This window comes from Bacteroides sp. OF03-11BH (genome assembly GCF_003604005.1).
In the GTDB taxonomy this organism is placed as follows: domain Bacteria; phylum Bacteroidota; class Bacteroidia; order Bacteroidales; family Bacteroidaceae; genus Bacteroides; species Bacteroides ovatus.
In genome coordinates this window covers 288,357-346,027 of record NZ_QTMW01000001.1, presented here as the reverse complement: position 1 = coordinate 346,027, position 57,671 = coordinate 288,357, and the positions used below count along the sequence as shown (strand labels likewise).

The following is a 57,671-nucleotide window of genomic DNA, read 5'->3' as shown; positions in this document are numbered from 1 at the left end:
AGTTATACGTATGTTAAAAAGTAAATATATTCTATTCGCTGTATTTCTGTTAGCGGCAGCTGGTGTATCGGCTCAGAAAGCAGAACGCGACTATATCCGTAAGGGAAACCGTCTGTTTAATGATAGCGTATTTGTTGATGCAGAGGTGAACTACCGGAAGGCCTTGGAAGCTAATCCCAAGTCTACGGTATCCATGTATAATCTGGGAAATACCCTTTCGCAACAGCAAAAGTTTCAGGATGCCATGGAACAATATGTATCGGCCAGCAAAATAGAAAAAGATAAAATGAAACTCGCCCATATTTATCACAATATGGGGGTAATTTTCCAGGCTGGTAAAGACTACGCCAAAGCTGTAGATGCATATAAAATGTCACTGCGTAATAATCCTACCGATCATGAAACCCGGTACAATTTGGCTCTTGCACAGAAAATGCTGAAAGACCAACAAAATCAGCAGAATCAAGATCAAAATCAGGACCAAAACAAAGATCAGCAAAAACAAGATCAGAAACAGGACCAGAATAAAGACAGACAGAAGGATCAGAAACAAGATGAAAAGAAAGATCAGCAGCAACCACCGAAATCTGAAAAGAAACAAGATAATCAGATGTCAAAGGAAAATGCTGAACAATTACTGAATTCTGTCATGCAGGACGAGAAAGATGTGCAGGATAAAGTGAAGAAGCAACAAAAAGTTATGCAAGGCGGTCGCTTGGAAAAAGATTGGTAATATAAAGTTGATGATATAAATTTCATAAGCAATGAAAAAACTGATTATTATATTGATGGCATTGATAGCATATAGCACTCATGTGTTTGCTGATAAGGTGTCTTTTACTGCTTCTGCTCCTGATGCAGTGGTAGTAGGCGAACAATTCAGGCTGTCGTATATTGTAACTACACAAAAAGTGAAAGATTTTCGGGCACCATCAATCAAAGGTTTTGATGTATTGATGGGTCCAAGCCGTTCACAACAAAGTAGTACTCAAATAGTGAATGGTAATGTTACATCTACTAGTAGTATTACATTTACATACATATTAATGGCTAATAATGCCGGAGAATACACAATACCCGGTGCCTCCATTGTTGCCGATGGTGACCAAATGGTGTCAAACTCAGTAAAGATTAAAGTATTGCCACAAGATCAAGGTGGCAATAGCGGACAAAATAATAGTAGTAGTGGTTCTATACATTCCTCATCTGGTACAAGTGTCTCTAATCAGGACCTTTTTATTATGGCAAGTGCCAGTAAAACAAATGTGTATGAACAGGAGGCTTTTGTCCTAACCTATAAAATATACACCAGAGAATCCAACTTACAACTTAATAATGCGAAATTGCCCGACTTTAAAGGTTTCCATTCTCAAGAAATAGAAATGACAACCAATGCAAGATGGACTCCGGAGCATTATCAGGGACGTAATTACTATACAACGGTTTATCGCCAGTTTGTTCTCTTCCCGCAACAATCAGGAAAGCTATATATTGATCCGGCACAGTTCCAGATGACTATCGGAAAACCTGTGCAATCAGATGATCCTTTTGATGCCTTCTTCAATGGAGGAAGTAATGTCATTGAAATTAAAAAAAATATTTCCACTCCTAAGATAGCAATAAATGTCAATCCGCTTCCTACGGGTAAACCTGCAGATTTTTCAGGTGGAGTGGGAGAGTTCAATATTTCTTCTTCTATCAACAGTAAGGAACTGAAAACCAATGATGCTATTACTATTAAACTGGTAATATCCGGTACAGGTAACCTGAAGTTGATTTCTAATCCGGAAATTAAATTCCCGGATGATTTTGAAGTATATGATCCCAAAGTAGACAATCAAGTCAGATTAACCCGGGAAGGACTCACAGGCAATAAAATTATTGAATATTTGGCAATTCCGAGACATGCCGGAACATATAAGATTCCGGGAGTATCTTTCAGCTATTTTGATATTCGCTCCAAATCTTATAAAACACTGAAAACAGAAGATTATGTAGTAAATGTTGAGAAAGGTGCAGGTAATGCGGATCAAGTAATTGCTAACTTCACGAATAAAGAGGACTTGAAAGTATTAGGTGAAGACATCCGTTATATCAAACAGAATGAAGTTACTCTCCAACCTAAAGGAAGTTTCTTCTATGGTTCAATGACATATTGGTTGTTCTATATCATTCCGGCCCTTGCCTTTATTATTTTCTTTATTATTTATCGTAAGCAAGCTGCTGAAAATGCAAATGTTGCTAAAATGCGTACGAAGAAAGCAAATAAAGTGGCAACGAAGCGTATGAAGCTTGCAGGAAAATTACTCTCCGAAAATAAAAAAGATGCTTTCTACGATGAGGTATTAAAGGCATTGTGGGGATATATAAGTGACAAACTGAATATTCCGGTATCTCGTTTATCTAAAGATAATATTGAAGAGAAACTAAGAAATCACGGAGTAAATGAGGAACTAATCAAAGAATTCCTGAATGCATTGAATGATTGTGAATTTGCCCGGTTTGCTCCAGGTGATGAGAATCAAGCTATGGATAAAGTTTATTCTTCTTCAATAGAAGTAATAAGCAAAATGGAGAATTCAATAAAACATTAACCCAGAAGAGATTATGTCATGAAAAAGATATTATTTTTTATATTATTATCAATGTCGCTTACTTGTTTCGGACAAGATTCGTTAAGCATTGATACTAGACAAACGAATGGAGTTGATTCTATCCACGCTTCGCATACCACATTTTCCAGTAATACACTGGAAGATGCAACAAAAGCTGAAGGAGATTCCGCATATATAAAAGAAGATTATGCAGCAGCTATTCAGATATATGAAGCATTACTGAAAAATGGAGAAGCTGCCGACGCCTATTACAATCTGGGAAATAGTTATTATAAAATAGGGGAGATAGCGAAAGCTGTTTTAAATTATGAGCGTGCTCTGCTATTACAACCAGGAAATGGTGACATCCGTGCTAATCTTGAAGTGGCACGTGCAAAAACAATAGACAAGGTTGAACCTGTTCCTGAAGTATTCTTTGTTTCATGGATCAAATCTCTGACAAATAGTATGAGTGTAGATGCATGGGCCACATGGGGTATTGTCTCCTTTATTCTATTGATTATCGCTTTCTATTTCTTTATATTCTCCAAACAGATTATGTTAAAGAAAATAGGATTCATATCAGGAATCATTTTGCTGATTGTCACTGTTTGCTCTAATCTTTTTGCTTCGCAACAAAAAGAGCATTTGGTTAATCGAAGTGAGGCGATAGTAATGAATCCGAGTGTAACAGTACGAAGTACTCCAAGCGAGAGTGGAACTAGCTTGTTTATTCTCCATGAAGGGAGAAAGGTAAGTGTCAAAGACAACTCTATGAAAGAATGGAAAGAAATTCGACTGGAAGATGGAAAAGTCGGGTGGGTACCTGCTTCTGCTATCGAGGTGATATAAAGGTCATTAATAGATTTTATATATTCAAGAAAAAAAGATAAGCAAATAATTTGTTTTATCTTTTTTTTTGCTTAAGTTTATAGCGTGATAAAAAAATCACATAGTATTAACCATTAAATTTATGAGACATGAGAACAATAACGTTTAATGAACTTCGTAAAATTAAAGATTCATTGCCTAGCGGTAGCATGCATAGAATAGCAGACGAACTTGGTTTGCACGTAGATACAGTGCGAAACTTCTTCGGAGGACACAATTTCAAGGAGGGAAAAAGCGTCGGAATACATCTCGAGCCCGGTCCAGATGGTGGGCTTGTAATGTTGGATGACACGACCGTTCTTGATCGGGCTTTAAAAATCCTAGATGAATTGAATATGAGTATGCAAAAAGAACAGGCTACCGAATCTGTGCAAGTTTAAAATATAACAAACTGAATCCCAATTGAATCAAACAATTGGGATTTCTTATTTGTTTTCACCTTATAAAATGTACATTTATGGAAGACAAATTAGTAACCCTGGCCATTCTGACATACACCAAAGCGCAGATCTTAAAGAATGTCTTGGAAAATGAAGGTATAGAAACCTACATTCATAACGTTAATCAAATACAACCGGTTGTTTCATCGGGAGTGCGTTTACGAATTAAAGAAAGCGATCTGCCACGTGCTTTGAAAATAACAGAAAGTTCTACATGGCTGTCTGAAAGTATAGTGGGAGAGAAGGAGCCCAAAGTAAAAGATAAATCAAATAAGATTTTAATTCCCGTCGACTTCTCTAATTATTCGATGAAAGCATGTGAATTTGCATTCAATCTGGCAAAAACAGAAAATGCAGAAGTCATCCTGTTGCATGTCTATTTCACGCCTATTTATGCATCGTCGTTGCCTTATGGGGATGTTTTCAATTACCAGATTGGAGATGAAGAATCTGTAAAAACGATTATCCAAAAAGTCCATTCTGATCTCAATGCTTTATCAGAGAAGATAAAAGAAAAAGTTGCATCAGGCGAATTTCCCAACGTTAAATATAGCTGCATCTTACGTGAAGGTATTCCAGAGGAGGAAATCTTAAGATATGCTAAAGAACAGCGTCCTATGGTTATCATTATGGGTACCCGAGGCAAAAATCAGAAAGACATTGATTTAATTGGCAGTGTAACCGCTGAAGTTATTGACAGAAGTCGCACGCCTGTATTGGCTATTCCGGAAAATACACCATTTAAACAGTTTAGTGAAGTAAAACGGATTGCCTTTATTACCAATTTTGATCAAAGAGATCTAATTGCTTTCGAGGCATTCTTTAATACTTGGAAATCATTCCATTTTTCTGTATCTTTGATACACCTTACAGATTCTAAAGATACCTGGAATGAAATAAAACTAGCAGGTATAAAAGAATATTTTCACAAGCAATATCCGGGGCTTGAAATTCATTATGACGTAGTGATGAATGATAATTTATTAAAAGGACTTGATCAGTATATCAAAGATAATCATATAGATATAATCACTTTGACTTCTTACAAAAGGAATATATTTGCTCGATTATTTAATCCAAGTATTGCCAGAAAAATGATTTTCCATTCAGATACACCATTGCTTGTTATTAACAGCTGATCAAATCAGGCAAAAAATGAGCATCCAAGATTAGGGAATAATTAATATTATGTTTAATAGAAAAAGGAGTAATATAATGACCTTACTCCTTTTTCTATTTTTATTTAAATGAAGAAATTTACCTGTTCCACTTAAGTCCATATCAAATATAAGATTTTTCAATTACTACTTTAAACTATTGAATAAAAAAAAGAAGACTACTATTTCTAATAGCCTTCTTATATTTTTTCAGAAAACGATCTTACTTCATCATCTTATCGATTTCTTCGAATTCAGGTCCCATATTCAAGTTATAGTAAACTCTGTAAAGACCTTGCAACCATAAATCTTGTTGATCGGGTTTTAAAGCTCTGGCTTTTTCATAGAATGGTTTAGCTTCTTCGTAGAATTTCTTAACCACAGCTTGTGCTTCAGCGTACTTAGGATCATTGATATCTGTTGTTGCTTTATCAGCATAATCCTGTGCTTTCATCAAATATACCAAACCTACATTAGAGTATGCTTCTGCATATTCCGGATCAGCAGCAATAGCTTTTTTGTAGTATTCGATTGCATTATCATATTCTTTCATATTATGATAAAGATATGCTTTTACATACAAATACAACTTGTTATTCGGATCATTAGCTAACATTCTATCAGCAAACTCCATAGCTTTAGAAGCTTGATTAGAGCTATTATAATAATCAACCAAATTAGCGAAGAAATAATCATTTCCAGGGAACTTAAGGATACCCTCTTCCAAAGACTTAATCCATGCAGCAGTATCACCTTTAGCTTTATAAGCATCAGCCATCAATTGCATTGCAAATTTACCTCCATCTTTATCGGATAAAGCCATAGGAGCATATTTAATGATCGCATCTTTATCACCTACTCTATCAGCAGCTAATGTTGCATAATAAGCAATTTGCGGAAGAAGAGTATCGTTTTTAGCCAATTCTTTATCAGCTAACATCGGATAAGAAGCTGACTCTACATAGGTTGCAAAGAACTTCAAAGCCTCTTTATTCTTGTCCAGGTTGAAATACTGAATACCACCATTAATCAAATTAGGACGTTCAGCCAACATACTGGAAGCATTAGCCTTCCGATATTTGTTTTTAACTTTTCCCTTTTCATTAGGTATTTCCGCTAATTCATCACACTTATTATAGTACTCATACATTTTCAGAATACTATTGTATACTTTCAATGTATCATACGGTTTCTTCAAAAAAGCATTTTTCATTTGCTCCTCGTTGATACGTCTCTGAATAAATCCAGCAACGTCCCATGTGTCAGCAAGATCCTTCGTTTCAGGATTCTTCATAGCCTCCTTAATAAGCTGTTCAGCCTGCTTAAAATTAGGTTTTACGTCATTAGCCATACTCTTTGCTTCTTTCACATTCTTCATCTGAGCGAATGAGAAGCTAACAGCCATCAATAAAACCATAGAAAATAATACTCTTTTCATGATTGTTGTTTGATTAATTATTAATATTATGTCTATTCCTCAATTTCGTTATTGCTTTCGTTTTCATTTACGTCCGCTGCATCATCAATATCAGGAACATCAGCATTCGGATCACTCACGATTGTACCCTCTGCCTCTCCTGCCGGAATTTCATCTTCAAGACTTTCTGTCATAACCTTACATACCGAACCAATCTGGTCGTTACGTTTTTCAAGATTTATCAGACGAACGCCTTGAGTAGCACGGCCCATTATACGAACATCCGCTACCTTCAAACGAATAGTGATACCAGACTTATTGATAATCATCAAGTCATTTTCATCGGTTACCGACTTGATTGTTACCAACTTACCTGTCTTTTCGGTAATATTCATGGTCTTCACACCCTTACCTCCACGGTTCGTTTTACGATAGTCTTCAATTTCAGAACGTTTACCATATCCTTGTTCGGAAACTACCATTACAGATTCTGTCTCCAAATCTTTGATACAAATCATTCCTACTACTTCATCCTGACCATCATTATCCAACGTAATACCACGTACACCTGTTGCTGTACGTCCCATTACACGAACTGCTGCCTCATGGAAACGAATTGCACGACCATTGCGGTTTGCAATGATGATTTCATTATTTCCATTCGTCATACGAACTTCAATTACGCTATCATCTTCGCGGATAGTTATAGCATTTACACCATTCTGACGAGGACGAGAATACTGTTCAAGCAATGTCTTCTTTATTACACCTTTCTTAGTACAGAATAATACATAGTGGCTATTGATAAACTCGGAATCCTCTAAACTCTTCACACGCAAGTATGCAGTTACATTATCATCCGAATCAATATTCAACAAGTTCTGAATAGCACGGCCCTTAGAATTCTTCGTTCCTTCAGGTATTTCATATACTTTCAGCCAATAACACTTACCCTTTTGTGTAAAGAACATCATGGTATTGTGCATGGTAGCAGGATAAATATGCTCTACAAAGTCTTCATCACGGGTTTCCGTACCTTTCGAACCTACTCCACCACGATTTTGTGCACGGAATTCGGTCAACGGTGTACGTTTAATATAACCCATATGAGAAATTGTAATAATCATCTGATCATCTGCATAGAAGTCTTCCGGATTAAATTCTTCTGAAGAATAAACAATTTCAGAGCGACGTACATCTCCATATTTCGCTTTGACTTCTAACAATTCCTCTTTCATTACCCGACGACATACTTCATCATCAGCCAGAATACTTTCCAAATAAGCTATCTGCTTCATTATTTCTTCGTATTCCGCATGAAGCTGATCCTGCATCAGACCGGTTAACTGACGCAAACGCATTTCTACAATTGCACGAGCCTGAATTTCTGTCAGGTTAAATCGCTCAATCAAGCCTGTTATTGCGTCATTCGGAGTTTTTGCAGCACGAATGATACGAATTACTTCATCAATATTATCTGAAGCAATAATCAAACCTTCAAGAATGTGCGCACGCTCTTTCGCCTTACGAAGATCGAACTGAGTACGACGAATAACAACTTCGTGTCTATGCTCAATGAAATATTTAATTAAATCTCTTAGATTCAACGTTTTTGGACGTCCATGAACCAAAGCCACATTGTTAACGCCAAAAGAGGTCTGCAAAGCTGTCATTTTATAGAGTTTATTCAACACTACACTTGCATTTGCATCACGTTTTATGTCAATAACAATACGCATACCATCACGGTCAGACTCATCGTTGGCATTTGAGATACCTTCTATCTTCTTATCATTTACAAGATCAGCAATATATTTAATCAGTTCGGCCTTATTTACATTATAAGGAATCTCTGTTATTACGATCTTGTCATGTGTTTGTCCGCTTTCAATTTCAGCTTTCGCACGCATAATTACACGTCCGCGACCTGTCAAATATGCTTCGCGTACACCACTCACACCATATATATATCCGCCAGTAGGGAAATCCGGTGCTTTAACAAATTCCATCAGTTCCTCTACCGTAATTTCCGGATTATCAATATATGCATCACATGCTTCAATCACTTCCGAAAGATTATGAGGAGGCATATTGGTAGCCATACCAACAGCAATACCGGATGCTCCGTTCACCAGAAGGTTCGGGATACGCGTCGGCATCACCTTAGGTTCCACCAGCGTATTATCAAAGTTAGGCTCAAAATCAACGGTTTCCTTATACAGGTCATCCATCATTGCTTCACCCAACTTATTGAGACGAGCTTCTGTATAACGCATAGCAGCAGGGCTATCACCATCCACAGAACCAAAGTTTCCCTGTCCATCTACCAAAGGATAACGCATTGCCCATTCCTGCGCCATACGTACCATTGCAAAATAAACAGAAGAATCCCCATGAGGATGATACTTACCAAGTACCTCACCCACGATTCTCGCTGACTTTTTATAAGGTTTGTCTGAAGTATTGCCTAATTCCATCATTCCGTATAAAATTCTACGGTGAACAGGCTTAAATCCATCTCTAACATCCGGAAGGGCACGCGAAACGATGACCGACATGGAGTAGTCAATGTACGATGACTTCATTTCCTCCTCGATGTTAATCTTTATAATTCTGTCTTGTTCAAGCATTTAAAATGATTATTAATTATACATTCTACGGTTTGTGAAAAACCACGCTAAAGTACTACTTTTCCCCGATATACGAAAGTTTTTAGAAAGAAAGTTTTATCATGACCGGGACGATAACCCGCCAAACTTTAAAATACGAAAATAAAAAGATAAAAACGATAAATATAATATGGAAAGATAAATAACATCGGTAAAAAAGAGCCTGTTATTTGTTATACCTTAATATATATAATACAAATACACTGTTTTTATGGCACGCCATTTGTAGATATAAGAAATAAAGCAAATATTGCAATACAAACTTGATTAAATGCGTATATTTGCCAGTGAATAACCCTTAGAAGAAAAGGAAAAAAGTATGAATAATCAATTCTCACAAAGAGTTTCCGACATTATCGTCTATAGTAAGGAAGAAGCGAATCGGTTGAGAAGTAGGTATATAGGTCCCGAACACCTGCTTCTGGGAATACTCCGTGACGGTGAAGGAAAAGCTATCGAGATATTGTCTAAACTCAACACCAATCTGGCTGCTATAAAGCAACAGATTGAAGCTCAGCTGAAGGCAGAAGCTGATGAAATGTTATTGCCTGATGCAGAGGTGCCGTTATCTAATGATGCGGCAAAGATATTAAAAATGTGTATTTTAGAAGCTCGTGGAATGAAAAGTAACATCGCTGATACAGAACATGTATTATTGGCTATTTTAAGAGAAAAAAACAATATGGCGGCTTCCGTACTTGAAGCAAACGATATAAACTACGTGAAAGTACTGGAGCAAGCTACATTGCAGCCGGATATCAATTCCGGCATGGGCTTTTCGGAAGACGATGAGGATGACGAAGAAATGTCTTCTCCTCGTTCCGGCAGAGGTGGCTCGGATGAACGCCAACAGGCACAAACCGCTTCCAAGAAGCCGTCTAATGATACGCCGGTACTTGACAATTTCGGTACTGACATGACAAAAGCGGCAGAAGAAGGACGGTTGGATCCTGTTGTGGGCAGAGAAAGAGAAATCGAACGTTTAGCGCAGATATTAAGTCGACGCAAAAAGAATAACCCAATTCTGATTGGTGAACCCGGTGTAGGAAAATCAGCGATTGTTGAAGGTCTTGCATTGAGAATCATTCAGAAAAAGGTTTCGCGTATCCTGTTTGATAAACGAGTCGTTGCTCTTGACATGACTGCTGTTGTGGCAGGAACAAAGTACCGTGGACAATTTGAAGAACGTATCCGTTCCATTCTCAATGAATTGCAGAAGAATCCGAATGTTATATTATTCATTGATGAAATTCACACGATTGTAGGCGCAGGCTCTGCAGCAGGCTCTATGGATGCCGCCAATATGCTAAAGCCAGCATTGGCAAGAGGAGAAATACAATGTATCGGTGCCACCACTCTTGATGAATATCGTAAGAATATTGAGAAAGATGGCGCATTGGAACGTCGTTTCCAAAAAGTAATCGTAGAACCGACTACTGCTGCCGAAACTCTGCAGATTTTGCGTAATATCAAGGATAAGTATGAAGATCATCACAATGTGTATTATACAGATGAAGCATTGGAAGCATGTGTCAAGCTGACAGACCGCTATATCACAGATCGTAATTTCCCTGATAAAGCCATTGATGCTTTAGATGAAGCCGGCTCACGTGTACATCTTACTAATGTCAATGTACCCAAAGAGATAGAAGAACAGGAAAAGCTGATCGAAGAAGCTAAAAACAAGAAAAATGAAGCCGTAAAATCGCAGAATTTTGAACTTGCAGCCAGCTTCCGTGATAAGGAGAAAGAACTTTCTATCCAATTGGATGAGATGAAAAAAGAATGGGAAGCCAATCTAAAAGAAAACAGGCAAACTGTTGATGCAGAAGAAATTGCCAATGTTATCTCAATGATGTCAGGCATTCCAGTACAACGAATGGCACAGGCCGAAGGCATCAAGCTAGCAGGTATGAAAGAAGATTTGCAAGCTAAAGTCATCGCACAAGACACAGCGATAGAAAAGCTGGTCAAAGCCATTTTGCGAAGCCGTGTAGGACTCAAAGATCCTAATAAGCCCATTGGCACGTTTATGTTCTTAGGTCCGACAGGAGTTGGTAAAACTCACCTAGCAAAAGAGTTGGCCAAGTATATGTTCGGTTCTGCCGATGCACTGATTCGTATCGATATGAGTGAATATATGGAAAAGTTCACTGTTTCACGCTTGGTTGGGGCACCTCCGGGATACGTAGGATATGAAGAAGGTGGCCAGCTGACAGAAAAAGTGCGCCGTAAACCATACTCTATTGTATTGCTTGATGAAATAGAAAAAGCACATCCGGATGTATTCAATATCCTGCTTCAGGTAATGGATGAGGGTCGTCTGACTGACAGTTATGGCAGAATGGTAGATTTCAAAAATACCGTTATTATCATGACTTCCAATATCGGAACCCGCCAGCTGAAAGAATTTGGACGTGGTGTTGGTTTTGCGACACAAAGCCGCCTGGATGATAAAGAATTCTCGCGAAGTGTTATACAAAAAGCTCTAAATAAATCATTCGCGCCTGAATTCATCAATCGTGTAGATGAGATTATCACGTTTGATCAACTTTCTCTGGAAGCGATAACAAAGATTATAGACATAGAGCTAAAAGGATTGTACGATAGAATAGAATCTATTGGTTACAAGCTTGTTATTGAAGATAAGGCGAAAGAATTCATCGCTAGCAAGGGATATGACGTACAATATGGCGCCCGTCCTTTGAAGCGCGCAATTCAAACCTATCTGGAGGATGGTTTATCCGAGCTCATCATTTCCTCGTCTTTAAAAGAGGGAGATACTATTCAAGTAACCCTTAATGAAGAAAAAGGCAAATTGGAGATGAAAGTTGTTTCTCCGGAATAGAGTTATTTCCTGAATAAGAAAATAATTTAATATGCCATAATGTCAGACCTTCGGGTCTGGCATTTTTTTTGTCTCTGTATGGACAAATATCAATTAAAATTAATCAATAGATAAACTAAAAAAATATACGTATTATGCAAAAAGGTAATATTGGGGTTACAACAGAAAACATTTTCCCTATCATTAAAAAGTTTTTGTACAGTGACCATGAGATTTTTCTGCGCGAGTTAGTATCCAATGCGGTAGATGCCACTCAGAAGCTGAATACGCTTGCTTCTATTGGCGAATTCAAAGGTGAACTGGGTGACTTAACTGTTCACGTTGAATTAGGCAAAGATACTATTACCATTTCTGACCGTGGTATCGGTTTGACTGCAGAAGAAATAGAGAAGTACATCAATCAAATAGCTTTCTCTGGAGCTAATGACTTCCTGGAGAAGTATAAGAACGATGCAAATGCCATTATCGGACATTTCGGACTTGGCTTCTACTCTGCCTTTATGGTTGCAAAGAAAGTGGAGATTATCACTAAATCATACAGAGACGATGCAAAAGCCGTAAAATGGACTTGTGATGGCAGCCCTGAATTCACTATTGAAGAAATAGAAAAAGCCGACCGTGGATCAGATATCATCTTATACATTGATGACGACTGCAAAGAATTCCTCGAAGAAGCACGTATCTCCGAACTTCTGAAGAAATATTGCAGCTTCCTTCCTGTTCCTATTGCATTTGGAAAAAAGAAAGAATGGAAAGATGGCAAACAGGTAGAAACGGCTGAAGATAATATAATCAATGATACCACTCCTTTGTGGACACGCAAACCTAGCGAACTTTCGGATGAAGATTACAAATCATTCTATAGCAAGCTATATCCGATGTCTGATGAACCACTCTTCTGGATTCACCTGAATGTGGATTATCCATTCCATCTGACTGGTATCCTCTACTTCCCGAAGGTAAAGAGCAATATTGAATTAAATAAGAACAAGATTCAGTTATATTGCAATCAAGTATATGTAACAGACTCTGTTGAAGGCATTGTGCCGGACTTCCTGACTTTGTTACATGGAGTAATAGATTCTCCGGATATTCCGTTGAACGTTTCCCGTTCATACTTGCAAAGCGACTCAAACGTGAAGAAGATTTCAACTTATATCACCAAGAAAGTTTCCGACCGTTTACAGTCTATATTCAAGAATGATCGTAAGCAGTTTGAAGAAAAGTGGAACGACTTGAAAATATTTATCAATTATGGAATGCTCACACAAGAGGATTTCTATGATAAAGCGCAAAAATTCGCCCTTTTCACCGATACAAATGACAAACATTACACATTCGAGGAATATCAGACCCTTATTAAAGATAACCAGACAGACAAAGATGGAAATCTAATCTATCTGTATGCAAATAACAAGGACGAACAATACAGCTATATTGAGGCTGCAACCAATAAAGGCTATAATGTCTTGCTCATGGATGGCCAGTTAGATGTAGCTATGGTAAGTATGTTGGAGCAAAAGCTTGAGAAATCCCGTTTCACCCGTGTAGACAGTGATGTTGTTGACAATCTGATTGTAAAAGAAGACAAGAAAGGTGAAACTCTGGAAGCCAACAAACAAGATGCAATCACAACAGCCTTCAAGAGCCAATTGCCTAAAATGGATAAGGTTGAATTCAATGTGATGACGCAAGCGTTGGGAGAAAATTCGGCTCCGGTCATGATTACTCAAAGCGAATATATGCGTCGTATGAAAGAAATGGCAAATATTCAAGCCGGAATGAGCTTCTACGGCGAAATGCCTGACATGTTCAATCTGATCCTGAATTCAGACCACAAGTTGATAAAACAAGTATTGAATGAAGAAGAGAATGCCTGTCAAGCAGAAGTAGCTCCGATACTCTCCGAAATGGATAACGTCAACAAACAACGTAATGAGTTGAAAGACAAACAGAAGGATAAAAAGGAAGAAGACATCCCAACAGCTGAAAAAGATGAATTAAACGATCTCGACAAGAAGTGGGATGATCTGAAAAGCAAGAAAGAAGCTATCTTTATCGGCTATGCAAGCAATAACAAAGTTATCCGCCAGCTTATCGATCTGGCCTTACTTCAAAACAATATGTTAAGAGGTGAAGCTTTGAATAACTTCGTAAAACGTAGCATTGAGCTGATTTAATATCGCCCCTTTAAACATTACACATACTTCAAGAAAGAGCATTCAACGTTAAATACACGTTGTAATGCTCTTTTTCAATTTAAAACGATCGGCAAAATATCGATTAATTGAAAAGTATTGTATATATTTGAACACTTAATAGACAAAAAATTCAATTGTTTGATTTGGGTTATGAGAAAGATTTTTTTAGTGTTCATTACTTTATGGCTGATCATCCCGGCTATCCATGCCCAAAAAGTAGGACTTGTATTAAGCGGTGGTGGCGCCAAAGGAATGACGCACATCGGCATCATTCGCGCATTGGAAGAAAACAACATCCCTATTGACTACATTGCTGGTACTTCCATGGGAGCCATTATCGGCTCCTTGTATGCCATGGGATACTCTCCTGACGACATGGTAGAACTGCTCAAATCGGAGGACTTTAAACGATGGTATTCCGGAGAAGTGGAAGAGAAATACGTATATCATTTCAAAAAGAATCTTCCCACTCCCGAATTTCTCAATATTCGTTTTTCATTCAAAGATTCACTGAAGAGTTTAAAACCTCAATTCCTGCCTACCAGTGTTGTCAACCCGATTCAAATGAATCTCGTGTTTGTTGACCTATATGCACGTGCTACGGCCGCTTGTAAGGGAGATTTTGATAAACTTTTTGTTCCTTTCCGTTGCATTGCGTCCGATGTGTACAATAAAAAACAGTTAGTCATGAAGGAAGGAGATTTAGGAGATGCCGTCAGAGCTTCCATGAGCTTCCCTTTCATGTTTAAACCCATTGAAATAGACAATGTACTGGCCTACGATGGAGGTATCTATAATAACTTTCCCACGGACGTCATGAGAGATGATTTTCATCCGGATGTCATTATAGGAAGCGTTGTATCCACCAATCCCACTAAACCCAAGGAAAATGACCTCATGAGTCAAATTGAGAATATGGTGATGCAGAAAACCGACTATTCTATTCCGGACTCTATGGGGATTTTAATGACGTTCAAATATGACAACGTCAATCTGATGGATTTTCAACGCATCGACGAATTACATGATATAGGATATAATCGAACCATCAGCATGATGGATTCTATCAAAAGCCGTATCCATCGGCGTGTGAATCTGGACAATATTCGTTTAAGGAGAATGGTATACCGTAGTAATTTCCCGGAACTACGTTTTAAAAATATCATCATTGATGGAGCTAATCCACAACAACAGGCATATATGAAGAAAGAATTTCATAAGTCGGATAACAAAGAATTCACCTATGAAGATTTAAAGCAAGGTTATTTTCGATTGCTATCAGATAAAATGATTTCAGAAATCATACCGCATGCAATTTATAATCCGGAAGATGACACCTATGATCTGCATTTAAAAGTCAAACTGGAAAACAACTTTGCTGTACGGCTGGGAGGTAACATATCCACCTCCAATTCGAATCAGATCTACCTGGGACTTAGTTATCAGGACTTAAACTACTATGCCAAAGAGTTTATTCTTGACGGGCAACTTGGAAAGGTATATAACAACGTGCAATTTATGGCAAAAATAGACTTTGCCACTGCCATTCCTACCTCGTATCGTCTTATAGGTTCGATCAGTACTTTCGACTATTTTAAGAAGGACAAACTTTTTTCGCGAAATAACAAACCGGCCTTTAACCAGAAAGACGAACGTTTCTTGAAATTACAGGTTGGATTACCTTTCCTTTCGAGCAAGCGAGCAGAGTTTGGAGTAGGAATTGCAAGAATAGAGGATAAATATTTTCAAAAAAGTGTCATTGACTTCGGAAATGACAAATTTGATAAAAGCCGCTATGATTTATTTGGTGGATCAATTAGTTTTAATGGAAGTACTCTTAATTCCAAACAATATCCTACACGTGGATACAGAGAAGCCCTTGTAGCCCAGATTTTCGTTGGAAAAGAACGATTCTATCCGGGCGAAGGAAGTACGACCAGTAACAACAAAGATCATCACTCCTGGCTGCAATTATCTTATATGAAAGAGAAATATCATAATATGAGTGAACATTGGGTTTTAGGATGGTATTTGAAAGCCCTGTATGCCTCCAAAAACTTCTCCGAGAACTATACGGCCACAATGATGCAAGCTGGAGAGTTTTCTCCTACATTACATAGCAAATTGACTTACAACGAAGCCTTTCGTGCCAATCAATTTGTCGGAGCCGGCATTCGGCCTATTTACCGTTTAAGCCAGATGTTCCATCTTCGGGGAGAATTTTATGGTTTTATGCCTATTTATCCAATCGAAAAAAACTCGTTGAATAAAGCATATTACGGAAAAGCTTTCTCCAAGTTTGAATATTTAGGAGAAATTTCTGTTGTATGTCAATTGCCTTTTGGAGATATCTCTGCATATATAAATCATTATAGCTCACCGAAAAGGGAGTGGAATGTCGGACTAAGTATAGGTTTACAACTATTCAATTATCGGTTCATAGAATAATTTTCTACAAAAAAAGTCGGTGAAAAGCTTGCTAATTCGGGAAAAGTCCGTATCTTTGCACCCGTTAAAACAAAATAACGGTCGCGTAGCTCAACTGAATAGAGTAGCTGACTACGGATCAGCCGGTTACAGGTTTGAATCCTGTCGCGATCACTTTTTTGAATTAACAGAATGGCCGCGTAGCTCAACTGAATAGAGTAGCTGACTACGGATCAGCCGGTTACAGGTTTGAATCCTGTCGCGATCACAAAATCCTCTGCATTTGATGCGGAGGATTTTTATTTTCTCCCATTTCATCGAAGAAATTAGCTATAACTAAACTAAAAAGATTCAAAAGTCAGTCATTATAAACAAGCGATACATCCCCTCATATCTTTTATTTTCAATTCCCTCTTCACCTTCACCTTTCTTCCGGGCTCCCTATAAATAAGTCGTTTACGGGTGAAGGGCAACTCTTACACAGCCTTTTTCACCTGTTTGGAAATGAAATATGTCACAATGGCTATTAGAATTTCTTATCAAGCCCTCAAATAGCTATGCTTTAGATAGGCTAAAGCGTAGCTATCCGTTCCCTAAAGCTATGCTTTAGGAAGGTGAAAAACCTGTATCGAAAAACGTAATTAATAAGAAATATAACCCTTTCACAATAGACAGCGGCTGTCTTAAAATAAATCATTGGCTGGTTTAAAATAAATATCCCAATGACTGAATTCAATCATTGGGATATTTATTTTAAACACTTAGATGTTTATTATGAATTCCTCGCTGAAGAAGGCATCAACATTTAATATTCAACTCATTCAAAACCTTGCGTATTGCCTCAAATGTGGTAATGCGAGTAGGAACTAGTGGCAACCGAAGTTTATTCTCGATCATACCCATGGCATTCAACATTGATTTTACTCCTGCCGGATTTCCATCAACAAACAATAAATTGAATAATTCCGTGAATCGATGGTGAATGGTTAATGCATTGGCAAAGTCTCCTTGAAGCGCCAGGCGCGTCATACGGCTAAATTCACGAGGAAAAGCATTACCGATTACTGAAATCACACCAACGGCTCCCAATGTAATAAGCGGAAAGGTTATACCATCATCTCCGGAGATTACATTGAAATTTTCCGGTTTATTTTTAATAATATCATCCATTTGCGTAATATTGCCGGATGCTTCTTTAATAGCAACTACATTCTTAAAATCGCGGGCAATCCGCAAAGTAGTTTCAGCAGTCATATTTACCCCCGTACGTCCCGGAACATTATACAATACGATGGGGAGCTCCGTAGCTTCCGCAATCGCTTTATAATGCTGATAAATACCTTCTTGAGAAGGTTTATTATAATACGGCACAACAGACAATATGGCATCAACTCCTGTGAAATCATCATTTTTCAATGTTTCTACAATAGCACGAGTATTATTACCACCTACACCCAACAGAATAGGAATTCTTCCGTTAACGCGGTCAATTACCATCTTTTTTATAGTTTTCTTTTCTTCCTCGGTCAGAGTCGGTGTTTCAGCTGTAGTCCCCAGCACACACAAGAAATCCGCATTATTCTGTAATAGATAGTCCACCATACGCATCAACGCGTCATAGTCAACGCTCTCATCCTCTTTGAAAGGAGTAATCAGTGCTACCCCCATTCCTTTCAATTTAGTCTGTATCATGAGTTTTAATTATAATCTCTAATTTATTTAGCCGCAAAAGTACGAATATTTTTCTTATCTTACGATATAAGTTTCAGAAATTCGTCTTCGCTTAATATGGTTATTCCAAGTTTTTTTGCTTTTTCAAGCTTTGCAGGTCCCATATTGTCCCCAGCCAGTATAAAACTTGTTTTCGCAGAAATGCTTCCTACATTTTTCCCTCCGTTTTTCTCGATAAGCTCTTTATATTCGTCACGTGAATGATGAACAAACACACCGCTGATAACGATAGACTGGCCCGCTAACTTATCCGTATATCCGCTTAAATCTTCTTCGGTGCGATAAAGCTGCAGTCCGGCCTCTTTTAGCTTGGCAACTAACTCACGATTAGACTCATTCGCAAAATATGCAAGTATACTCTGGGCTATTTTTTCTCCGATTTCATCGATACTTACCAATTTTTCAAGATCTGCCTGTTGCAGATCATCTATATTCTCAAACGATTTTGCTATCTTTTTGGCCACAGTCTCACCAACAAAACGAATTCCCAAAGCAAAAATAACACGTTCGAAAGGAACGGTTTTACTTTGTGCAATCCCCGTTACAATGTTCTCCGCCGATTTTTCTCCCATACGATCCAAACCTTTGATATCATCAGCTGTGAGTTTATATAAGTCGGCCGTATTTCTAATTAACCCCAAGCGATAAAACATATCCACGGTTTCCGGTCCCAATCCATCAATATTCATAGCCTTTCGACTAATAAAATGCTCGATTTTGCCTTTGATTTGAGGAGGACACGCTGTTTCATTAGGGCAATAATGAGCGGCTTCCCCTTCATACCTGACTAATTTACTACCACATTCGGGACAATTGACGATGAATCGAACCTTCTCCCCAAGCATAAAACTACGTGCATCTTTATCTACTCCCGTAATCTTAGGAATAATTTCACCACCTTTTTCCACATAAACCATGTCTCCGATATGCAAATCAAGTCCTTCGATGATATCCGCATTATGTAAGGATGCACGTTTTACGACAGTTCCCGAAAGCTGTACAGGGTCCAGATTAGCTACCGGAGTGACTGCTCCGGTTCTTCCTACCTGATAGGTCACCTTATTCAATCGGGTCAATGCACGTTCTGCCTGGAATTTATAGGCAATAGCCCATCGAGGAGACTTAGCCGTAAAACCCAAATTTTTCTGTTGTCTCAAACTGTTCACCTTCAAAACAATCCCATCAGTGGCAACCGGTAGATTTTTACGTTCTACATCCCAATAGTTGATAAATTCAAAGACCTCCTCCAATGTCTGGCACTTACGCGTCAAATCAGAGATTTTAAAGCCCCATTTTGCCGCTTCCTGAAGATTTTCATAATGTCCGTCACAAGGCAGATTATCTCCCAATAAATAATATAAATAAGCATCCAGCTTGCGAGAAGCTACAATAGAAGAATTTTGCAACTTCAATGTACCGGACGCCGCATTTCTTGGATTGGCAAAAAGCGGTTCTTCACGTGCCTCTTTTTCCCGATTCAACTCTTCAAACACTTCCCATGGCATAAGAATTTCCCCACGTATCTCAAAAGAAGCGGGATAATTATCACCATGTAATACAAGCGGGATAGAACGGATTGTTTTCACATTATCCGTCACATCATCGCCTTTTTCTCCATCTCCACGGGTGACGGCACGAACCAACTTCCCATTTTCATAGGTCAACGAAATAGAAGTACCGTCATATTTCATTTCACAACAAATCTCGAAATCCTCATTTAGCGCTTTACGGACACGATCGTAGAAGTCCGTCACTTCCGCTTCCGAATATGTATTTGCCAATGACAGCATAGGATATTTATGAGCCACTTGCGTAAAATTCTTGTTCAAGTCGCTCCCCACGCGCATAGTGGGTGAATTTTCATCTTTATATTCCGGATGTGCTTGTTCCAGATCCTGAAGTTCACGCATCTTATCGTCAAACTCTTTATCCGAGATTTCAGGAGCATTCAACACATAATAATTATAATTATGCCGATGAAGTTCGGCACGCAATTCCTCTATTTTTTCTTTTATATCCATATTTCTTCGATTGTTTAAGGCAAAAATACATGTTTATCTTTGAATATTTGTACTTTTGCGAAAAATTAAAAGATTATGCGCATTGATATTATAACAGTTTTACCCGAAATGATTGAAGGTTTCTTCAATTGTTCTATCATGAAACGAGCTCAAGATAAAGGACTTGCAGAAATACACATTCACAATTTACGTGATTACACCGAAGATAAATATCGTCGTGTCGATGATTATCCTTTTGGAGGATTTGCCGGAATGGTGATGAAAATAGAACCTATCGAACGCTGCATCAATGCTCTAAAGGCAGAACGTGACTACGATGAAGTTATCTTCACGACCCCTGACGGAGAACAATTCAACCAACCGATGGCCAACACTCTCTCTCTGGCACAGAATCTCATTATTCTTTGCGGACACTTTAAAGGCATCGATTACCGTATTCGCGAACATCTGATTACTAAAGAAATCAGTATCGGCGATTATGTATTAACAGGAGGAGAACTAGCGGCAGCAGTGATGGCAGATGCTATCGTACGTATCATTCCCGGAGTCATTTCCGATGAACAATCCGCACTTTCCGATTCTTTCCAGGATAATTTGCTGGCAGCGCCTGTATATACACGACCTGCTGATTATAAAGGCTGGAAAGTTCCCGATATTCTATTATCCGGGCATGAAGCAAAGATCAAAGAGTGGGAACTGCAACAGTCCCTGGAACGCACCAGAAAACTTCGTCCCGACCTATTAGGAGAATAAAATAAAGTGTAAATAAAAACGACGGTGAGGATTTACGCAATCTTCACCGTCGTTTTTATTTTGTCTTCAATCTAAAGATTTTGCTCATAGACAATTCCTCTAAACACGAACTTCTTTTTCATCTGCTATTACCTGCCTGTTTATCCTTTCTTTATTTAAAAGAGAAATAGCATTTTTCTTGCAGACTTAATGCGAAGGGTTATTTTATGTTTTCAATTATACCTCAAGCGCACCAATTATTTCCTTTACAGACTTACATCCGTGTCTTTTCAGGTAATTATTTATACCATCTTCCACTTTAATAGTAACAGCAGGATCTATGAAATTTGCCGTACCAATTTGGATGGCCGTCGCACCTGCAAGCATGAATTCGACAGCATCCTTCCAGTCCATAATCCCCCCCAATCCAATGACAGGAATATTTACCGCCTTGGCAACTTGCCATACCATACGTAATGCGATAGGTTTTACGGCTGCTCCCGACATTCCGCCTGTTATAGTTGACAAAATAGGGCGTTTACGTTCCGCATCAATCGCCATACCCAGCAATGTGTTGATTAATGACACGCTATCCGCACCACTTTCTTCTGCTGCACGAGCTATTTCAGTGATGTCCGTAACGTTCGGGGAGAGTTTTACGATAAGTGTCTTTTTGTAAGCTGAACGCACTGCTTTTACTACTTCTGATGCCCCTTTTGCTGACACACCAAAAGCCATACCACCTTGCTTTACATTAGGGCAAGAGATGTTTAGTTCTATAGCAGGAATTTTGTCAAGTTCATTAATGATTTCAGCTGTTTTTACATAATCTTCGATGGCAGATCCCGAAACGTTTACAATCATATTCGTTTGGATGTCTTTTATACGGGGATATATATGCTCCACAAAGTAATCAACACCCTTATTTTGCAGTCCCACAGCGTTTAACATCCCAGAAGGAGTCTCTGCCATACGCGGATAAGGGTTTCCTTCACGTTTGTGAAGAGTAGTTCCTTTTACAATAATACCACCTATTCGCGCTATATCAATGAAGTCGGAGAACTCTTCACCATATCCAAATGTACCGGATGCCGTCATCACCGGGTTTTTCATTTGTAATTCACCAATGTTTACACTTAAATCTGCCATAGTAGTTTATTTATATTAAAAACAGGACCTTCTTTACATACACACAAATGACCTTCTGTCGTATTTTCCACACAACATAAGCATGCTCCGATACCACAAGCCATTGTATTTTCCAAAGATACTTCACATTCTATCTGATTACTTTTGGCATATTTTGCCACAGCCACCATCATCGGTTTAGGACCACAAGTGTAAATCTGCTCAAATCGTACCTTATTCAATATAGAATGTTGGGTAACATATCCTTTTTCTCCATGGCTACCATCTTCCGTAGTAGTATATACCTCTCCATATTTGGCAAACTCTTCCAGTTGCAACAGATCTTTATCGCTACGGGCACCTAACAGAAATGTAGGTTTATGACCTTTTTTAGCCAACTGCTCACCCAAATAAAGCATAGGGGCTGTTCCGACACCTCCACCAACTAATAAGAGCTTATCAGAAGCCTCCAGAGGCATTGTATATGCATTTCCCAGTGGAAGCACTACATTTATTGCTTCACCGGGATTAACCTCTGCCAAACGTCTTGTTCCATCACCAACCAGCTGGATCAGAAACCAGACCTCATTTCGCTGTTTATCTACAAAATTAATAGAAATGGGACGCCGTAAGAATGTAGTAGGCGAACCGTCCACCCGGAGTTCGGCAAACTGCCCAGGTAACATTTCGGGCAGTAATGACTGAGATGTCAATTTTAGCAATACATAGTTTGCATTCAATCTGATATTCTCGGTCACTGTCAGATCTAAAATAAATTTCTTCATGTATGGATATAAAAGTATAAATTCGTATTCCGGGTGCAAAGATACAGGAAATTGCTCAAACCACCGATTTTACTCTTCATTTTTCAGGTCGAAACGTCTCATAGGTGTTATCATCGAAAAATATTCTTATTTCCGTGATTTTCCTGGCAGGCTTTTCTATATACCTAATCTCTTGTTTTACAATCTCTTTGGGGGCATTTTCGGCATTTCTTAACGGCATTTCCTTGCGATTTTCCGGAAGAGTCGGCTCTTTGGACGAATTTACGGGATTCTCGTCGAATAAAGAAGGCAGATAATCGTGGTTAGAAGAAGAAAAGGAAGTTCCTTCTTCAGAGACCATCATTTCGCCCTTACCATAAAGCAACCATTCAAGATTTATATAGTCATACTTTTGATGAACCTTCATAACGACCTCTAAGCTGGGTTTATTCCGATCATTTAAAATATGAGAGAGAGTAGATTGTTGCACTCCAATTGTTTCAGCAAAAACTCTAGGAGGAACTTTTTCTCTTTCCATTATCATTCTGATTCTGTCTTTTATTTCCATACTACCTTCTTTTTATTACAATTGTATGTGTTATGTACCTATTTCACAAAAATACGCACTATCTCATCGATTATACAAAGGTAAATAATTAGATTCACAAAAGCAAATTACAAATATAAAAATATCAATATTACAAAAGTGTATTGTATTATACAAATCGAATATTACGCTTGTATATAGAATAAAACGAGTTATTATAAACATATAGCTTTAGTTTAATTATATATCATAAAACACAGATATACAACCATATATATAACACAAATGAAACTCAAATAGAGACATTCACAAATATACATACCACATATAGAAGGCTCTTATAGCACTAATTGATATAATAAACTATATAATATTGATTTATAATAAGATAATAGATATAAAAATATTTGTTAATGCCTGAAAAACTACATTTGTATATAGGGTATTATTTTTGTAAATGCATAAATATATTATTGTAAACACCATCTTTTGATTACATTTGGAATTCACTCACATAAGTATACGACACATTTGTAACCACATAAATACACAAAAGTAAATATTGATAGTTGCAAAAGCAATAAAAGGAAGGGATCAACTCATACTTTACCAATGTATATTGCTATTTTTTTCTAATCATCCTTTACAATCTTCTCTAAAAAGAGAATCCTTGCAATATTTCCGTACCGATCCCCACTTATTTATTTTTTTTCAATTCTAGGAAGCTCATTTTTAGCATAAAAAAAATGAAATACAAACACTTACCCCTATAATTCAGATTCTATTTTTCTATTAAACTAGAAAAAATAGGCTTATAGTAATCAAAAATACTCTGGATTATCAAAATGACACTAATGGATGATTTTAGAGAAAAGAAAAAATCTCCATTCTCACTATAAAACGATACCTTTAAAATCCAAAATGCTTTTTTGATAAACTCAAGAATAAGTAAACTTTTCTCGTTTAAAAATTAAAGCTCCTATTTAAAAGAAAAAGTTTCCTTGAAGATAGATCAATACAAAATTCTAAAAATATACTTTGTGTAGTTCGTTAAATGGGTAACTCTATAAAACTACAAAAGGAGTAAATCTATTTGTAAATAATCACTGGCATTGTGAAAGTCTTTTTTATAATGGAAGTAATTGCGGGAATACAAAAAAAGACATATACTTCCCGTTTCTATCTACGGTAAAAGTATATGTCTGATTATATAGGTAATTCTTAATCCTACTTAATGCAAAATTTTGAACACTAATTCACGAAGAATATCTCCATCTGTCATAGAACTATTTTGGACTCCTTTGGATTTTGCATCAGCATATCGTATTTCTCCAACAATCTGCATCGTCTTTACTCCGCTATATTTTCGCATTGCTGCCATATAATCCCGGGCCTGCCAAGGAGTTCTTAGTCCTAGCATATTTGCGATCCCTTGCTCTGATTTATCCGGTGCATAATAAGCCAACATTAGATTGGAGTAAAAGCTGAATAATAAAGACAGCGTCATTTGGATTGGGTTAGTTTTCGGATTTTCCTCAAAATATTTTATTATCTTATTTGCTTTTAATATATCCTTTTCCACTAAAGCACTGCGCAATTCAAAGTTATTATAATCTTTGCTTATGCCTATGTTTTTTTCTATCTGTTCAGGAGTTACGCGTTTTTGCCCGGCAGGTAAAGTGATAATCAACTTTTCAAGTTCTCCGGTCAGACGACTCAAATCTGAACCTACAAAATCAGCAAGCATAACAGTTGCTTTAGGTTCCATATCAACTCCTTTCCGTTTCATATATGAAGCTATAAAACCGGGAAGTTGTGCATCCTTTATTTTTTTAGATTCAAACAGTACACCAACTTTGTCCACCTCGGCAGCCAGCTTCTTTCTACGATCCAACGTTCCATGCTTATGGCATATCACTAAAATGGTGGAAAGCAAAGGCTTTTGAAGATAATACGACAACTCTTCCATATTACGTACCGCCTGCGCTTCCTTAACTACTACTACTTGGTGTTCCGACATCATGGGATAACGCTTTGCAGCATTTATAATCGTTGCCACATCCACATCAGCCCCATACACAACAGTCAGGTTGAATTCTTTTTCCGTCTCACTCAACACATTATCCGTTATGTAATCTGCAATCAAGTCGATATAATACGACTCTTCTCCCATCAGGTAATAGATAGGGCGATACTGCTTTGCTCTCAATTCCTTGAGGATGTCATCACAGGTCAGTTCTTGTTTTGCCATATATAATTTTCAGAAAGACCGGATTACCAGTCGAATTTCAAGTGTTTAACAGTTTTCTTTTCATCAATAATCATGCGCAAAGAAGCAATACCAATTTCAACATGCTCTTCTACATAATTTCTGGTAACCAAATTATCACTTCTATCTGTTTTTACTCCGTCGGGGGTCATTGGCTGATCGGACACTAATAATAATGCGCCGGTAGGAATATGATTGGCAAAGCCACAACTGAACAAAGTTGCAGTTTCCATATCAACTGCCATAGCCCGGGTCTTTTTCAGATATTCTTTGAATACATCATCATGTTCCCAGATACGGCGGTTGGTGGTATATACGGTACCAGTCCAATAGTCACGGCCTTTGTCACGGATGGATGAAGAAACGGCACGCTGCAACATAAATGCAGGTAATGCAGGAACTTCGGGAGGAAAATAATCGTTAGAAGTTCCCTCTCCACGGATAGCTGCAATAGGGAGAATCAAATCGCCAAGCTGATTTTTCTTGTCGATGCCACCACATTTTCCCAAAAACAAACAAGCCTTGGGTTGAATAGCTCCCAGCAAGTCCATGATGATGGCAGCGTTGGGACTTCCCATACCAAAGTTAATCATAGTGATGCCTTCGGCAGAAGCAGAAATCATATTTGCATCCCTTCCTAAGATGGGAACATTAAACTGATTTGCGAAAATCTCGACGTACTTGTTGAAGTTAGTCAACAGAATATACTCTCCAAAATCCTCCAGGTTACGTTTTGTGTAACGGGGCAGCCAATTAGCTACGATTTCTTCTTTTGTTTTCATAATTATCTATTAAATTTGTGCTCCCAATAATGGGAACCATTATTTAACTTACAAAAATAATAAATGTTATCGTTAAATCTACCAGTATTCGACACTAAAATAAACGTACGAAACGGAAAAAATGTAATTTTCGACGTAATTCGTAAACGATATGTCGCCCTTACCCCTGAAGAATGGGTACGGCAACACTTTGTTCACTTTCTTATTGCACACAAAGGATATCCGACTGCCCTTCTGGCCAATGAAGTAATGGTAAAGTTGAACGGTACTACCAAACGATGCGACACCGTACTTTATCGGAGAGATTTATCAGCCCGGATGATTGTGGAATATAAAGCACCACATATCGAAATCACACAGGCTGTTTTCGATCAGATCACCCGGTATAATATGGTATTGAAAGTAGATTATCTGATTGTCAGCAACGGAATGCAACATTATTGTTGCCAGATGGATTATGAGAATCAGAGTTATACGTTCCTCCAGGATATTCCAGATTACAAATCTTTATAAAAATGATCCGCTTCATTCGCCTTAAAAAACATACTTACCTGCAAGAATAAAATAGCGTCACTATCCGTTCAAGATAGTGACGCTATTTGCTTACTATGGTGACACCATCCCAAACAGATGGCGTCACTATACCAACTCCCCTTTCAGGTAGTCTTCAAACAGCCTTTTACTTCTATACGGCAACATCTTTCCCACTATCCTCATTTCCTTTCTTTTTGCTGAATCGCTCTTGCAATTTCTGCATGAATTCGTAGAAATTAGGAATATAAATGGTAGCCAATAAAGTGTTCATGGCCATACCAAATACTACAGCGGCACCCAATGCTATACGACTTTGTGCACCTGCACCGGTGGCGAATAACAAGGGCATCACTCCTAATACAAAAGCAAAAGAAGTCATCAGGATCGGACGCAAGCGGACATGCCCCGCTTCAAAGGCAGCTTCCCTAATTGAATTACCCTCGGCACGGAAATCACGGGCAAATTCCACAATCAAAATTCCGTTCTTTGCAGAAAGTGCAACCAACAGGATTATACCGATTTGCGTATAAATACTGACTGGAGTTCCCATAATCAGACAGCCAATCATGGCACCTAATAAGGCTACCGGCAATCCGATGACGGCTGCTACCGGGCTGGTCCAACTTTCATACTGTGCAGCAAGTACCAGGAAAGCAACAATTAACGCCATAATCAGAACAATGGTAGTCGTATTCCCAGCCTGGGTTTCCTGATAGGCAACGGAAGTCCATTCATACCCAAACTCATCTCCCAGCTGTTCCTTAAACAATGCTTCCACTTCTTGAATAGCCTGCCCGGTACTACTTCCCGGAGCAACATTGCAAGTCAGAGAAGCAGTCGAGTACATATTATAGCGGTTAATCTGGTCTTGGCCTAACTGTTCCTCCACTTTGGTGAAAGAAGAAAAAGGCACCATCTCTCCTGCCGAATTCGGCACGCTTAGCTTCAAGACATCATCAATTACCCGCTGTGCCTGATCGCGTGCCTCAATCTTCACCTGGTAAATACGGCCGAATTCAACAAAATCATTCACATAAGCCGCTCCCATATAATAGCCCAATGTAGAGAAAACATCGTTCAAGGCAATTCCCATGAACTGGACTTTGTCACGGTCGATATTCAAGAAATATTGCGGAACATTTGCCTGATACTGGCTGGATACAGATGCTAAAGCCGGTTTTGAATGATAAGAAGCAAGCAAGGCATTGATGGCCTGCTGCATTTCCGTCGGTCCCAGATTACGCCGGTCTTCCAACTGAAGCTGTAAACCACCGGATGCACCCAATCCCGGAATAGCCGGAGGAACCATGGCAAATACTTCCGCAGCCTGAATAGTCATATACGCTTCACCATTAAAACGGTTGACTATGGCAGCAGCCGTATGCTCCTTCCCTTTCCTCTCACTCCAGTTTTTCAGCACCACAAAATAAGTTGCCGAGTTACTCTGTTCGCCACCACCCATGATAGAAAAGCCGGAAATACCAATATAATTCTTTACTTCCGGATAAGAATCCAGAATACCATTTATCTTTTCTCCCACTGCTTGCGTACGCTCAAGGCTGGCGGCAGGCGGAAGTTGAACAACAGCAATAAAATATCCGTCATCCTCGTCCGGGATAAAAGTTGACGGCCAATGCATAAAGAGCAATAGAGCAATAACGGTCAAAGTGCCATAAGAAGCGAGAGCCATTCCCGGACGTTGAAGCAACCATTTGACAATTTTGTCATATACCCCTTGCGTCTTGTCATAAGCCTTATTGAAACCTTTGTATATAAAGAAGTTAGAAGGTTTACTCTTTTCAAGAAACAGTGCGCAAAGTGCAGGAGTCAATGTCAACGAATTGAAACCGCTCAATACGGTAGAAGCAGCAATAGTCAGCGCAAACTGCTTATACAGCTGACCTGAAATTCCACTAATCATCATTGTTGGAATGAACACGGCAAGCAATACGAGAACCACCCCGACAATCGGGCCCGTGATCTCTCCCATCGCTTTTGTCACGGCTTCACGAGGTGAGTACTGCCCGGTTTCCAATAACCTCGAAGCGTTCTCCACCACCACTATCGCATCATCCACCACAATAGCAACTGCCAAAATCAGTCCGAACAATGTTAATGTGTTGATAGAGAAACCAAATGCCGCCATTACGGCAAATGTACCGATCAGCGATACCGGGATAGTGATACAAGGAATAATCACTGCCCGCCAATTCTGCAGGAACAAGAAAATAACGAGTATCACCAGCAAAGTCGTTTCAAAAAAGGTGACCATCACTTCATCAATGGAAGCATGGATGACATCAGTCGTATCCAAAGTGACATTATAGGCCACTCCTGACGGGAAACTTTCTGCCAGTTCCTCCATCTTAGCTTTCACTCCTTTTGAAACATCCAGCGAATTGGAACCCGGTTGCTGGTAAATAGCAATAGCAGCCGTAGGTTTTCCATTCAATCGCGACACTACACTGTATGAAGCAGACCCCAAATCAATGCGCGCAATATCTTTCAGACGAAGCATCGCTCCGTCCTGCTCACGGCGAATAATAATATCTCCAAACTGTTCAGGAGAATTCAATCGTCCCTGAACATTCAAAGTATACTGAAAAGCATTATTATTATCCTGTCCGATAGGCTGACCGATATATCCGGCGGATACTTCCACATTCTGTGACTGGATCGATTGATAGACTTGCTGCGGTGAAATATTCCGTATACGCATAGCCTCCGGATCGAGCCAGATGCGCATCGAATAGTCCCCTGCTCCCATCACATTCACAGCACCCACTCCGGGCACACGTGTCAGCTGGTCCACTAAATTCAATTTGGCATAATTAGTCAGATACAGGCTGTTGTACACAGAGTCCTGCGAAGTCATTGTCAAAAACATCACAATGTTTGAAGATTGTTTCTGCACAGTGACCCCTTGCACCACCACCGGTTCCGGCAGCGATGATTGTGCGATACTTACCCTGTTTTGTACCTGCACAGTTGCCATATCGATATCCGTACCAACAGCGAATGTAATAGTCAGAGAATATGCTCCCGAAGATGAAGAATTGGAAGACATATAAAGCATGCCGTCTACACCATTCACCTGCTGTTCGATAGGAATACCCACTGTTTGAGCAACAGTTTCAGCATTTGCCCCGGGATAAACGGCAGAGACCTGCACCGTTGGCGGTGTGATCCCCGGAAATTGCGCCACAGGCAATATATTGAGTGTGACCAGACCGGCTACTACAATAAGCAGGGCAAGGACAGTAGCAAATATCGGTCGGTTGATAAAAAACTTAGAAAACATAATGTATAGGTTTAAAAGATTTCATTTGTTAATCAATCAGTTATCCAAAAGACCTTATTTCCCTCTTTTAGGGAGGGAATCAGGAAGTGGCTTTACTTTCATTCCGTCTCTGACTTTCATCAAAGCCTCCGTGACATACTGTTCCTGCGGGGAAAGTCCCCCCAATACCTGCCGTAAAGTGCCGTCGACCAACTGCCCTATTTCAATATGCCGGTAATGAACTATATTCGAATCATTTACAATATATAAGTATTTGCCTAACTGGTCGGTTCCGATAGAGCCCTCTTTCACCAACATGGCATTTTTAGCTTCTCCATAAGGTAAAGTTATGCTTACATATAATCCGCTCTTCAATATCCCTTTCGGGTTATCAAAATTGGCACGAACCATCAGTGTTCCTGTATTCACATCTACATTTGGTGAAAGATAATCGAGCGTAGCCGGATAACTTTCAGTTCCCCCCTTTCCCAGTTGAACCATTATTTTTTTAGGAAGATCAGTCGGTAACTGCTGGGTATCCATCGTCATTGCCAACCATTGATTATCAGCAACATTAAAGTAAGCATACATCTGATTATCTTTATAAATAGTAGCCAATGTGACTGGTTGCAACGAACCGCCTACATAACTTCCTATATCTACAGTCGCCTTACTGATGGTGCCGTCAAACGGTGCACGGACATAACAATATCCCAAGTTTGTACGGGCGGTGCTCAAAGCTGCTTCCGCGTTGCTGACAGCTGCAACACCCTCTTTCACAGAAGATTCAGCCTGAAGTACCTGTATCTGACTGACCGCATCACTCTTTACAGCCTCTTTCATACGGCTATAATTATTACGAGCATATTCCAATTGCGCTTGGGCAGTTTTCAGTTCTGCTTCTGCTTGCTCCACCTGATCTTTATATAAGGTTGGTTCAATGACAAACAACAGTTGCCCCTGTTTCACCCGTCCACCTGCGACATAAGAGGTAGACTGCAAGGTTCCGTTCACCCTGGCTACAAGATTCACCGTCTTTTCTGTTGTCAGATAACCCGGATAATCTTTCGTCAAAGTAATATCCTCCACTATGGGTTTGGTCACACTAATTTCCGGAGTTGGCATACCTCCCATCGCTCCTGTACTTTTCTTCTCCTTGCAACCCGTCAATATAGGCAGTGCAAGAAAGATATACATCAGTTTTTTCATATCTGTTAGGTTATATATTTTATAGATTGATTTTTATTCTCTCCAACCACCCCCTAAAGCCTTGTAGAGGGCTATCAGTTGCAAAAGCGAACTACCTTGTGCCTGTACCAGCTGATTCTCATAAGATAACAGAGAACGTTGTGCATCAAGTACGTTTTGGAAAGGCGAAAGTCCCTGTTTATAAAGTTCCAGTGAAAGTTTCAATGTCTCAATTCCTTGATTGCGTACTTCCCGCAGGGCTACAATCTGTTTGATTGAATTCCGGTAGGAATTCATAGCATTGTCCGTTTCCTGTACGGCAGTTAAAACCGTCTGATTAAACTGGTTGATCGCTTCATCCAGTTGCGCTTTTGCCAGCCGGGTTGCATTCACCAGCTGTCCTCCATTGAAAATAGTCCAGTTCAATGACGGAGCAATTTCATAAGTCATACTTTTACTTTTGGTGAGATCCTTCAGGTCACGGGCGGCATATCCAAATGAACCTTTCAAGAAAACTTTCGGCAACCAATCCGCTTTCGAAGCTCCAAGCAATGCTGCCTGCGCATTTACGCTCAATTCCGCACTTCGTACATCAGGCCGTCGCAGTAATAAATCGACAGGCATTCCCACTCCGATAGGTTCCATATAATCGGGCAATGTACCACTAGATTCAAGAACAGGACGAATGTCCTGGGGATACATTCCCAATAAGACAGCCAATGTTGTGATATACTGATTGATACCCGCTTCCAACTGGGGAATGGAGGCTTTTGTGCTATATAATACAGACTTGGCCTGTGCCACATCGAGTTTAGCAACCAGCCCGGTGTTATAGCGTACTTCCGTGATTTTCAGGACTTCTTCCTGCGAAGCACTGTTTTTCTTCACCACTTCAAGCTCTTGTTGCAACTCCCTTAGATTGATATAAGCCGAGGCTACTTCTGCAGCTAATGAGACCATGACTCCAGTGTATTCTTCCTTGCTGGCGGCAAAATTCTCTTTCTGCGCTTTTACCCGTTTCCGGATACTGCCGAAAATATCAAGCTCCCAGCTCATGCTTAGCGAAGCATCATAATAATGATCGGTTGTTTGGGGCAGTGAACTTGTATTTCCACTGGTTTCCTGACGGGTCCATCCTGCATTCAATCCGATGGAAGGAAAAAAGTTACTGCGTTCTATCCAAAGATTGGCACGAGCGGCAGCTATACGGTTGATTGCCATGGCAACGGAGTAATTACGATCTACTGCCAGAGCTATCAAAGAGTCCAGTTTGGTGTCTTGGAATGACTTCCACCAATGGTCATCTACCGGAAGTATCTGTTGAAACACTTCCCCGCTCTCTTCCCAATCTTGAGGAAGCGGAGCTTTCAAATAACGGTTTGCGGTCTGTCCAACCGCGGTCACAGTTGAAAGAAACATAAGGAGCGATGTGCCCCACACTCGTATATTCATATCAGTTCAGGTTTTTATGAAATGAAAAGATAACAACTAAAGGGTAAGTTTGTTTATCGATTCCTTTTATACGAGCACTTGTTAAAACAAAAAAAGCCCAGCATTGCTGCAGGGCTTATTATATATCAAAAAAGTAACTTTACTTACTTCACTGCTCTTCTTATTCAGCAGTTTTTCTTCTGATAGCTCTTTTGGTAGTAGCTACCGGAGCTTCTTCCACCTTGTGTTCGATTTGTACGCCAGCCAATTCCGGGTCAATCATAATACGTCCGCAATATTCACAAACGATTACTTTCTTACGAGAACGGATATCCAGTTGTCTCTGGGGCGGAATCTTGTTAAAGCAACCACCACAAGCGTCACGCTGTACGTATACAATACCCAATCCGTTGCGAGAGTTCTTACGGATACGTTTGAAAGACTGCAACAGACGCGGTTCGATCTTAGTTTCCAAATCTTTAGCTTTGTCTCTCAATTTCTCTTCTTCCTGTTTGGTTTCAGAGATAATTTCGTCCAGTTCGCTCTTCTTCTGCTCAAGGTCTTTCAGTCTTTCGTTAAGAATCTGATCGTTCTTCGTTACTTCAGCCTCTTTTTCTTCTTTATCAGCAGAATATTCCTTAATTCTCTTTTCGCAAAGTTCGATTTCCAATGTCTGGAATTCGATTTCTTTCGTCAAGAAATCATATTCACGGTTATTGCGAACATTGTCTTGTTGTGACTTATATTTTTCTACTGAAGCCTTTGCTGTTTCAATTTCTACTCTCTTGCCGGCAATAGCAGATTTCAGTTCATCCACTTCAGCTTTGATCTTGTCGATACGGGTACTCAAACCAGCAATTTCATCTTCAAGGTCTTGCACTTCCAACGGAAGTTCACCTCTCAATGTCTTGATTTCATCAATCTTAGACAACATCGTTTGCAGTTGGAACAGTGTCTTCAGTTTCTGTTCTACCGTCAACTCATTCGGATCTTTTTTTGCTTCTCTAGCCATTTTACTTATAAATATTTTATGGGATTCGTATTTATTTTACTCAATTGGAGTGCAAAATTAGGAAATAAATCCCGGATTATGGAATAAAAAATTTCTTTTGTATATTGTTCGCTTTCGTAATGACCAATCTCTGCCATCAGAATATCACCCTCGTGGCCGAAATAATCATGATATTTGATTTCTCCCGTAATAAAGACATCCGCACCCGTCCGAATTGCCTGTGGAAGCAGGAAAGCTCCGGCACCACCACATAAGGCAACCTTCTGTATTTCTCTCCCCGTCAGTTTGTTATGACGTACACAACCCACTTCAAAGATTTTCTTGATGCGTTTCAGAAACTCGAGTTCCGTTTCCGATTCATCCAATTCACCTACAATTCCCGAACCTGCCTGCAACCAGTCATTCTGCAACGGATACAAGTCAAATGCCGGTTCCTCATAAGGATGTACAGACAATAAAGCCTTTATAACTTCCGCTTTTTTATATATAGGAAGAATGGTTTCAATCCTCACTTCATTTTCATGATGCAGTTCACCGATTGTTCCACAGAAAGGATGCGTTCCCTCTTTTGCCCGGAAGGTTCCCTCTCCTTTCAGATTGTAACTGCATGAATCATAGTTACCTATATTTCCGCATCCGGCTGCAAACAACACTTCGCGCACACTATCGGCTTGTGCATCCGGCACGAAAGTCACCAGCTTAATCAGACAGTTCTCTTTCGGTTCGAGCACTTTCAGATTCTTCAACCCTATTTTCTCTGCTATCTTATAATTAACTCCACCTTGTGCATTATCAAGATTAGTATGTGCTGAATAGATCACAATATCATTCTTTATTGCTTTCAGTATGCAGCGTTCCACGTAATCTTTGCCCGTGATAGATTTATAGCCCTTGAAAATGAGCGGATGGTGCGATATAACGAGATTGTACCCCAGCGCGATAGCTTCATCCAACACAGCTTCGGTAACGTCAAGACACAACAAAGCCCCTGTTGCTTCCGCTTCTGTCAATCCGATTTGCAGGCCGGCATTATCAAATCCGTCTTGCAATGGCAGAGGCGCGAATCGTTCAAGGGCGCTTACTATTTCCTTAATTTTCATTATTGGTAGAAAATTTGGTTGCAAAGATAATAAATAAAATAGGAATTAACATACTAAGTGATCGTTTTTTAGAGAATTTATCGTTATCCATTTTTTGAGATCCCCGTAAAAGATATAAAATACCACCCAGAAACTATCAAAAAGGACCTAAAAACTATCTGTTGATAGAAATTCCCCTAAATTACGTCTGATTCTCCCCTACCAAGGTCGACAAAATATCTTAAACTTGCATCATCAAAATTTTTACAACGAATACTCACATTTTAAAAACAACACATATGAAAAGTTTAAGCTTCAGAAAAGATTTGGTAGGAGTTCAGGAAGAATTACTACGTTTCGCATACAAACTGACAACAGACCGCGAAGAAGCAAACGATTTGCTGCAGGAAACCTCATTGAAAGCATTAGATAATGAAGATAAATATACACCCGATACAAATTTCAAAGGATGGATGTACACCATCATGCGCAATATCTTTATCAATAATTATCGTAAGGTAGTTCGCGACCAGACATTTGTTGACAAGACCGATAACCTTTATCATCTTAATTTGCCGCAAGATGCAGGGTTTGAAAGTACTGAAAGGACATACGACCTGAAAGAGATGCACCGTGTAGTCAATGCTCTTCCGAAAGAATACAGGGTTCCGTTCGCCATGCACGTTTCCGGATTCAAATACCGTGAAATTGCAGAAAAACTGAATCTTCCGTTAGGTACCGTAAAAAGTCGGATCTTCTTTACCCGTCAGAAATTACAGGAAGAACTAAAAGACTTCCGCTAAACCATAACTATATCCATATAAATTTTAGATTAAACAGTTAATTTCATTTTTCAGTTTTATCAATAGGCAAAAGGCAAAAAGAGTTTATATTCTTTTTGCCTTTTGCCTGTTTTCATCGGATAAATTCGGATAAAAACCGGTTCCGGAATAAAAACTAATTATAAATTTTCGCCTAAAGCTTCCGTTATTTATTGAAATTCTGTACTTTTACTTCATCTAAATAATGAATACGATGAAAACAAATTTGACTTTACTGCTCCTGCTAGTTATGATGGTTTCTTGCCAGCCCAAGAAAAGTGATAGTATCGAAATGTCCGTAGCCGAGGCTGCAAAGATTGACAATATCGAAGATTGTGCGGCAGATACGGTCAAAGCTACCGCTATCTTCTGGATTGATAAAGTAGAAACCAAACACTGCAAAGAGTACGGTTTTCGCACAATCAAAGCTAGGGTGCTCATTCGCGAAGACGGGAAGGTTGATTTGCTGTCTTCGTCAAGAAACAATCGCCTGATGTAGAGAAGTATATACGCCATCACCTCTCTAAATTTCAAGTAACGGAAAAGATGTTTGAAGGCGGTTATGTGCAACCCGGAGAACAATTCGTGCAGCTTCGCTGCTTATGGGGAATGTTGAAAGGCAAATAATAAACACGCTAATAACCGGTTAGCTTTTGCTTTTCATTTGCACCTTATTTATCATTTGTACCTTGTTTTTCAGTGCATACCGTTCGTCTACGACTCTGTCCGTAGGGAAGAAAGTGAAAATAAGCCGCCACTCTCCTTCCTTATAGATAAATTTACGTCCACTGGCTCCACGAAGAATTGCTTCGTATTTTTCCTGCAGGAAAGCCTCGATATGTTCCGGCATTTCTGTGCCGGATGCTGAAAACTCCACTGTTATAAAGAAGTGTGGAATAGCTATTTCAGCTACTTTATGGAATATCTGGTCAATAACAGTCATTTCCTGGGTTCTTTTGTTACCTCCAGCAGTTTTCCGTATGCATCAAAAGATCGACGCGAAGCCAATGAAATAGTAATCATTAGCGATAGCATAGATGCTGTGAAAGTAATCACCATAATCATCATCTGATACTTGATAGCGACATTCGGGCTGCTTCCTCCCAGAATTTGTCCGATCATCGTGCCCGGAAGAGCCACCAATCCCATCACGGCAATGTTCGCAATCAGGGGACTAAACGATTTAATGATGGCCTGCCGGATAAATGGAGCCTGCGCTTCCTGCCTTGTTGCTCCGTTTCCCAATAAATACCGATATAGTTGCTGTTCACGTTTCAATCCACTATAATAAGTATTCAAAGCTATTACATTGCTCGACAGCATATTACCCATCAGAATTCCAAATATTGGAATAAAGTATTGGGCGCTAAATATATTATCCAGTTGGAGAACAATACCGATAAAATAGATGCCTACCAATACAACACTACAAAGAAATCCTACCGTAATAGGGATTAATAAAACACTACGTTTCAACTGAGTACGTACCAATGCGGTCTGCCCGGCCACGAATACCATAATTATCACCCAAAGAAAATTAATCCAGGGATTGTTCCATAAAAAGAGATATTTCAGATACATGCCGATAAAGAACAGCTGGATAATCATCCGTAATGTACCAATCACGGCAGGTTTCAGCAATCCCGTTTTAAATTTCCAAAGGTAAAAAAACGGAATGGCAAGCAATAGTAGCCCTATAAAGAGATTATAATATGATATATCAATCGTTCCCACAATATATTCTTAACAATTCTATCCGATTTGCGTTACAGTTCAATTAATTACAGTTCTATTAAATAATGACAGCCCGAAGCAAAGTCCTTATCATGTGATACGGCTAACACAGCCGTTCCTCTTTCCGCCTGTCGCCGGAAAAAAGACAGGACTTTACCGGTTGATCCGGCATCCAAAGCAGAAGTCGGTTCATCTATGATAATGAGAGGTTTGTTGAGCATTGCAGCCACAGCCAACATAATACGTTGGCGTTGACCACCCGATACTTCATTCACCCTCTTTGTATATAATTCGTGTTCCAGCCCCAATTCATCGAAACAAGTGAAAAGTCTTTCTTCCGAAAAAGGAACAGAACGATTCACTTTCAGTCCGAACGGGAGAGCCACCATCTCTTTGACCCATTCAAAAGGTAGTGCCAATTCTTGAGGAATCCATGCAATCTGTCTGCGGACACTATCGATAGTCGATATATCAAGCAATGTTTCCCCTACCTGTATAGATCCTTCTTTCAAAGGCACAAACCCCATTACCGCATTCAGCAACGAAGTCTTTCCACAACCGGATTGACCGACAATGCAAGCCGTTTCTCCCCTTTCCAACTTCATACTGAAACCGGAGAAAAGCACTTCCGTACCAAAAGCAATACAGGCATTATTAATATGTAACATCTATTTGTTCTCTTGAAAATCCTGCCAAAATTATATTTATTGAAGTTCCGCCACCCACTTCTCAATGTTTCGTGTTTCAGCACTAAAATTCACTCCAATCTTAAAAAGTGTTCGCCCATCACTTTCGAAAGGTTTAGCATAATGCTTTTCATTGATCTGCTGCAAGGCTTCTTCAGCCGTACCCTCCAGCTTGAATTCCATGACATAGATAAATTTATCAGTCTGCAAAACAAGATCGATACGGCCCTGGCTCGTGTGATATTCCGCTTTTACATAAAAACCGACTAATTTGAACACGATAAAGAGAACATTCTGATAATGCAATTCCAAATCGCGAACCAATTCATAAGGAGTATCTGCAAAGAAACTCTGAAGACGACGGAAAAAAGAATCATAATCTCCCGAACGGACTTCGCGGACAAACTTCTGAATCTCAAAAGATGATTCTACGGCATTTATATTGGCATAAAAAGGCATGAGATATTTCACAAAACCTTCCTCCACTTCACGATTGGGAAATCCCAGGCGATAAGTTTCAAATTCACGATCGTAGCCTTTTATGGTAAGATAACCGCTCTGATAAATCACAGGGATAGGATTGTCGGAAGTTGAATCAATACTATTCAGTACGTCGGCACTAGTTTCTTCATGAGCCATCCGGTGAAGATCGTAATGATGTTTTTTTAGTAATTCGACCAGATAAGTAGGTGTGCCCGTTTCAAACCAGTAGTTGCCAAACACATTGTATTTAAGGGTGTTAAGTATACTGAACGGATTATACATACCTATAGAATCATGAGTGAAATGATAACCATCATATCTTTCACGCATTTCTGTGCAAATTTCATCATACGTCAAACCTTGCGCATCGGCAAATTCATGCAATTCAGTTTCAAAGTTCTCATGCAACTCACGATCACTGATTCCGCAGATTTCTATATACTGCTGACGCATAGAAATATCCTCCAGATTATTCAGATCGCTGAATACACTTACTTTTCCGAATTTTGTAACTCCCGTAAGCATACCAAATTTAATGCAGCCATCCTTGCTTTTTAAAGCTCCATAGAAAGCCTTCAATGTATCACGAAAACTCTTCTGGAGTTCATCATTACCAATCGCCTGTAACATAGGCTTATCGTATTCATCCACAAGAATAACGACACTCTGGCCCTCTTTCTCACAAGCACGCTGAATAATACCCTCGAAACGCATAGCTAGAGAAGTTTCTGCAGATTCCGCTCCATAGATTTTTTCCCATTCCACCAATGTGCGATTCAGCTTATTTTCAAGTCTTTCCGGTGTATCGTATTTTTCTGTATTGAGGTCAATATGCAGGATCGGATATTTAAACCAGTCTTTTTCCAGTTTCTCTATCGCCAATCCTTCGAAAAGTTTTTTCTTCCCTTGAAAATAGGCTTCCAAAGTAGACAGTAACAAACTTTTCCCAAAACGACGTGGACGACTAAGAAAATAATAACTGCCAGTTTTCACCATTTGATATATCCAAGCAGTCTTATCTATATAGCAATAACCTCCTTTACGGATTTTCTCGAAGTTCTGTATGCCGATAGGATAAATTTTATTACTCATATACTCATAACTTTATAAGTTGACAGATACAAAGATAGCCTTTTCCACCCAATAACACAAAGTCCGATACGAAAGTTTTTTCATATCAGACTCAAATGATAGCCCCTATTTATTTCATCATCTAGTGTAATTTTGCCAATTTTCATTTATCTTTGCCTTACTAATTAATTCAAGAAAGTTATGATACTGAACGAAAGAGACGCTCGTCACGAGCATATATTGCAGGTAGCACGTCAGATGATGACGGCTGCGCGCACTGCTCCGAAAGGAAAAGGAATCGATATTATTGAAGTGGCCCTCATCACTGATGAAGAGATTAAACAATTATCGGACACTATGATAGCTATGGTAGAAGAACACGGAATGAAATTCTTCCTTCGTGATGCCGACAACATCCTAAGTGCCGAATGTGTTGTACTGATAGGAACACGCGAGCAGACACAGGGCTTGAACTGCGGCCATTGCGGATTTGCCACCTGTGCCGGACGTACTGATGGAGTTCCCTGCGCATTGAACAGCATAGATGTAGGTATCGCAATAGGTTCCGCGTGCGCCACGGCAGCCGATTTACGCGTAGACACACGCGTCATGTTCTCCGCCGGATTGGCAGCACAACGCCTGAACTGGCTGAAAGACTGCAAGATGGTAATGGCGATCCCCGTAAGCGCATCCTCCAAGAATCCGTTCTTTGACCGGAAACCGAAGCAGGAAAACAATGCATAACAGTCACATCGATGCAGAAAACAAACTGACTTTAGATGCAGACAATAAACTGATTTTATAAATAACTAAATATATATAGTCTAATGGGAATCATGGTTGGACTCCCCAGCCCAAGCGGCTCGGAGAAAGATTTGCAGTTGAACTTCGGCAAAAACATGACCGTACAGGTAGAAATGAGAGCACCTCATTTGCCTGCCGAATGGCACATGCAGAGCGGTATACAGTTAACATGGCCACATGCCGGTACAGATTGGGCCTACATGCTGGCGGAAGTGCAAGAGTGTTTTATCAATATTGCCAGAGAAATAGCGAAGCGTGAATTATTATTGATCGTCACTCCCGAACCGGAAGAAGTGAAAAAGCAGATAGCTGCTACTGTCAATATGGATAACGTCCGCTTTCTGGAATGTGCCACCAATGACACATGGGCCCGCGACCACGGAGCCATAACAATGATAGATACCGGCACCCCTTCCCTGCTCGACTTCACCTTCAACGGCTGGGGACTGAAATTTGCTTCCGAACTGGATAATCAAATTACCAAACATGCCGTAGAAGCCGGAGCCTTGAAAGGCCAGTATATAGACCACCTCGACTTCGTACTCGAAGGAGGTTCTATCGAAAGCGACGGAATGGGTACATTGCTTACCACTTCCGAATGTCTGCTTTCTCCCCAACGAAACGGACGACTGAACCAGGTAGAGATAGAAGAATACCTGAAATCAACCTTCCACCTGCAAAAGGTGCTTTGGTTAGACCACGGTTATCTGGCCGGTGATGATACCGACAGCCATATCGACACTTTGGCACGCTTCTGTTCTACCGACACCATCGCTTACGTGAAATGCGAAAACAAAGAAGACGAACATTACGAAGCACTGCTCGCAATGGAAGAACAGCTGAAAACATTCCGCACCTTAGCAGGAGAACCCTATCACCTATTGGCCTTACCCATGGCAGACAAGATAGAAGAAGACGGCGAACGCCTGCCTGCAACTTACGCCAATTTCCTGATTATGAACGACGTTATTCTTTACCCGACATACAATCAGCCGGCGAATGACAAAAAAGCAGGAGAAGTATTGCAGCAAGCCTTTCCAAACCATCAAATAATTGGAATAGACTGCCGTGCCCTGATTAAACAGCACGGTTCCCTACACTGTGTCACCATGCAATATCCGCTGGGCGTTATAAAGGAGTCATAAAAGAATTACAAAGGAGCCTATAAAGGAATTATAAAATAATGAATGAATCAACCCACTAATTATTCATCATGAGAAAGATAAAAGTCGGAATCATCCAACAATCCAATACCGCAGATATTAAAGCCAATCTAATGAACCTCGCAAAGAGTATCGAGGCTTGTGCCGCTCACGGCGCACAACTGATTGTGCTCCAGGAGTTACACAATTCACTTTATTTTTGCCAGACAGAAAACACTAACCTGTTTGATCTTGCCGAACCGATTCCCGGGCCTTCCACAGGCTTTTATTCCGAGTTGGCAGCAGCTAATAAAGTAGTCCTTGTCACCTCTCTTTTTGAGAAACGTGCTCCCGGACTTTATCATAATACCGCTGTCGTATTCGACCGCGACGGAAGCATTGCAGGAAAATACCGGAAAATGCATATTCCCGATGATCCGGCTTACTACGAAAAGTTCTATTTCACTCCGGGAGACATTGGTTTTGAACCGATTCAAACTTCTTTAGGAAAACTGGGCGTATTAGTATGCTGGGATCAATGGTATCCGGAAGCTGCCCGCCTGATGGCACTAAAAGGTGCGGAACTTTTAATTTATCCTACCGCCATTGGCTGGGAAAGCAGCGACACGGACGATGAAAAAGCCCGCCAACTCAATGCCTGGATTATTTCACAGCGCGCTCATGCCGTTGCCAATGGACTTCCTGTTATCTCCGTCAACCGTGTAGGGCACGAGCCTGATCCTTCCGGACAGACAAATGGTATCTTATTCTGGGGAAACAGTTTTGTAGCAGGACCACAAGGGGAATTTCTGGCACAAGCCGGAAACGATCACCCGGAAAACATAGTAGTGGAAATAGATATGGAACGTTCGGAAAACGTTCGCCGTTGGTGGCCTTTCCTTCGTGATCGTCGGATTGACGAATATGATGGACTTACCAAACGCTTTCTGGATTAAAGGCTTACCCACATACCTTCATTGCAGGAGGTTTATCTAATAAAGAAAAAAGAAGGGCACAGAGTTCAAACCTAAATTTAGAATTCTGTGCCCTTTCAATATATCATCATAAATAACTATCTCATTGAAACGTTATTTTTTTGTTGGCTAGGAAATTAGCCCCTCCATAAATAAACAATCCCAGGAATTGAGCCAGATATTCATTCACGTCCAATCCTTCTGCCAATAAGACAAGAAATAAGAACTGTGCGGTGTAAGCCACGGCAAAAGCAGAACAAAAGAGCAGTATCTGTTTCCAGATACTATTCTTTTTATTTTCTACGGGGAATATCCAGTATTTGCACCAGATAAAGTTATGGATTTGAGCTATCAGATACGCTGTTATATTAGCCACCATATAGTCACCATCGAATGACATTTCTTTCATCATTAACCATACAACCAACGCCATAATTAAGGCGTTCATTGTACCGATGACTATAAAACGGAATATGCGTACAGATTCTTTCACTCGCCCTCTTTCAGATCAACGATCAAATTCAGTTCATCAAGTTGAGTCTGGTCGATTGCAGACGGTGCATCCAGCATCACATCACGTCCGGAATTGTTTTTCGGGAACGCAATACAGTCGCGGATAGAATCCAAACCAGCGAACAAAGATACCCAACGGTCGAGTCCGTATGCCAAACCACCGTGAGGAGGTGCACCATACTTAAAGGCATTCATCAGGAAGCCAAACTGCGCCTGTGCCTTTTCCGGAGTGAATCCAAGAATCTCGAACATCTTCGCCTGTAATTTCGCATCGTGGATACGGATAGATCCGCCACCAACTTCCACACCGTTCACTACCATATCATAAGCATCTGCACGTACAGCTGCCGGATCAGTATCCAACATCGGAATATCTTCCTCTTTCGGATGAGTAAACGGATGATGCATAGCCATCAGACGACCTTCCTCCTCGCTCCATTCGAACATCGGGAAGTCGATCACCCAAAGACAAACAAACTTATTCTTATCACGCAACCCCAGTTGAGCGCCCATTTCCAGACGAAGCTCACAAAGTTGTTTACGTGTTTTCATCACATCGTCGCCGGACAAGATCAGAATCAAGTCACCCGGTTTAGCACCGAATGCCTCTTTCATTTGCTGCAGCACTTCCTGCGTATAGAATTTATCCACGCTCGATTTTACAGTTCCGTCCGCTTCTACACGGGCATACACCATACCTTTTGCACCAATCTGCGGTTTCTTTACGAAGTCCGTCAGTGCATCCAGTTGCTTACGAGTATAAGTTGCAGCACCTTCGGCACAGATACCACCCACATAAGCAGCATTATCGAATACAGAGAATCCGTGACCTTTCATGATATCCATCAGTTCCACGAATTTCATGCCGAAACGCAAGTCCGGTTTGTCACTACCATAATATTTCATGGCATCCGCCCAAGACATACGCTGGAACGGTTCAGCCAGTTCCACGCCACGCAGTGTTTTGAACAAATGTTTAGCCATTCCTTCGAAAGTAGTAATAATATCTTCCTGCTCAACGAAGCTCATTTCGCAGTCAATCTGCGTAAATTCCGGCTGACGGTCGGCACGCAAGTCCTCATCACGGAAACATTTTGCAATCTGGAAGTAACGGTCGAAACCGGAAACCATCAACAACTGCTTCAATGTCTGCGGAGATTGCGGAAGTGCGTAGAACTGTCCCGGATTCATACGTGACGGTACTACGAAGTCGCGTGCACCTTCAGGAGTAGAACCGATCAAAACGGGCGTTTCCACCTCGATGAAGCCCAGGCTATCCAGATATTTGCGAACTTCAATCGTCATTCTATGACGCAATTCCAGATTAGAGCGGACAGCGTTACGACGCAAATCCAGGTAACGATATTTCATGCGGATATCATCACCACCATCCGTATTATCCTCAATAGTGAACGGAGGAGTCATAGCCGTATTTAGTACGTTCAGTTCGGAAACGATGATTTCAATGTCTCCGGTAGGAATGTTTGCATTCTTGCTGAAACGTTCATTAACCGTTCCTGTCACTTGAATGACGAACTCACGTCCCAGTTTATTAGCACGTTCACAGAGTTCAGCATTAATTTCTTCGTTAAAGACCAACTGGGTAATTCCGTAACGGTCGCGGAGGTCGATAAAAGTCATTCCTCCCATTTTACGGCTGCGCTGTACCCATCCAGACAGCGTAACTTGCTTGTTTACATCAGAGATTCTTAGTTCTCCACATGTGTGCGTTCTGAACATATATTTTTTATTTAAACGATTATCACTCGCGTTTCTATTTTGATTGAACCAAAACTGCGCAAAAGTACGCAATAATTTGTAATTCGTTGTCAGTAATCCGTTATTTTATCAGACTTTCTTTGTCAGCTTTTTCAATATTTTCTTGTTTCTGTCTGTTATATTGTCGACGATGGCTTCATTCATCAATTTGATACCATTCATATATTCCTGCGCTCTTTGGAGCACATTGGCAGCATCCTTTTCCGACGCTTGCGGCACCACTACGCGCAATCCCCTTTGAATCAACTCAATGTTCACATTGGCGTCCGTTTCCATGGGGTCGCCGTCAAAGTGCACTACTCCCGGAGTAGTGCGACGGATGCACAACTGCTTGCAACGGAAAGTCTTGATACGGCTATTCTGATCGATTGTCTTATTGAATAACTGGAAAGCCAATGAAGGGACATCCAATACGGTGAACGGTTCGAGAATGGTTACATCCAGCAAGCCATCCGTCAGCGTAGCTTGCGGGGCGATATAAGCATTGTTTCCATATTGCGAAGCGTTTCCGCAGGCAATCAGGAAAGCCTTATACTTGGAAACTCCGTTTTCCGTTTCCAGTTCATACGTTTCCGGTTCATATTTAAGACTCTCTTGCAGGGTTTTTTCCAGATAAGTCAACACCCCGCGTTTACCGGCATGCGCAAACTTCAGACTAACAAAAGCATCGAATCCCACTCCGCAAGTGCAGAAAAAATCCGTCCCGTTAATCTTACCATAATCTATTACGTCCATGCAACCTTCGTTCAGCACTTCCAGCGCCCTCTTCGGTTCCATCGGTATATGCAGATGCCTCGCCAGTCCATTACCCGATCCGCAGGGAATAATTCCCAGTGCGGTATCAGTATGCACCAACGAACGAGCTATTTCATTGATTGTCCCGTCCCCACCGATAGCCACTACTATATCAGTCTTCTCTTCGGCAGCTTTAGCAGCTATTTCTACTGCATGACCGGCTCTCTCCGTATTCACTACTTCCCAAGAGTATCTCGCCTTGTCTATTTTTTCGTCCAGCAAGTTAAGAATCAATTCTTTACTTTGTGTTCCCGAAATAGGATTGACGACGAATTTTATTTTTTTCATTCTTTCGTTCATGCTATTCTTGTCGATTGTAGACGACAAAAGTAATATAAATATCTTAAATTTTAATCTATTAGAGGTTTCTAATCACATGAGGGCAACTTTTTTCTCTTAAAAAGAACAGATAAAAGCAAATTTTGTTATCTTTGCCCCCTGTTTTTAAACACTTGTTAAGATAAAAGGATGTAAGATCGTCAGCGAACGATCTGAGTATGAGTATAATAAATTATAATTCATGGGATTATTACAAGAGAAGTTAGCTAAGTACGACCTGCCACAAAAGTTTATGGCACAGGGCGTTTACCCATATTTCCGTGAGATAGAAGGAAAGCAGGGTACAGAGGTAGAAATGGGCGGACACGAAGTGTTGATGTTCGGTTCCAATGCATACACTGGCCTTACGGGAGATGAAAGAGTGATTGAAGCAGGTATTAAAGCCATGCATAAATATGGTTCCGGATGCGCAGGCTCGCGCTTCTTGAATGGTACACTTGACCTGCACGTTCAGTTGGAAAAAGAACTGGCTGCCTTTGTAGGCAAAGATGAAGCACTCTGCTTCTCAACCGGTTTTACGGTGAATTCGGGAGTTATTCCTGCTTTGACAGATCGCAATGATTATATCATTTGCGACGACCGCGACCACGCATCTATCGTAGATGGCCGTCGCCTCTCCTTCTCTCAACAACTGAAATATAAGCATAACGATATGGCGGATCTGGAAAAGCAACTTCAAAAGTGCAACCCGGATTCAGTGAAGCTCATCATAGTAGACGGTGTGTTCTCTATGGAAGGCGACCTGGCAAACTTGCCCGAAATCGTACGCTTGAAACATAAATACAACGCTACTATCATGGTAGACGAAGCTCATGGCTTGGGTGTATTTGGAAAACAAGGACGTGGTGTTTGCGACCATTTCGGTCTGACTCACGAAGTTGACTTGATTATGGGTACTTTCAGCAAATCATTGGCTTCTATCGGTGGATTCATTGCTGCTGATTCTTCTATCATCAACTGGTTACGCCACAACGCACGTACTTATATATTTAGTGCGTCCAACACTCCTGCTGCTACTGCATCTGCTCTTGAAGCCCTCCACATCATCCAAAATGAACCGGAAAGGCTTGAAGCTTTGTGGGAGGCTACCAACTATGCATTGAAACGTTTCCGTGAAGCAGGATTTGAAATCGGTGCAACAGAATCACCTATCATTCCTCTTTATGTACGTGACACGGAAAAAACATTCATGGTCACTAAATTGGCTTTCGACGAGGGTGTATTTATCAATCCGGTTATTCCTCCGGCATGTGCACCGCAAGACACTTTGGTACGTGTGGCATTGATGGCTACCCATACAAAAGATCAAATTGACCGCGCTGTAGAAAAGCTGGTTAAGGCATTTAAAGCATTGGATATTTTATAATCTACGTAAAATAGATTACCCATATCAAGTAAATAAAATAAAAGTCTGACACAATAGATATGCCGGACTTTTATTTTATCTCCCCCCCCAAAAAAACAGGAAATCGAACTATAAACGGAGCCTCTGTTTTTTCCCTCTTTATCCGAAATCCAGCTACTCCTCAACATGCCTTATTTTATTCACTCTTAAGTACTTCCGCCGGATTCTGTCGGGCAGCTTTCCATATGCGCCAGATGATGCAGAATAGAATAATAATCGCCATTACAGCGAAAATCCCTACATATACCCAACCGTTAATCGCAGTTTGTCTCACATACGTTTCAATCCATTGCCTCATAACCACATATCCCATTGGAAAGGCTATGACAGCAGCAATAATCAGCAATAGGAAGTATTCACGGAAAAACATCTGCAAGATATGACGAATTTGCGCCCCGTTCACTTTACGTATGGCAATCTCCTTTTGACGTTGCTCACACGATAGAGTGACCAATGAAAAGATTCCGAATACGGAGATGAGTACACAGACCAATGACACGAAGCTCAATAGCTTCATCAGTGCATCTTCGGAACGAAGATATTTACCATATTCCTCCTCCTCGCTAAACAACCGTAAGTAAGCATTGGGAAATTCTTCTTTGTGGAGTTTTTCTATAGCTTCACGACATTCATTCCAAGTCCCCTCTTTGAATTTAAAAAGGATACTGGCACGATTCAGGAGATACTCTTGTGCTTCGGGACGCTGGAACGCAATAAGTCCCGGTTTGCTGGTAGGAGAACGATAACTAAAATTCTTCACCACTCCGACAACTTTGTATGCAATATCCTGACGACCGTTGATGTTATTGCCGAAAGTCTTTCCCAAAGCATGTTTCCATCCGAATTTCAGGCACGTACTTTCATCAACCACAACTTCATTCTGCAGGCTCTTTTCAGATATAAATTCACCTTCCAGTAATTTTAAATCATAAAACTTAAAGAATTCCTCCTTTGCCGGCATTATGCCAACAAGCTGTGTTTTTTCTGTCACTTTGGGTAGCCCATCCCAATTGGTTATTTCTACATACATCATCGGACCGACTGGAATAATTGGAAAGTACACAGGAGGTAAAGTTTCGGTTACCATAGGCAAAGCTTTTATTTTCTCCACCCATTGATTAATGTCTCCATTCCACAATGCCACATTAGCCACACGATGACGTTCCATACCTAAATCCGTATTTTTCAGGAAATATAGTTGCTTCATGATGACAACTGTGCAGAAGATAAAGGCAAGGCTGACAATCAACTGTACGATAATACCTATTCTGCGAAATAAGTACGGACGGGCAGTAGCAACACCTCCTTTGATTGTTTCCTGCAATGTTCGACGACGAAAATAGGATAATGGCATCAGTGCAAACAGAAACGACAGGATGATTACTGCCAGAAGATATACTAAGATTTCTCCATAATATGAGCTGGCTTCTATCTGCGTAAAATTCAAAAACTGGGACATACTCATCTCCACCAGCAGCAATCCGCCGATCAGAGCAATACATAAAAGCAGCAATAATTCAATGGCAAACTGTACAGACAAAGCTTTATTGCTTGCTCCATTCACCTTACGAAGTGCCATTTCACGGTTACGCATACAAAGCCGGCTGATAAAAAGCGTCAGATAATTGAATAACGAACAAATAATCACCAGTCCGCCCGCCAAGGAGAAATAGAATATATAACTGAAAGAGATAACAACATCTGCTTTATCTACATAATCCGAATAGCGCAAAGCTGACATCCGGGTAATCAACAAATCGGAAAGTTCGCTCTCTTTCTCAATATCGTTGATGCAAACAGTGCTCATTTTTGTTCGGAATGCGTCTATATCTGTTCTTTCACGTACACGAATAAATAGCTGCTCATTCGAACTTCCCCACCGAGGAGAATGTCTTGCCGGAGCCAGTATATTATATGGAATATTGGAATGGTTAGACCATCCACTCACAATTGCTCCTATTTTACATACGCGTCTGCCTACTTCCACCTCTTTCCCCAATGCATCCTCTTCTTTGCTGAAGAGCCGCTTCGCAAATTCTTTAGTGATAGCAACTTCCTGACCATCACATTTCAGGAAGTTGACAGTACCTTTCAATAATTGTATATCAAAGAAGTTCATGAAAACAGAATCTGCGGCAATCATTCCGATCTCCTGCTCAGTATCTTCCATACGGAATTTTACATGATGTGCGGTAAAAGCGGTTACAGCTTCTATCTCCGGCATTTTGTCTTGCAAATATTTCATTAAAGGATATGGAGTAAATTTGCTTGTACCGGGTTCATTGGCGTAATGCGCACGCACCAGATAAATGCGTTCGGCACCCTCATGGAAGTTATCATACGTCATTTCATAACGTATCCATAAAGCAGACAGCGCAAAACAGGTAAAACCGACTGCTAATCCGATAATACTAACAAGACTTTGTGTCTTATACTTCATCAGATTGCGAAAGGCTACTTTCAGATAGTGTTTTATCATGATATACTTTTTATTGATGGCTTGTGCTTACATACTAACCTCGGTCACCACCTGTCCGTCAAACAAGTTTATGACACGGTCGGCATAACCGGCATCGTGTTGTGAGTGGGTCACCATGACAATGGTGGTTCCCTCTTTATTCAGTTCGCTCAATAGCCCCATCACTTCTTTACCGTTTTTGGAGTCCAGGTTACCGGTTGGCTCATCGGCCAGAATCAGTTTAGGGTTGGCCACGACGGCACGGGCAATGGCAACGCGTTGCTGCTGACCACCGGAAAGTTGTTGCGGAAAGTGTTTGCTACGATGAGTAATGGCCATTCTCTCCATAGCTGACTCTACCCTCTTTTTCCGTTCGGCAGCGGAAATACCCATATAAAGCAAAGGAAGTTCGATATTTTCGTATACGTTCAACTCGTCTATCAGGTTAAAGCTCTGAAAAACGAAACCTATCACGCCTTTGCGAAGACTGGTACGTTGCGACTCGGTATACCGGGAGACTTCTGTTCCATTCAGATAATACTCTCCTCCTGTCGGGTTATCAAGTAGCCCCAGAATGTTGAGCAATGTTGACTTACCACAGCCGGAGGGACCCATGATGGCTACAAATTCACCTTGTTTCACTTCGATACTGACGTTATTCAACGCCCAAGTTTCTACTTCTTCCGTTTTGAAAATCTTCTGTAAGTCAATGGTCTTAATCATAACTGTATTGTTTTTAGAATTATTATTTTTATTCGTTTTTGATTACTTCTGCGAGATTGAGACGTGCAATCCTCAGTATTTTAAAGATTATGGTAATTACTGTCAATAAGGTTACTCCCCCAAATATGCTTCCCCAATATAATATTCCATCATTAAAAAATACGGTGTACATTTGTTTCCACAGTTGCAATACCACGTAAATGAGCGGAAAGGTGATGGCGGCAGTCACCATCAGCAAAATCAGGTACAAACGTGCAAACAGCCAGATGATGGAACGTATTCCGGCTCCGTTCACTTTGCGAATGGCAACCTCTTTCTGGCGGCGTTCTGTATCGAGCGTAATGCTGGAATACACTCCCAACAGGGTAATGATGATGCTTACAATTGCAAAAAACGAGATGATATCTTTCAGAATATATTCCACTGCCTGCACTTCGTACAAATCATCCTGAAATGTACGTACTTGGGAAGAAATATTCTCCGGCAGCACTTCACGACGGATGGTTTCCATCCATTTCATGACTTCTTTTTGCTGTTCAGGGTAACATTTCACATAGCAGTGACCTATGTATTCGGAAGAATCATAAAGTGTGAAAGCATATCCGCCATTATGGTTATGTACATCTGTTTGAAAGGGGGCACATACTCCACAAACGGTGAAATCAGTGGTCTGGTCGTAAAGGTTCATTCCGATAATATCTTTCTTTTGTTTCTTCTGCCAGACTCCATCCATTACGAGATCCTTTTTTGTCCGGATCGTCCTGCCCTCCATTATCGGAATATTCATAAAGGTGAAGAAATTCAATGGTACACACATTACATTGATATCAATCCAAGAGTTGTCATTTCCTTTCTCCGTCATTAACAAGTTTCCGGATACCCCGTGAGTATAAGATATATCAGATAACAAAATGTCTTTCACACCGGCATGCTGCCTGAAACGTTCTACCATTTCCTGTTTTTCTTTGTTTTCCAGAAATGGATAGTCCAGCGGGATACTTAGAATCGCTTCTTTATCTTCCTGACTTAACGTATGAAATAAAGTTTCAGTCACCTTTCCTGATTGCAAAAACAGGCTGACAGTCAGCGCTACGAATATCCAGCAAATAAAGAACTGGACGCCGAGCATAAAGTTACGTCCCCACTGTTTCCCGCGACGTTTTTGACCTCCATAGATACCTGTCTGTATGGAAGACCTGCGAATACGGACGGATACCAGCAGACAGACTGCCACGCAAAGCAATGCAAGAAAAACAATGTATTGCAGAATATGCTTTAATAGTGTTTCAGGAGGGAAAGTCATTGTGAGGCCTGGCAAAGAGAAATCCATTCTATCTCCAATTAGTTCGATACCCCATATCACCAAAAATGAGGATGTAAATACAATCATCAGTGACTGTGTTAATAACAGGCAGAACAGTCGTTTCCAGTCAGAACCAAGCATTTTCATTATGGCGTATTCCTTAGTGCGATTCAGGAAAGAGCCGATGAGAAAATGAAAGAAATTAATCAATCCGACCAACAATATCAATATGCCGACAATTCCGGTGACCCATCCCAGAATATAAATACCTTTCTCCTGCGACCGATCTCCTATATAACGGGCAACAACGGTATAAGTCTCGTTATATAGACTATAAGTATAGTCGCGCTTGGAAAATTGTTTTTCCAAACCGGTAATGCCAACCTGCGGAGATAACAAAACGTATGTCCGGGCTCCCGTTATATCGCGACGTTTCGGACTCTGAAAAAGTCCCTCACTGTCGTTGATAACCAATGCGTCGGTATGACACATAAAATTAAAATCATTGTTCAGTGGAAGATCTTCCATCACTGCTTGGATTGTGTACACAATACCTCCTGTCTTTGGTGTACTGTCCGGAGAAGTATAAAGCCGTCTTGTAAGAGTCAGGTGTTTGCCAATGGCAGTCTCCACCTGACCAAATATCTTTATGGCAGTGGACCGGCTTATAATAACCGCGTTGGGCATCCGGCTTGCTGTCCGCCAGTTACCAACTACCATTTGCGGAGTAAAGACTTTATTGTATAGGGTATCGACTTCTATAATTTCAAGATCGTATGGCAATGATTTATCCGGAGACAGTTCAACCTGAAAAGAGCGTTCACGGGGATATGCCATACAAGAGATCGCTTCCACTTCACCCATAGCCCAAGTACGGAGTTCTTCGGATAATGCTACTTGTGTGCCGGAAAAATAGTCACCAGTCTGTTCATTATAGAGATTTAACTCGGCTATGCGGGAATAATTGTCAAAGCAATGATTGGTAGATTCTACAAAACGACTGCAATACATACATATACTAAAACACAGTAGTCCTACTGCCAATCCGATGGTGGAAATTATATTCTGTGCCTTGTACTTCCACAAGTTTCTAAATGCTACTTTGAAATAGTGTTTTATCATAATATCTTAGATTCATTCAGTTTTTATAATTTTAGCAGGATCAATATGCGCAATCTTGTTTATTTGCCAGAATAGAGTCCCTAAAGAAATACCACCAACCAATAACAAAGCTATCAAAAAGATTCCTATACCTATAGGAGCTTTCACTACAAAATCCTTTGTGTATTCATATATCAGATACCAGGATAATGGAAGAGCTACTGCAAAAGCCCCACCTAATATGACAAGATACTTGCGTCCTAGTAAAAGATATAAATCTTTCAGTGATGCTCCATTCACTTTGCGAATTGCAACCTCATGGGAACGCTGCCTAATGTCAAATAATGAAATACCAAACAAGCCAAGACAAACTATTACAATAGCTATACAAGCGAAAAGAGCATAAACAGAAGCTATCTGGCGATCATTTTTATAAAGTTCAGCCACATCGTCCTTCAACAAAGAATATTTAAAATCCTCTGTACCATACACTTTCTTTTGAATACTTTTCAAATAGTCAATAACTGCCTGTTCTTTGCCGGAGTGGCAATATATCTGATATAAATCACCGTCTAATTGACTACCAACCATAAAGACCATCGGATGGACACCTGTACTAATATGTCCGTCATAATAATCGTCTATTACAGCAACAATAGGTTGAGCCGGAAAATCCGGGACGTTTCTTTTCATCATTTCATCAACCAGCATAGCTCCCTCACATTGCGTATATCCTAAGGCTTTCAATGCCGCACGATTTACAACGGCCACTCTATTTCTTGAGTCTTCATCCATTTCCGGCAGACTTCCATCCACAAACGCAAGATTGAAAACTTTAAAGAAATCAGGAGTAACATAAGATTGCAACAACGCAACTGTTTCTCCTTTTACACTTTGAAAGTTTGTAGAATAATAGTCTCCCAAAATAGATGAATGTCCCGTCGTCCAATACTGAATATCCGGACAACTCTTCATGAGTTGGTCTATTTCAGTAATCCTCTCTTGCCGTTGTTTGATAGTCTCCATAGTGTAAACTGCGAAATCTCGTGATTCATATATCAAGTTTGCTTGAATTACAGACTCTACACGAAAACCAGGATCGGTATGTAACATAAAATTCAGTTGCTTGCTGAAATAGATTGATAATACCACTAACAGGAAAGTAATCATATATTGCAGAAAAAGAAAGATCATACGTGAACGAACCGAATGGTTATCTGTACCTACCTTCCGGATTGAAACAGCCAACAAAGAACGTTGGCACTGCACAAACGCATAAATAGATACTAACAGAGGCAAAAACAACAAAATAGAGAATGATAATATCCCATCAAATGCAGTATACATCAGCTGACTGCCAAACATGGATGATACAGGAATATTTGTCACCTCTACAATGAGCCAGGCTACTATCATGGAAGCAGCGATCAATAAAAAGTTTTCTATGAATATTTGCTTAAACAACGCTTTTCTATCAGCTCCAAAAACTTTCCGCAAGCTATACACCTTACCTCGTTTCACCATCAATACCAGATAAAGATTGATGAAATTCATCACACCTGCAAGTAATATCAACAGGCAAATTCCTCCTAAAATAAATAGTTGGGAACGGTTTCCGCTAACTAGCATATCTGGTCCGGATCGACCAATTAAAGCCCGATCCCAATACATATCACTTATAGGAACTAGAGAGAAAGTGTATTTCCGACTATCCCCGCTACGAGCATCCTGATTGATAAACCGGGGATAACTCCCGGCCTTATTGGCTTTCATTACTTCCGTTTCTGAAGTGAAACGGATAAAATCCAAAGGCATACGCTCCCATAATGATGATAGTTTTGAAGAGAGGACCAAGTCAAAATTAAACATCCGCTTATTAATTGGTTCCTCTAATATGCCTGTCACCCTAATCTCCTTTCCATTCGAATAAGTGAGAATCTTGCCAATAGGATTTTCTTTGCCGAAAAGTTTTTTAGCAAAACCCTCCATTAACAAAACTGACGCCGGATCTTCCAAGGACACTGAACCTTGTAACACACGGTAAGGGAAAAGTTCAAAATAAGCACTATCTGCTGCCATAGCTTGAACAGGAATACGATTTGACTGATAGGTCAAATAATCATTTTCGAGCAACACGATGCGTGAACGCGTCACTATGCCACTATTATCAATGTAAACACTATCCCGGCTCCCTATTTCAGCCACACTTAATACCCGATTTCCTTCAAACGTTGTCTGTACACCATACACTTGATTACGATCAATGCAATGTGTGTCTACTGTAAGCTCACGATGAATATAACGAAGCAAAATAATGCAACAAGCTAAACTAAAGGCTAACCCGAGCAAATTAATAATAGTATATGATTTTGTACGCAACAAAAAGCGTATCGCATAGTACAATGTTTTCATGTTTTATCTATTTGTTATTTTTCATTCATTTCAAGATCAATTCTTCCGCATCGCCAAAGGTATCATATCCGGTGGTAATAACCCAATCTCCCGGCTGTAAACCTTCTACTATTTCATATTGTTGCGGATTCTGTCGACCAATATTCAATGGCACGCGAACTGCTTTTGTCTTTGATGCATTTACTTTATAAATCCATTGTCCGCCTGTAAACTGATAGAAGTTGCCTCGCGGAATAATGAGCGCTTGCTCCGGCTGTCCCAATTCAATCTGTACCCGGAAGCTCTTGCCGACTCTTACATTATCGGGCATATCTCCGGTAAAAATAAGATCAATATCAAACATACGATCTTTCACTTCGGGAACCACTTTTGTTATTTTCAGCGGATATTTGTTTCCTTGATAGTTCACGGTAGCCGGTAGTCCGGTGGTGATCCGGTCGATATAATATTCGCTAAGTGAAGTATGGATTTTGTATTGATCGAGCACTTTTATTTCAGCAATGCTTTCACCGGAGGAAACCTGCTGCCCCGGAGTGACCTTTACGAAACTAAGCTGACCTTTCAGTGGAGCTGTGACCACCAAGCTATTCAGTCGTTCGCGAGTACGTTCGTACTTTTTCCGTTCCCGCTCCCGGTCGTTACGAATCAATTCCTTACGTATCATCGTGACAGCAGAATCATGTCGCAAGCTCTCTTGTTGCAGGGCTGCGTTTTTCTGTTTGTAACAATATTCATCTTCAGCTACCTGCAACTGCGCCTTACTCTTCACTCCCATCTGAAATTCTTCGCGGTCGAGAGCGATGCTTTTTTTCAGGCGTTCCAATTCGTAGCCATTTGTCAGGGCTTGCTGTTTCAAGTTCAGACTTTTTTGTTCCATTTCAATCTCCTGCTCCTGATAGGTAATCATTTGCTTTTCCCATTCGTCACGCTGGTCTTCAATATTGCGGAGCAAATCGGGATTGGAAAGAATAAGAATGGTGTCTCCCTGCTGAAGCAAACTTCCCTCTTCACCGACAATCCTTTCCACGCTTCCAGTTTCACGAGTATTGATCTTGATGGTCAGTATAGGCTGAATGAGCCCTTCCACATCTACATATTCCATGAAATCAGACTCTTTCACTTCTGCAATCTGTATATTTTCGGCATCTATCCGTAGTTTTCTGGGACCTAAAGACAAAGTAATCACATAAATCAAAAAGGCGGCAAATAAAAGCCCTCCTATCAGATAGTATCTGTAACGAATGTACCACGGTTTCTTTTCTAATTTTATATCCATGAGATTATCTGGTGTTTTACAAGTTTCTATTAATTAGGGTTCCATCACTATTCTTTACTGACTTTTCGTTGTTCTCTATTCAATCAGAAGATGGTAGTCTTCTGTCAGTATCGTATTTCGCTCAAAATCATATAGTGTCATGCTACGGAGTGTATAATATAAACTCCAATAATTATATAAAGCCGAAATATAGTTACGGCGGGCACTATCTTTCTCTGAAATGGAAGCATTCAAGTCAAGAATGGTAGATTTACCTAATAGATAGAGTTTGCGGGCCACTTCACTTCTTCGTTGGGCTGTCTCATCCGTGCGGGCAGCGATCCGGACACGTTGCGTTTGCAGATTGAATTGTTTGACGAGTTTACGAACGTTCAGTTCAAAGTCCGTCCGGCTCTGTTCGACTTGTGTGTAAACCAGATCACGATTGGAACGGGCTACTCGCACCTGTCCTTTTCCACGTCCCCAGTCTAGGATAGGAAGAGAAATGCCGATACTTACGTATTGCTGGTCCAACAAATTTCGATAAGCGTCGGGCAGTTTGTCAGCAGTCTGCGTCAATCCGAAACGGAGATAGATATCTGCTTTCAGGCCGGCATTGGCGCGGGCTTTCGCCACAGCACTCTCACTTTCCAGTTTCCGCCTTTCCATCGTCTGTATATCCGGACTGTTTTCGTAAGCCAGTGCCAGTGCTTCATTCAGGTTCACACTGA

General features: G+C 40.3%; 43 protein-coding genes, 2 tRNA genes and 1 pseudogene (2 of these 46 cut by a window edge). 19 read left to right on the top strand and 27 right to left on the bottom strand.

Annotated features, from left to right (window positions below):
• From DXA54_RS01540 to DXA54_RS01515, 6 genes are all read left to right on the top strand, one after another.
• Window positions 1-2, top strand: partial view of a VWA domain-containing protein gene (locus DXA54_RS01540; RefSeq protein WP_120078843.1) — a 2-nt sliver only. It extends 1,027 nt beyond the left edge of the window; a 2-nt sliver of its 1,029-nt coding sequence is all that appears in the window; the start codon falls outside the window, past its left edge; only part of the stop codon is in view: it crosses the left edge, with 2 bases visible at window positions 1-2.
• Window positions 3-10: 8 nt separating this feature from the next.
• Window positions 11-733: a tetratricopeptide repeat protein gene (locus DXA54_RS01535; protein ID WP_207903477.1), complete on the top strand. Its 723-nt coding sequence runs from the start codon at window positions 11-13 to the stop codon at window positions 731-733.
• A 31-nt stretch (window positions 734-764) separates the two neighbouring features.
• Window positions 765-2,594: a BatD family protein gene (locus DXA54_RS01530; RefSeq protein WP_120078841.1), complete on the top strand. Its 1,830-nt coding sequence runs from the start codon at window positions 765-767 to the stop codon at window positions 2,592-2,594.
• A gap of 18 nt (window positions 2,595-2,612) precedes the next feature.
• A complete protein-coding gene (locus tag DXA54_RS01525) occupies window positions 2,613-3,446 on the top strand; it encodes a tetratricopeptide repeat protein (RefSeq protein ID WP_120078840.1) in 834 nt (277 codons plus the stop codon).
• Between the two features lie 128 nt (window positions 3,447-3,574).
• Complete coding sequence (locus tag DXA54_RS01520; protein WP_004295969.1) at window positions 3,575-3,865, top strand: hypothetical protein; 291 nt, start codon at window positions 3,575-3,577, stop codon at window positions 3,863-3,865.
• Window positions 3,866-3,942: 77 nt separating this feature from the next.
• Window positions 3,943-5,064 carry a universal stress protein gene (locus tag DXA54_RS01515; protein ID WP_074559633.1) on the top strand — a complete coding sequence of 374 codons (1,122 nt, stop codon included), beginning with the start codon at window positions 3,943-3,945 and terminating at the stop codon, window positions 5,062-5,064.
• A gap of 241 nt (window positions 5,065-5,305) precedes the next feature.
• On the opposite strand, the gene DXA54_RS01510 is transcribed toward DXA54_RS01515, so the two are convergent.
• Both DXA54_RS01510 and gyrA read right to left on the bottom strand, forming a co-directional pair.
• A complete protein-coding gene (locus DXA54_RS01510) occupies window positions 5,306-6,520 on the bottom strand; it encodes a tetratricopeptide repeat protein (RefSeq protein WP_004295966.1) in 1,215 nt (404 codons plus the stop codon).
• Window positions 6,521-6,552: 32 nt separating this feature from the next.
• Complete coding sequence (gyrA, locus tag DXA54_RS01505; RefSeq protein WP_008647545.1) at window positions 6,553-9,129, bottom strand: DNA gyrase subunit A; 2,577 nt, start codon at window positions 9,127-9,129, stop codon at window positions 6,553-6,555.
• Window positions 9,130-9,487: 358 nt separating this feature from the next.
• Between gyrA and DXA54_RS01500 the strand changes: the two genes are divergently transcribed.
• The 5 genes from DXA54_RS01500 (at window position 9,488) to DXA54_RS01480 (ending at window position 16,912) form a co-directional block, all read left to right on the top strand.
• Window positions 9,488-12,016 (top strand): ATP-dependent Clp protease ATP-binding subunit, encoded by a 2,529-nt coding sequence (locus DXA54_RS01500; protein ID WP_008647546.1) that lies wholly within the window; start codon window positions 9,488-9,490, stop codon window positions 12,014-12,016.
• A 134-nt stretch (window positions 12,017-12,150) separates the two neighbouring features.
• Window positions 12,151-14,196, top strand: coding sequence for a molecular chaperone HtpG (htpG, locus tag DXA54_RS01495; protein ID WP_004306065.1), 2,046 nt, complete (start codon window positions 12,151-12,153; stop codon window positions 14,194-14,196).
• Window positions 14,197-14,367: 171 nt separating this feature from the next.
• Window positions 14,368-16,665: a patatin-like phospholipase family protein gene (locus tag DXA54_RS01490; RefSeq protein ID WP_008647548.1), complete on the top strand. Its 2,298-nt coding sequence runs from the start codon at window positions 14,368-14,370 to the stop codon at window positions 16,663-16,665.
• A gap of 79 nt (window positions 16,666-16,744) precedes the next feature.
• Window positions 16,745-16,818: transfer RNA gene (locus DXA54_RS01485), tRNA-Arg, on the top strand.
• Window positions 16,819-16,838: 20 nt separating this feature from the next.
• Window positions 16,839-16,912 (top strand) — tRNA-Arg (locus DXA54_RS01480).
• A 530-nt stretch (window positions 16,913-17,442) separates the two neighbouring features.
• Here DXA54_RS01480 and dapA read toward each other — a convergent pair.
• Window positions 17,443-18,336 carry a 4-hydroxy-tetrahydrodipicolinate synthase gene (dapA, locus tag DXA54_RS01475; RefSeq protein WP_004303039.1) on the bottom strand — a complete coding sequence of 298 codons (894 nt, stop codon included), beginning with the start codon at window positions 18,334-18,336 and terminating at the stop codon, window positions 17,443-17,445.
• A 59-nt stretch (window positions 18,337-18,395) separates the two neighbouring features.
• On the bottom strand, window positions 18,396-20,396 hold the full coding sequence (ligA, locus tag DXA54_RS01470) for an NAD-dependent DNA ligase LigA (protein WP_004303042.1): 2,001 nt from the start codon (window positions 20,394-20,396) through the stop codon (window positions 18,396-18,398).
• 75 nt (window positions 20,397-20,471) lie between these two features.
• Between ligA and trmD the strand changes: the two genes are divergently transcribed.
• A complete protein-coding gene (trmD, locus tag DXA54_RS01465; protein ID WP_004295953.1) occupies window positions 20,472-21,149 on the top strand; it encodes a tRNA (guanosine(37)-N1)-methyltransferase TrmD in 678 nt (225 codons plus the stop codon).
• Between the two features lie 216 nt (window positions 21,150-21,365).
• On the opposite strand, the gene DXA54_RS01460 is transcribed toward trmD, so the two are convergent.
• From DXA54_RS01460 to DXA54_RS01440, 5 genes are all read right to left on the bottom strand, one after another.
• Window positions 21,366-22,277 (bottom strand): dihydroorotate dehydrogenase, encoded by a 912-nt coding sequence (locus tag DXA54_RS01460; protein WP_008647551.1) that lies wholly within the window; start codon window positions 22,275-22,277, stop codon window positions 21,366-21,368.
• Entirely contained in the window at window positions 22,265-23,041 is a 777-nt protein-coding gene (locus DXA54_RS01455) for a dihydroorotate dehydrogenase electron transfer subunit (RefSeq protein ID WP_008647552.1), read from the bottom strand. The genes DXA54_RS01460 and DXA54_RS01455 overlap by 13 nt, the downstream gene beginning before the upstream one ends.
• A gap of 76 nt (window positions 23,042-23,117) precedes the next feature.
• Complete coding sequence (locus DXA54_RS01450; RefSeq protein WP_008647553.1) at window positions 23,118-23,588, bottom strand: helix-turn-helix domain-containing protein; 471 nt, start codon at window positions 23,586-23,588, stop codon at window positions 23,118-23,120.
• A gap of 1,210 nt (window positions 23,589-24,798) precedes the next feature.
• Window positions 24,799-25,818: a DNA polymerase III subunit delta gene (holA, locus tag DXA54_RS01445; RefSeq protein ID WP_004303045.1), complete on the bottom strand. Its 1,020-nt coding sequence runs from the start codon at window positions 25,816-25,818 to the stop codon at window positions 24,799-24,801.
• A 23-nt stretch (window positions 25,819-25,841) separates the two neighbouring features.
• The gene (locus tag DXA54_RS01440; RefSeq protein WP_004303046.1) at window positions 25,842-26,618 is read right to left on the bottom strand and encodes an AMP nucleosidase; all 777 of its coding nucleotides are present in this window, start codon (window positions 26,616-26,618) and stop codon (window positions 25,842-25,844) included.
• Window positions 26,619-26,681: 63 nt separating this feature from the next.
• Between DXA54_RS01440 and DXA54_RS01435 the strand changes: the two genes are divergently transcribed.
• The gene (locus DXA54_RS01435) at window positions 26,682-27,131 is read left to right on the top strand and encodes a type I restriction enzyme HsdR N-terminal domain-containing protein (RefSeq protein ID WP_008647554.1); all 450 of its coding nucleotides are present in this window, start codon (window positions 26,682-26,684) and stop codon (window positions 27,129-27,131) included.
• A gap of 172 nt (window positions 27,132-27,303) precedes the next feature.
• Here the strand turns inward: DXA54_RS01435 and DXA54_RS01430 are convergent, their stop codons facing one another.
• From DXA54_RS01430 to DXA54_RS01410, 5 genes are all read right to left on the bottom strand, one after another.
• Window positions 27,304-30,453, bottom strand: coding sequence for an efflux RND transporter permease subunit (locus tag DXA54_RS01430; protein ID WP_008647555.1), 3,150 nt, complete (start codon window positions 30,451-30,453; stop codon window positions 27,304-27,306).
• 54 nt (window positions 30,454-30,507) lie between these two features.
• A complete protein-coding gene (locus DXA54_RS01425) occupies window positions 30,508-31,641 on the bottom strand; it encodes an efflux RND transporter periplasmic adaptor subunit (protein ID WP_004310407.1) in 1,134 nt (377 codons plus the stop codon).
• Window positions 31,642-31,674: 33 nt separating this feature from the next.
• Entirely contained in the window at window positions 31,675-33,072 is a 1,398-nt protein-coding gene (locus DXA54_RS01420) for an efflux transporter outer membrane subunit (RefSeq protein WP_004295943.1), read from the bottom strand.
• Between the two features lie 160 nt (window positions 33,073-33,232).
• Window positions 33,233-34,063 (bottom strand): zinc ribbon domain-containing protein, encoded by an 831-nt coding sequence (locus DXA54_RS01415; RefSeq protein WP_004295942.1) that lies wholly within the window; start codon window positions 34,061-34,063, stop codon window positions 33,233-33,235.
• 5 nt (window positions 34,064-34,068) lie between these two features.
• On the bottom strand, window positions 34,069-35,163 hold the full coding sequence (locus DXA54_RS01410; RefSeq protein ID WP_008647557.1) for a Nif3-like dinuclear metal center hexameric protein: 1,095 nt from the start codon (window positions 35,161-35,163) through the stop codon (window positions 34,069-34,071).
• A gap of 278 nt (window positions 35,164-35,441) precedes the next feature.
• Between DXA54_RS01410 and DXA54_RS01405 the strand changes: the two genes are divergently transcribed.
• Together DXA54_RS01405 and DXA54_RS01400 are read left to right on the top strand one after the other, a co-directional pair.
• Complete coding sequence (locus tag DXA54_RS01405) at window positions 35,442-35,945, top strand: RNA polymerase sigma factor (RefSeq protein WP_004303051.1); 504 nt, start codon at window positions 35,442-35,444, stop codon at window positions 35,943-35,945.
• A 232-nt stretch (window positions 35,946-36,177) separates the two neighbouring features.
• Window positions 36,178-36,590 (top strand): annotated as a pseudogene (locus DXA54_RS01400) (DUF4891 domain-containing protein).
• 19 nt (window positions 36,591-36,609) lie between these two features.
• Here the strand turns inward: DXA54_RS01400 and DXA54_RS01395 are convergent.
• From DXA54_RS01395 to DXA54_RS01380, 4 genes are read right to left on the bottom strand one after another with little or no spacing between them, the layout of a single operon-like run.
• The gene (locus DXA54_RS01395; protein WP_004308920.1) at window positions 36,610-36,906 is read right to left on the bottom strand and encodes a hypothetical protein; all 297 of its coding nucleotides are present in this window, start codon (window positions 36,904-36,906) and stop codon (window positions 36,610-36,612) included.
• Window positions 36,903-37,697: an ABC transporter permease gene (locus DXA54_RS01390; protein WP_004308919.1), complete on the bottom strand. Its 795-nt coding sequence runs from the start codon at window positions 37,695-37,697 to the stop codon at window positions 36,903-36,905. The genes DXA54_RS01395 and DXA54_RS01390 overlap by 4 nt, the downstream gene beginning before the upstream one ends.
• A gap of 47 nt (window positions 37,698-37,744) precedes the next feature.
• Window positions 37,745-38,365 (bottom strand): ATP-binding cassette domain-containing protein, encoded by a 621-nt coding sequence (locus DXA54_RS01385; protein WP_004308918.1) that lies wholly within the window; start codon window positions 38,363-38,365, stop codon window positions 37,745-37,747.
• A gap of 36 nt (window positions 38,366-38,401) precedes the next feature.
• Window positions 38,402-39,958, bottom strand: a complete 1,557-nt coding sequence (locus DXA54_RS01380) for an ATP-binding protein (protein ID WP_120078839.1) — start codon at window positions 39,956-39,958, stop codon at window positions 38,402-38,404.
• A gap of 180 nt (window positions 39,959-40,138) precedes the next feature.
• On the opposite strand from DXA54_RS01380, the gene DXA54_RS01375 reads away from it, so the two are divergent.
• The 3 genes from DXA54_RS01375 to DXA54_RS01365 all read left to right on the top strand — a co-directional run bounded on the left by DXA54_RS01375 (window position 40,139) and on the right by DXA54_RS01365 (window position 42,839).
• Window positions 40,139-40,681 carry a ferredoxin domain-containing protein gene (locus DXA54_RS01375; protein ID WP_004303057.1) on the top strand — a complete coding sequence of 181 codons (543 nt, stop codon included), beginning with the start codon at window positions 40,139-40,141 and terminating at the stop codon, window positions 40,679-40,681.
• Window positions 40,682-40,764: 83 nt separating this feature from the next.
• Window positions 40,765-41,886, top strand: coding sequence for an agmatine deiminase family protein (locus tag DXA54_RS01370; protein WP_008647563.1), 1,122 nt, complete (start codon window positions 40,765-40,767; stop codon window positions 41,884-41,886).
• Window positions 41,887-41,954: 68 nt separating this feature from the next.
• On the top strand, window positions 41,955-42,839 hold the full coding sequence (locus DXA54_RS01365; RefSeq protein ID WP_008647565.1) for a carbon-nitrogen hydrolase: 885 nt from the start codon (window positions 41,955-41,957) through the stop codon (window positions 42,837-42,839).
• Between the two features lie 121 nt (window positions 42,840-42,960).
• On the opposite strand, the gene DXA54_RS01360 is transcribed toward DXA54_RS01365, so the two are convergent.
• The 3 genes from DXA54_RS01360 to DXA54_RS01350 form a co-directional block, all read right to left on the bottom strand.
• Window positions 42,961-43,350 (bottom strand): GtrA family protein, encoded by a 390-nt coding sequence (locus tag DXA54_RS01360; RefSeq protein ID WP_120078838.1) that lies wholly within the window; start codon window positions 43,348-43,350, stop codon window positions 42,961-42,963.
• A complete protein-coding gene (aspS, locus tag DXA54_RS01355; protein WP_008647566.1) occupies window positions 43,347-45,110 on the bottom strand; it encodes an aspartate--tRNA ligase in 1,764 nt (587 codons plus the stop codon). Before aspS ends, DXA54_RS01360 begins: the two co-directional genes overlap by 4 nt.
• 108 nt (window positions 45,111-45,218) lie before the next feature.
• Window positions 45,219-46,244, bottom strand: coding sequence for a diacylglycerol/lipid kinase family protein (locus DXA54_RS01350; protein ID WP_004303062.1), 1,026 nt, complete (start codon window positions 46,242-46,244; stop codon window positions 45,219-45,221).
• Window positions 46,245-46,464: 220 nt separating this feature from the next.
• Here DXA54_RS01350 and spt point away from each other — a divergent pair, with 220 nt between their 5' ends.
• Complete coding sequence (gene spt / locus DXA54_RS01345) at window positions 46,465-47,649, top strand: serine palmitoyltransferase (protein WP_004311645.1); 1,185 nt, start codon at window positions 46,465-46,467, stop codon at window positions 47,647-47,649.
• Between the two features lie 175 nt (window positions 47,650-47,824).
• Here spt and DXA54_RS01340 read toward each other — a convergent pair whose 3' ends face one another.
• From DXA54_RS01340 to DXA54_RS01315, 6 genes are all read right to left on the bottom strand, one after another.
• On the bottom strand, window positions 47,825-50,167 hold the full coding sequence (locus DXA54_RS01340) for an ABC transporter permease (protein WP_120078837.1): 2,343 nt from the start codon (window positions 50,165-50,167) through the stop codon (window positions 47,825-47,827).
• Between the two features lie 27 nt (window positions 50,168-50,194).
• Window positions 50,195-50,869: an ABC transporter ATP-binding protein gene (locus tag DXA54_RS01335; protein WP_008647569.1), complete on the bottom strand. Its 675-nt coding sequence runs from the start codon at window positions 50,867-50,869 to the stop codon at window positions 50,195-50,197.
• A 28-nt stretch (window positions 50,870-50,897) separates the two neighbouring features.
• Window positions 50,898-53,294 (bottom strand): ABC transporter permease, encoded by a 2,397-nt coding sequence (locus tag DXA54_RS01330; protein ID WP_008647571.1) that lies wholly within the window; start codon window positions 53,292-53,294, stop codon window positions 50,898-50,900.
• 12 nt (window positions 53,295-53,306) lie between these two features.
• Entirely contained in the window at window positions 53,307-55,685 is a 2,379-nt protein-coding gene (locus DXA54_RS01325) for an ABC transporter permease (RefSeq protein ID WP_004295922.1), read from the bottom strand.
• Between the two features lie 25 nt (window positions 55,686-55,710).
• Window positions 55,711-56,961 (bottom strand): efflux RND transporter periplasmic adaptor subunit, encoded by a 1,251-nt coding sequence (locus DXA54_RS01320; protein WP_008647578.1) that lies wholly within the window; start codon window positions 56,959-56,961, stop codon window positions 55,711-55,713.
• A gap of 75 nt (window positions 56,962-57,036) precedes the next feature.
• On the bottom strand, window positions 57,037-57,671 hold the final stretch of the coding sequence (locus tag DXA54_RS01315; protein ID WP_004318226.1) for a TolC family protein. Its footprint extends 838 nt past the window's final position; the window shows 635 of its 1,473 coding nt (coding positions 839-1,473); its start codon lies off the right edge, out of view — the gene reads right to left on this strand; its stop codon occupies window positions 57,037-57,039.

Coding starts and splice junctions, on each gene's coding strand:
- DXA54_RS01535 (WP_207903477.1), top strand. CDS start 11: ATGTTAAAAAGTAAATATATTCTATTCGCTGTATTTCTGTTAGCGGCA.
- DXA54_RS01530 (WP_120078841.1), top strand. CDS start 765: ATGAAAAAACTGATTATTATATTGATGGCATTGATAGCATATAGCACT.
- DXA54_RS01525 (WP_120078840.1), top strand. CDS start 2,613: ATGAAAAAGATATTATTTTTTATATTATTATCAATGTCGCTTACTTGT.
- DXA54_RS01520 (WP_004295969.1), top strand. CDS start 3,575: ATGAGAACAATAACGTTTAATGAACTTCGTAAAATTAAAGATTCATTG.
- DXA54_RS01515 (WP_074559633.1), top strand. CDS start 3,943: ATGGAAGACAAATTAGTAACCCTGGCCATTCTGACATACACCAAAGCG.
- DXA54_RS01510 (WP_004295966.1), bottom strand. CDS start 6,520: ATGAAAAGAGTATTATTTTCTATGGTTTTATTGATGGCTGTTAGCTTC.
- gyrA (WP_008647545.1), bottom strand. CDS start 9,129: ATGCTTGAACAAGACAGAATTATAAAGATTAACATCGAGGAGGAAATG.
- DXA54_RS01500 (WP_008647546.1), top strand. CDS start 9,488: ATGAATAATCAATTCTCACAAAGAGTTTCCGACATTATCGTCTATAGT.
- htpG (WP_004306065.1), top strand. CDS start 12,151: ATGCAAAAAGGTAATATTGGGGTTACAACAGAAAACATTTTCCCTATC.
- DXA54_RS01490 (WP_008647548.1), top strand. CDS start 14,368: ATGAGAAAGATTTTTTTAGTGTTCATTACTTTATGGCTGATCATCCCG.
- dapA (WP_004303039.1), bottom strand. CDS start 18,336: ATGATACAGACTAAATTGAAAGGAATGGGGGTAGCACTGATTACTCCT.
- ligA (WP_004303042.1), bottom strand. CDS start 20,396: ATGGATATAAAAGAAAAAATAGAGGAATTGCGTGCCGAACTTCATCGG.
- trmD (WP_004295953.1), top strand. CDS start 20,472: ATGCGCATTGATATTATAACAGTTTTACCCGAAATGATTGAAGGTTTC.
- DXA54_RS01460 (WP_008647551.1), bottom strand. CDS start 22,277: ATGGCAGATTTAAGTGTAAACATTGGTGAATTACAAATGAAAAACCCG.
- DXA54_RS01455 (WP_008647552.1), bottom strand. CDS start 23,041: ATGAAGAAATTTATTTTAGATCTGACAGTGACCGAGAATATCAGATTG.
- DXA54_RS01450 (WP_008647553.1), bottom strand. CDS start 23,588: ATGGAAATAAAAGACAGAATCAGAATGATAATGGAAAGAGAAAAAGTT.
- holA (WP_004303045.1), bottom strand. CDS start 25,818: ATGGCAAAACAAGAACTGACCTGTGATGACATCCTCAAGGAATTGAGA.
- DXA54_RS01440 (WP_004303046.1), bottom strand. CDS start 26,618: ATGAAAACAAAAGAAGAAATCGTAGCTAATTGGCTGCCCCGTTACACA.
- DXA54_RS01435 (WP_008647554.1), top strand. CDS start 26,682: ATGTTATCGTTAAATCTACCAGTATTCGACACTAAAATAAACGTACGA.
- DXA54_RS01430 (WP_008647555.1), bottom strand. CDS start 30,453: ATGTTTTCTAAGTTTTTTATCAACCGACCGATATTTGCTACTGTCCTT.
- DXA54_RS01425 (WP_004310407.1), bottom strand. CDS start 31,641: ATGAAAAAACTGATGTATATCTTTCTTGCACTGCCTATATTGACGGGT.
- DXA54_RS01420 (WP_004295943.1), bottom strand. CDS start 33,072: ATGAATATACGAGTGTGGGGCACATCGCTCCTTATGTTTCTTTCAACT.
- DXA54_RS01415 (WP_004295942.1), bottom strand. CDS start 34,063: ATGGCTAGAGAAGCAAAAAAAGATCCGAATGAGTTGACGGTAGAACAG.
- DXA54_RS01410 (WP_008647557.1), bottom strand. CDS start 35,163: ATGAAAATTAAGGAAATAGTAAGCGCCCTTGAACGATTCGCGCCTCTG.
- DXA54_RS01405 (WP_004303051.1), top strand. CDS start 35,442: ATGAAAAGTTTAAGCTTCAGAAAAGATTTGGTAGGAGTTCAGGAAGAA.
- DXA54_RS01395 (WP_004308920.1), bottom strand. CDS start 36,906: ATGACTGTTATTGACCAGATATTCCATAAAGTAGCTGAAATAGCTATT.
- DXA54_RS01385 (WP_004308918.1), bottom strand. CDS start 38,365: ATGTTACATATTAATAATGCCTGTATTGCTTTTGGTACGGAAGTGCTT.
- DXA54_RS01380 (WP_120078839.1), bottom strand. CDS start 39,958: ATGAGTAATAAAATTTATCCTATCGGCATACAGAACTTCGAGAAAATC.
- DXA54_RS01375 (WP_004303057.1), top strand. CDS start 40,139: ATGATACTGAACGAAAGAGACGCTCGTCACGAGCATATATTGCAGGTA.
- DXA54_RS01370 (WP_008647563.1), top strand. CDS start 40,765: ATGGGAATCATGGTTGGACTCCCCAGCCCAAGCGGCTCGGAGAAAGAT.
- DXA54_RS01365 (WP_008647565.1), top strand. CDS start 41,955: ATGAGAAAGATAAAAGTCGGAATCATCCAACAATCCAATACCGCAGAT.
- aspS (WP_008647566.1), bottom strand. CDS start 45,110: ATGTTCAGAACGCACACATGTGGAGAACTAAGAATCTCTGATGTAAAC.
- DXA54_RS01350 (WP_004303062.1), bottom strand. CDS start 46,244: ATGAACGAAAGAATGAAAAAAATAAAATTCGTCGTCAATCCTATTTCG.
- spt (WP_004311645.1), top strand. CDS start 46,465: ATGGGATTATTACAAGAGAAGTTAGCTAAGTACGACCTGCCACAAAAG.
- DXA54_RS01340 (WP_120078837.1), bottom strand. CDS start 50,167: ATGATAAAACACTATCTGAAAGTAGCCTTTCGCAATCTGATGAAGTAT.
- DXA54_RS01335 (WP_008647569.1), bottom strand. CDS start 50,869: ATGATTAAGACCATTGACTTACAGAAGATTTTCAAAACGGAAGAAGTA.
- DXA54_RS01330 (WP_008647571.1), bottom strand. CDS start 53,294: ATGATAAAACACTATTTCAAAGTAGCATTTAGAAACTTGTGGAAGTAC.
- DXA54_RS01325 (WP_004295922.1), bottom strand. CDS start 55,685: ATGAAAACATTGTACTATGCGATACGCTTTTTGTTGCGTACAAAATCA.
- DXA54_RS01320 (WP_008647578.1), bottom strand. CDS start 56,961: ATGGATATAAAATTAGAAAAGAAACCGTGGTACATTCGTTACAGATAC.